This is a genomic window from Serratia sp. CY81684 (assembly GCF_052166595.1).
In the GTDB taxonomy this organism is placed as follows: Bacteria; Pseudomonadota; Gammaproteobacteria; order Enterobacterales; family Enterobacteriaceae; genus Serratia; species Serratia nematodiphila.
This window is the reverse complement of sequence record NZ_JBJNOO010000008.1, coordinates 1-56,442: the sequence shown is the minus strand read 5'-3', so window position 1 is coordinate 56,442 and position 56,442 is coordinate 1. Positions and strand designations below refer to the sequence as shown.

Genomic DNA, 56,442 nt, shown 5'->3' with positions numbered 1-56,442 from the left:
GAAGTCGAAGTCCAGCTTGTAGTCGGTATCCACGCCGTGGGTGCGGATGCGCAGCGCCGGCTCGAACATCTGGCGTTCGCGGTTCTCGAAGATCACGAAGTCATAGCTGCTGCCGTGCTGCTCTTTGTCGTTCAGCGCCTGCACCAGCGACGCGATCCAGGTCTTCACCTTGGCTTCATCGCTGAGATCGCCTTCGTTCAGCGTCGGCTGATAGATCAGGCTGTTCAGCAGCGCGCGCGGGTAGCGGCGCTCCATGCGGCCGATCAGCTTCTGCACGCCGTAGTGCTCGGCCACCAGTTTTTCCAACTGCTCGCCGCCGAGCGCCGGTGCGCTGGCGTTGGTGTGCAGCGTAGCGCCGTCCATCGCGATGGCGATCTGGTACTGATCCATCGCCTCGTCATCTTTGATGTACTGTTCCTGCTTGCCTTTCTTCACCTTGTACAGCGGCGGCTGTGCGATGAACACGTGGCCACGCTCGATGATTTCCGGCATTTGGCGGTAGAAGAAGGTCAACAGCAGCGTACGGATGTGCGAACCGTCGACGTCGGCATCGGTCATGATGATGATGCTGTGATAACGCAGCTTGTCCGGGCTGTACTCGTCGCGGCCGATGCCGCAACCCAGCGCGGTGATCAGCGTCGCCACTTCCTGCGAAGAGAGCATTTTGTCGAAACGCGCTTTCTCGACGTTGAGGATTTTACCCTTCAGCGGCAAGATAGCCTGATTCTTGCGGTTGCGCCCCTGCTTGGCAGAGCCGCCCGCGGAGTCCCCTTCCACCAGGTACAGTTCGGACAGCGCCGGATCGCGTTCCTGGCAGTCCGCCAGCTTGCCCGGCAGGCCGGCCAGATCCAGCGCGCCTTTGCGGCGGGTCATCTCACGCGCTTTACGCGCCGCTTCGCGCGCGCGCGCCGCGTCGATGATTTTGCCGACCACGATTTTCGCGTCGCCCGGATTCTCCATCAGGTAATCCACCAGCTTCTCGTTCATCAGCGTTTCAACCGCGGTTTTCACCTCGGAAGAGACCAGCTTGTCCTTGGTCTGAGAGGAGAACTTCGGATCCGGCACCTTCACCGACACCACGGCGATCAGGCCTTCACGCGCATCATCGCCGGTGGCGCTGACCTTGGCCTTCTTGCTGTAGCCTTCCTTCTCCATGTAGCTGTTCAGCGTACGGGTCATCGCGGTACGGAAACCGACCAGGTGCGTGCCGCCGTCGCGCTGCGGAATGTTGTTGGTGAAGCAGTAGATGTTTTCCTGGAAACCGTCGTTCCACTGCAGCGCCACTTCCACGCCGATATCGTCTTTCACGGTCGAGAAGTAGAACACGTTCGGGTGGATCGGGGTTTTGTTCTTGTTCAGGTACTCGACAAACGCCTTGATGCCGCCTTCGTAATGGAAGTGGTCTTCACGGTCGGTGCGCTTGTCCTTCAGGCGGATGGACACGCCGGAGTTGAGGAAGGACAGCTCGCGCAGACGCTTGGCCAGAATGTCGTACTCGAATTCGGTCACATTGGTGAAGGTCTGGTGGCTCGGCCAGAAACGCACCATGGTGCCGGTCTGCTCGGTTTCGCCCACCACGTTCAGCGGCGCCTGCGGCTCGCCGTGGCTGTAAGTCTGTTCGTGCACTTTGCCTTCGCGGCGGATCACCAGCTCCAGTTTCTCCGACAGGGCGTTAACCACCGAGACGCCCACGCCGTGCAGGCCGCCGGAAACTTTATAGGAGTTGTCGTCGAATTTACCGCCGGCGTGCAGCACGGTCATGATGACCTCTGCGGCTGAAACCCCTTCTTCCGGGTGAATGCCGGTCGGAATGCCGCGGCCGTCATCCTGTACCGATACCGAGTTGTCGGCATGGATGGTGACCTGAATGTCACTACAGTGGCCCGCGAGCGCTTCGTCGATAGCGTTGTCCACAACCTCGAATACCATGTGGTGCAGACCGGTGCCGTCATCGGTATCGCCGATATACATGCCCGGGCGCTTGCGCACCGCATCCAGCCCTTTTAATACCTTGATACTTGAGGAGTCATAAGAATTCGACATCAACGTTTCTCGCTCATTTTAGTCCTGTGGTTGAACCTCTATTTTACCCTGTTCCACGCGGAACATCTTGCCCTTTTCACCGGCCATGTCGGTCACTTGTTCAGCGCTGACCGCGCTGACAAAAACCTGGGCCTGGGTGGCTTTCAGGCGATCGGCCAGCAACCGGCGACGGCCGGTGTCCAGCTCGGAGGCAAAATCATCAATCAGATACAGGCAACGCCGCCCGCTCTGCCGGGTGAGAAACTCACCCTGCGCCAAGCGCAACGCGCACATCAGCAGCTTGAGCTGACCGCGCGATAACAAATCCTCTACCGGCGTGCCGTCGGCACGAATGCGAAAGTCCGCTTTATGCGGCCCCACCGCGGTATAGGTCAACGCCCTGTCGCGCTCAAACTGGCGCTCCAGCAGCTCGCCGTAGTCGCTCTCTTTGTCCCAGCCGCGCTGGAAGGAGAAGCTCAGGGCAAACTCAGGCAGAAACTGCGCGCAGGTCGCGGTGATATCCGCGGCGATCGCGTCGCTGTATTCCGCCCGCCATTCGCTGATGCGCTCCGCGAGCGGGATCAGTTCCTGATCCCAGGCGCGGATCTGCGCATAGCGACTCACCTGGCGCAGCGCGGCATTGCGCTGCTTCAGTAACCGTTTCAGGTTGCTCCAGGCGGTGAAAAAACCGGGTTCGTTATGAAAACAGCCCCAGTCCAGGAAGGCGCGCCGGAATTTCGGCCCGCCGTTCAGCAGGGTAAAACCTTCGGGGGTGATCAGCTGCATGGGCAGCAGCTGCGCCAGCTCGGCCACCTTGTGGCCGTCGCTGCCATCGATGCGTACTTTGCTGTCACCCTGACGGCTCTTGCTCAATCCTACCGACAGCTCGCGCTCCGCGCCTTCGATGCGGCCGTGCAGCACGAACTCCGGTTGGTCGTGGCGAATGACCCGACCGGCCTGCAGGCTGCGAAAGGCGCGGCCATGGCCGAGCGTATACACCGCCTCCAGCACGCTGGTCTTGCCGCTGCCGTTGGCGCCGACCAGGAAGTTGAATCCCGGCGCCAGCGCCAAATCCGCCGCCTCGATATTGCGGAAGTCTTTAATCAATAAACGCGTCAGAGCCATGCAATCTCTTTACCGATGACGGTGCTGTAATTCAAGGTAACGAGACTACAACCGCATTGGCATGACAACGTAGGCCGCCGCCTGGCTGGCGCCGTCTTCGATCTGCACGCTGGAGACCGAGTCGGTCAACAGCAGGCGCACGTCTTCACACTTGAGCGCGTTCAACACGTCCAGCACGTAGCTGACGTTGAAGCCGATCTCCATCTCCGCACCGTCGTAGCTGACGTCGAGGATCTCTTCCGCCTCTTCCTGCTCCGGGTTGTTGGCGGTGATCTTCAGCTGGTTTTGGCTGACGTACAGCCGCACGCCGCGGAATTTCTCGTTCGAGAGAATGGCCGCGCGGGCAAACGCCTGCTTGAGCAGATCGCAGCCGGCTTCCAGCGTTTTGTCCGGATTCTTCGGCAAGACGCGGCGATAGTCCGGGAAACGGCCGTCAACCAGCTTGGACGTGAAGATGAAATCGCCAACGTGGGCGCGGATGTTGTTGCTGCCGATCTGCAGCTGCAGCAGCGAATCGCCGCCGTCCAGCAGACGCACCAGTTCCATCACCCCTTTACGCGGCACGATCACCGAATGCGACGGCAGCTGCTGGCCGATCGGCATCGAGCACACCGCCAGGCGGTGGCCGTCGGTCGCGACGGTGCGCAGCTCTTCGCCTTCGGTTTCAAACAGCATGCCGTTCAAGTAGTAACGCACGTCCTGATGGGCCATCGAGAACTGGGTGGCTTCGATCAGGCGCTTCAGCGTCGCCTGCGGCAAGGTGAACTCCACCTCGCTCTGCCAGTCGTCCAGGTTCGGGAAGTCCGCCGCGGGCAGCGTGGACAGCGAGAAGCGGCTGCGGCCGGACCGCACCAGCATGCGCTCGCTCTCCAGCGTGACGGCAATCTCCGCCCCTTCCGGCAGGCCACGGCAGATATCAAAGAATTTGCGCGCGGGCACAGTCGTCGCGCCCGGCTCGTGCGGCTGGGACAGGGCGACGCGCGCCACCATCTCCATCTCCAGATCGGTGCCGGTCAGCAGCAGGGAGCCTTCCGTCACCTGCAGCAGCAGGTTGCCCAGGATCGGCAAGGTCGGGCGGCCGCCCAGCGGGCTGCTCACCTGTTGCAGCGGTTTTAGCAGATGCTCACGTTCAACGATAAATTTCATAGCGCTATGAAGATAATGTTCTGATTAAATTGGAGAAATCTTCTTTGATGTCGTGACTTTCCTCACGCAGCTGCTCGATCTTCCGGCAGGCGTGCAACACCGTGGTATGGTCGCGGCCACCAAACGCATCGCCGATTTCCGGCAGGCTGTGGTTGGTGAGTTCCTTCGCCAGCGCCATCGCCATCTGGCGCGGGCGGGCAACGGATCGCGAACGCCGCTTGGACAGCAAATCCGCGACTTTAATCTTGTAATACTCCGCCACCGTCTTTTGGATATTGTCGATGGTGACCAGCTTTTCCTGCAGCGCCAGCAGATCGCGCAGCGCTTCGCGCACGAAATCGATGGTGATGGCCCGGCCGGTAAAGTTGGCGTTGGCGATCACGCGGTTCAGCGCCCCTTCGAGCTCACGCACGTTGGAACGCAGGCGCTTGGCGATGAAGAACGCCACTTCACCCGGCAGGCGAATGTCGTTTTCGTCGGCCTTTTTCATCAGGATCGCCACGCGGGTTTCCAGCTCCGGCGGCTCGATCGCCACCGTCAGCCCCCAGCCGAAGCGGGACTTCAGACGATCTTCCACCCCGTTGATCTCTTTAGGGTAGCGATCCGAAGTCAGGATGATCTGCTGATTGCCTTCCAACAGGGCGTTAAAGGTATGGAAGAACTCTTCCTGCGAACGCTCCTTGTTGGCAAAGAATTGGATGTCATCGATCAGCAACGCGTCGACCGAACGGTAGTAGCGCTTAAACTCTTCGATGGCATTGTTCTGCAACGCTTTGACCATGTCCTGCACAAAGCGTTCCGAGTGCATGTAGACCACTTTAGCGTTGGCCTTGCGCGCCATGATGCCGTTGCCGACCGCGTGCAGCAGGTGAGTTTTACCCAGGCCGGTGCCGCCATACAGGAACAAAGGGTTGTAGGCGCCGCCCGGATTGTCCGCCACCTGGCGAGCCGCCGCGCGCGCCAGCTGGTTGGACTTACCCTCGACGAAGTTGTCGAAGGTGTGTTTAGGGTTGACGTTGGAGCGGTAAGAGAGCTCGGGCTGCGCCGCAGCGTTGTCCCAGCTCGGGCGCGAAGGCGCGGCCGTGCGCGCCGCCGGAGCCGCAGGGGCGCTGCTGACGCTGGCGGTCACGGTCTGGCTGATCACCTGCGTGATCGGCTTGCTGCCGACTTCAAAACGCAGCAAAGGCGCATCCGTGCCGCAGAAATCATTCAGCAGACCATTGATGTTGTTTAAGTACTTATCGCGAACCCAATCCAGCACAAAACGGTTAGGCGCGTACAGCGCCAGGGTGTTGTCACTCAGTTCCGCCTGCAATGGGCGAATCCACATACTAAATTCTGTGGCAGGTAACTCATCCTGCAATCGGGCAAGACACTGCTGCCAAAGCGAAAGTGACACGGCGGACTCCACTCGAACAAGATCAATAAAGAAAAGAAACGGGCAACTTTTTTATAACTCATGATTTTTGACACATACCCGGCATCGGCTGTTTGCCTGTGGGGGATGCGAACCGCCTTTCACGGTTTGTGTCCCTCACGATCCCGGCATGAGGGATCGCGATCGGAATGACGGATCATAGCGCAATCCGCGCAAGAGATCCTCCCCTTCCTCACAGATTAGATCCATTTTATCCACAGGCCGCGGCCGGCGGCGATCTTTTCACCGCCGGCGCCGAATGACCGCGCAGATCCCGGCCGCTGCGCCGCGTTTTTTACATTGTCAACCGGTTATACCTTGTTATCCACGCCGGATCCTGCGATCGCGCGCAAAGGATCTCACGGGGATCCTTGCGATTTCACCCCGAGTCCGTATAATCTTCGCCCTACGTGTGATACCTGGTTCCTTATGGTGCGTCATTAGCCAGACAGGATTCTGCGGTGACCACGGGCCAAGAGCGGATTTTGTTCCGTTATTGGCAGACAACCAGGTAGGCTGGCGCGATGCGAATTGACTCAGGACTGTACAATTATTACAATCCCGCTTCTTTATGTATTGCGATTGAGGCGTCGGTCATCTTCACGCCGAGTAGCCAAACGCGTTTACTGATCAGTAATTATTTTAAGTTTAGGTAGAAATCGCTATGAAACGCACTTTCCAACCGTCCGTATTGAAGCGCAACCGTAGCCACGGTTTCCGTGCTCGTATGGCCACCAAAAATGGTCGTCAAGTTCTGGCCCGCCGTCGTGCGAAAGGCCGTGCTCGTCTGACTGTTTCTAAGTAATAAAGCTAACCCGCTGAGTGGTTAAGCTCGCTTTTCCCAGGGAGTTACGTTTGTTAACTCCCACTCATTTCACTTTCGTCTTCCAGCAGCCACAACGGGCTGGCACGCCGCAAATCACCATCCTCGGCCGCCTGAACCAGCTGGGGCATCCCCGCATCGGTCTTACCGTCGCCAAAAAACACGTCAAACGCGCGCACGAGCGTAATCGGATCAAACGCCTAACCCGCGAAAGCTTCCGCCTGCGCCAGCACGAATTACCGGCGATGGATTTTGTCGTGGTGGCCAAAAAGGGGATAGCGGATTTGGATAACCGCGCGCTGACGGAAGCTTTGGATAAATTATGGCGTCGCCACTGTCGCCAGGCTCCCGCATCCTGATCGGGCTGGTGCGGGCCTATCAGCTCGTCATCAGCCCGCTGCTAGGGCCTCGTTGTCGCTTCCAGCCGACATGCTCTCATTACGCAATTGAGGCATTAAGCAGGTTTGGCATGATAAAAGGCAGTTGGTTAGCATTGAAACGCGTATTAAAATGCCACCCTTTGAACCCAGGTGGCGATGATCCGGTGCCGCCAAAAACCGACGATAACAGAGAACACTAACGATGGATTCGCAACGCAATCTTCTTCTCATCGCTCTGCTGTTCGTGTCTTTCATGATCTGGCAGGCATGGCAAACGGACAACGCTCCGCAGCCGGCCGCACAGACCACGCAACAGACTTCGAACGCAGTAGCCGGTGATGCCGCCAGCCAGGCCGTGCCAGCCAGTGGTCAGGGTAAGCTGATTACCGTGAACACCGACGTGCTGTCACTGACCATCAACACCCGTGGTGGCGATATCGAGCAGGCTAAACTGTTGGCCTACCCGGATACTCTGGGTTCATCGACTCCGTTCCAACTGCTGGAAACCACCCCGTCGTTCGTCTATCAGGCGCAAAGCGGCCTGACCGGTAAAAACGGCCCGGACAACCCGGCCAACGGCGAACGCCCGCTGTATCAGGCGGCGCAAGACAGCTACACCCTGCCGGAAGGCCAGGACGAGCTGCGCATCCCGCTGACCTACACCGGTAAAGACGGCGCGATCTACACCAAGACCTTCGTGCTCAAACGCAACCACTATGCGGTCGGCGTGGATTACAGCATCGACAACAAAGGCGCGACGCCGCTGGAGCTGACCCTGTTCGGCCAGCTGAAGCAGACCACCGAATTGCCTAAGCACCGTGACACCGGCAGCAGCAACTTCGCACTGCACACCTTCCGCGGCGCGGCGTACTCGTCCAGCGAGGACAAGTACCAGAAATACGCGTTCGACAAAGACGAAAACCTGAGCGTCACCACCAAAGACGGTTGGGTTGCGATGCTGCAGCAGTACTTCGCCACCGCGTGGGTGCCGGCGACCAAGGGTGACAACACCTTCTACACCGCCAAACCGGGTGACAACCTGTCCACCATCGGCTTCAAATCTACACCGGTCGTGGTGCAGCCGGGCGCTCAGCAACAGCTGAACGCGACCCTGTGGGTCGGCCCGGAGCTGCAGGACCAGATGGCTCAGCTAGCGCCACACCTGGATCTGACCGTGGATTACGGTTGGCTGTGGTTCATCTCCCAGCCGCTGTTCAAACTGCTGAAGTTCATCCACGGCTTTATCGGTAACTGGGGCTTCTCCATCATCATCATCACCTTCATCGTGCGCGGCATCATGTACCCGCTGACCAAGGCGCAGTACACCTCGATGGCGAAAATGCGCATGCTGCAGCCGAAGCTGCAGGCGATGCGCGAGCGTATCGGCGATGACAAACAGCGCATGAGCCAAGAGATGATGGCGCTGTACAAGGCGGAGAAAGTGAACCCGCTCGGCGGCTGTCTGCCGCTGATCATTCAGATGCCGATCTTCCTGGCGCTGTACTACATGCTGATGGGTTCGGTCGAACTGCGCCACGCGCCGTTCGCCCTGTGGATCCATGACCTGTCGGCGCAGGACCCGTACTACATCCTGCCAATCCTGATGGGCGTGACGATGTTCTTCATTCAGAAGATGTCGCCGACCACCGTGACTGACCCGATGCAGCAGAAAATCATGACCTTCATGCCGGTGATCTTCACAGTGTTCTTCCTGTGGTTCCCGTCCGGTCTGGTGCTGTACTACATCGTCAGCAACCTGGTGACCATCCTGCAGCAGCAGCTGATTTACCGTGGTCTGGAAAAACGCGGTCTGCACAGCCGCGACAAGAAAAAAAGCTAAGCGTAGTGTAGGGGTTCGGCGCGCCGACCCTTGCAGTCACACCAAAGGCGGTCATTAGACCGCCTTTTTGCATCTTAATCGTCAGAGAGAACCGTTATGAGCACCACCGATACCATCGTAGCCCAAGCCACCCCGCCGGGACGCGGCGGCGTCGGCATTCTGCGCATTTCCGGAAGCAAGGCCAAAGACGTCGCCCAGGCGTTGCTCGGCAAGCTGCCGAAGCCGCGCTACGCTGACTATCTGCCGTTCCGCGACGCCGCCGGTGCCACCCTCGATCAGGGCATCGCGCTGTGGTTCCCGGGGCCGAACTCCTTTACCGGCGAAGACGTGCTGGAACTGCAGGGCCACGGCGGGCCGGTGATCCTCGATCTGCTGCTCAAGCGCGTGCTGGCGCTGCCCGACGTGCGCATCGCGCGGCCGGGCGAGTTCTCCGAGCGCGCGTTTCTCAACGACAAACTCGATCTGGCGCAGGCCGAAGCGATCGCCGATCTGATCGACGCCAGCTCCGAGCAGGCGGCACGTTCGGCGATGAACTCGCTGCAGGGCGCATTTTCCACCCGCATCCACCAGCTCGTGGAAGCGCTCACTCACCTGCGAATCTACGTGGAAGCGGCGATCGACTTCCCGGACGAGGAAATCGACTTCCTGTCCGACGGTAAAATCGAGGCGCAGCTCAACGACGTCATGGCGGATCTGGACAACGTGCGCGGTGAAGCGCGCCAGGGCAGCCTGCTGCGCGAAGGGATGAAGGTGGTCATCGCCGGGCGCCCCAACGCCGGTAAATCCAGCCTGCTCAATGCGTTGGCCGGGCGCGAGGCGGCGATCGTCACCGATATCGCCGGCACCACCCGCGACGTCTTGCGCGAACATATCCATATCGACGGCATGCCGCTGCACATCATCGACACCGCCGGCCTGCGCGACGCCAGCGACGAAGTGGAGCGTATTGGCATCGAACGTGCCTGGAACGAGATCGAACAAGCTGACAGGGTGCTGTTTATGGTGGACGGCACCACCACCGCCGCCACCGAGCCGGCGGAGATCTGGCCGGAGTTTATGGCGCGCCTGCCGGGCACGCTGCCGATCACCGTGGTGCGCAACAAGGCCGACATCACCGGTGAAACGCTGGGCCTGACGGAAGTGAATAACCACTCACTTATTCGCCTGTCGGCCCGCACCGGCGAAGGCGTCGATGTGCTGCGCGATCATCTGAAACAGAGCATGGGCTTCACCAGCAACATGGAAGGCGGCTTCCTGGCGCGCCGTCGCCACCTGCAGGCGCTGGAACTGGCGGCGCAGCATCTGGTGCAGGGCAAAGAACAGTTAGTGAGCGCTTACGCGGGCGAGCTGCTGGCCGAGGAACTGCGCCAGGCGCAGCTGGCCTTGAGCGAAATCACCGGCGAATTCACCTCCGACGACCTGCTGGGCCGCATTTTCTCCAGCTTCTGTATCGGTAAATAACGCGCTGCCAGAGGCCTTCACGGCCGGGATAAGCCCTTGTTCCGGCCGTTTTTCTTTCCCGCTCTCGCTCTGCGCGCTGGCTCACAGCGCCGCCGCAACTGCCCGCGATATACTGGACGGTCAGGTGTCTTTCTCAGGAACGAGTCAACATGGCGTTAACCCTCAAGGTATTGCTGGAAAACCGCCGCGCCGCCGGCGCCAACCCGCTATTGCAGGCCAAGGCCGGGTTAAGCCTGCTGATTGAAGACGAGACGACCTCCATACTGTTCGACACCGGCCCCGACGACAGCTTCCTGCGCAATGCGGCGCTGATGGGCGTCGATCTCTCCCGCATCACCGCGGCGGTGCTCTCCCACGGCCACTATGACCACTGCGGCGGCGTCGCCTGGCTGCCGGACAACAGCCGCATCATCTGCCACCCGCAGGTCGGCGATGAGCGCTATGCGGCGCTGAAGGTGCTGGGCCACACCCACAAAATCAAAAAGCTCTCTTTGGACATCGACTACTCGCGCCATAACATGCACTACAGCCGCACGCCGCTGGCGATCGGCGATCGCTTTATGTGGTCAGGTGAAATTGCCGTGCCCGCACCGCGCGCCTACGGGGTGATTACCGGGGGAAACGCGGCGGTGGATTACGTTATCGACGAAGGGGTGCTGATTTACAAATCGGATCGCGGTCTGGTGATCGTGACCGGCTGCGGGCATCGCGGGATCGTGAATATCGTGCGCCACTGCCAGAAAATCACCGGTATCGATCGGATCCACGCCTTGATTGGCGGTTTTCATCTGCGTTGCGCTTCTCCGCGTACCCTCTGGCGCGTCCGCCGTTTTTTGCGCCAGCATCAGCCGGAAAAGATTATGGGCTGCCACTGTACCGGCGCCTGGGGCCGGCTATGGCTGCCGGAAGGGATCGCGCCGGCCACCGGCGATACGCTGATTCTGGCTTAGACGTAACGCTTTACACGAATAGCGTCGCTATCACCGCGATGCCGCAGCACAGCACCGCTATTCCCACCATCTTTTGCCGGCCGTCGCCCCGCTGTAAAAAATACAGTGATGGGATGAAAAAGACGGTCATCACGATAACGGGTATCGACCAGCTTGAGATGATCTTGATGATGCTCGGATTAATCGTGCCGATGAGCGTACAGACAACAATGTTCCCCGCGATGATGCCCTTTTTTCCCGCCATGCCGAAGGACGTAATACCGTCGATGACCCCGGTCAAGGTGCCGATATAAGCGCCGCCGGTGAGCAAGCACAGCAGCAGGGCTGCGCCTAACCACGCCATCGAGTTACCGGTCAAACCTGCGGTATAAAACAGCGAATCCACATTGCGGCCGTTAATGATCGAGATATCATCCAACGTCAGCAAGCGACTGATAGCGATAACGATCATGGCGATAAACGCCAGGATCAGTATCTTGCCGAACAGAATACTGCGCGCCTGCGGCCGCACGGCACTTTGCGCAAACCGCTGGATACACGGGGTAAAGTTAAACGTAAAAAGAAAAATAGGCAGCAGCACCAACGTTTGCAATGAAATGCTCGGCGGCGCAGGCGCCCGCTGAGCCCCTGCAGGTTGTAACAGGAAAAACAGCGTAAGGATCGCCACCAGCGCGATAGAAACCAGTGCCATTCTGGAAATCAGGTGCTCGATTCGCTGGCTAAATGCCAGCCATGCGGCCGACAGCGCCGCACTCAGCAACAGCGAAACACCGCCCCGAACCCAAAATCCATCGTGGAGAAAAGACGCGACCACGTTAACCAGGGTGATGAAATTTATCAGCACGATAATGATCATCGACAGAATAAACAGCACACAGACGATTGCCGCCGCCCGCTCACCGATAAACGTCGACGATGCCGCCAGGAAATCTTTCTGCGGGTGCGAGATGATGAATTTGAAAAAAAGATAGTGCGCCATCATCGATACCGACATGGCGATAACGATAAACAGCATGAACGCCTTCATCCCCAGCACGCCCGGCCCCACCGCCTGAGGCAAAAAGAAAATCCCGGCGCCGAATGCCGTGGAGAAGAAAGTGACTGGCCAATACAGGTATGAAATTTTCATGATAATGCTCGACCATCATGGCTATGCAGCGACACATAGCCAGCTGGCACAAAAAATGTCATTCAAAACAGGATCTGCCGAAGAAAACCAGTAAGGAAGGCAAGGAAAAGTTATCGTAAAAAGTCGCGGCCGCGCGATAGCCGTTAAGTACGTTAACGCGTGAACACAGCGGAAAAACGCCAATATGCGACGTGTAATTATCGAAGACTTTATTAGAGGAAATACGATACCGAATAGCCCTGAACGTCGCGGCATTGCCCGCCGCACAGGTCGGTTTATTTTCCTTGATGATATCGAACTCGTGCTCTCCCACCGTCATCTTCACATTACCGTCTTGGCGCTGAAAATACGCCTCTTTATCCATACGGTTTTTAATGTGGCGTTTAAAGCGATCCGCCATGTTTTTCTCACTGACATAAAATGCATTGATATCAATGTCATGACGTTGATTCGATGCCAGAATGTAGTCGTTTATTTTTTCTGGAATAATATACGGCGATGTCGCCATCCTTCTGAATTCGTTAGCGCCGTCTATCTCGCTGCCATCGTTTTTTTCCATATAGAAATCATTTATTTCCATCAAGAAGTCAGGCTGAACGTTGAGCTGTCGGATGGATTCGGCTATGTAGTCAATGCAGAATCGCGCGGATTTTTCCACTTCACTGCTGACAGAAAAACGATCGTCCAAATTAACCACGGTATGCCCGCCGGAAATCACCACCTTATCCGTCAAAAAAGACGATGCCAGCGCGATGAGCTCTTCGAGGTTATTATTTGAAACCTCATTGTTGACGACCTCAATGATTCCATTCTGATCGGCCTTGTAGACGATAAAGCGATCTTCGCCCTTCCAACCTTTTTTGCAGTTGCATTTATATTCTTTAAAAACAACACGTTCAGCTGTCTTATAAAATTCGGCGCTTTGCAGCGGCATTAACTCGAGATCTGGCATGCCCTTCTTCCCTATTCGTAGCCAATGACGCCAACTTTTTATAACAATAGCTAATGTAAATTTAGTGATCTGACTCCGATAATTAACAAACACACAGATAAAATAGGGCTTTTGTGGCTTTAGTCACATTTCCAAGTTTAGGTTATTTTAACCATTTTTATTTTGTGGTTTTATGTTTCCAACAAACGAATGCGGAGAGGTGGGCGAGTGGTTTAAGCCAGATTTAAGAAACTAACCGTTTCTTAAATCCACACGAGTTATCGTGTCGTAGGTTCGAATCCTGCTCTCTCCGCCAACTCTTTCTTGTCTGATAGCAACTTTTATAGGCTCATTGGACGCCGTCGATTCGGATGTGGTTGGTTTCGGAACTGATTAATTTTGTGCACGCACCTATTCAGGTCCGTACGATCTTCTCCCCCCGCCTATACAGCGCAAAGCCAACAAATCGGATAAAACGCATAGTGTTTTTTGATGATAAATCCTCAACTTAGTCTTAATCTAACACCCCTGCGTTCTTAGCGACCCTCTGTCATGGAGCGAACAATGGCGTGTCATTTTGCCCGATGGACCCCGGCCTCCGCCGTCCTGGATACCCAGAGACTCGCCGACGAAGTGATAGCCGCCACCCGCACCTTTTCCGTTAAGCGCCGCACGCGCTACCTGCAAGGGCGCATTCTGCTCGCCGAAATGATGTTCTACCTGTACGGCCTGCCGACGCTTCCCCCCATAGCTACCACGCCGACCGGCCGCCCCTGCTTCGCCGATCATCAGCTGCCCGATTTTAGCCTCGCCTACGCCAGCAACACCGTGGGCGTGCTGCTCAGCGACGAAGGCAAAGTCGGACTGGATATCGAAGTGATGCGGGCGCGCGGCAGCCGGCAAAGCGCGCTGCAGAACGCGCACCAGACGCCGGCGGAAAGCGCCTGGATCGGCGCGCAGGACGATCGGCTGGAGGCGGAGACTCAGCTGTGGAGCATTCGGCAAAGCGTGCTGAAAATTTCCGGCCTCGGCAACAGCGGCCAGTCTACGCTGCGTCTGCATCCCTTCTCCGGTCACCTGCGCTCCAGCGCCACGCCGGACGTTCAGGTGATGAGCGACGCCGACGAATATCTGAGCTGGGCCTGCGCCGGCAGCCCCGGGCTGGATCGCCTGCTGTGCTGGCGCTACGAAGAGCGCGGCGGCCTGCACAAAGACGGGGAAATCTCGCCGCGCAGCCCGGCGGCATCCTCACGCTTCGTTAAACTGACGGGCCTGAAGACGCCAGGTTGACGCGGCGCAAAGCGGATAACGCGGTCTTTACCGCACGAGTTACTGGATTAAATTGTAAAGACAGCTAAATGTTGAGCAATCGCCTATTCTCGACCCGCGCTTTAGCCTACTATTCGCCCATGTTGTACGCTGAATCTGCTCATTCGAAAGGGAGAATCACCATGTCAGACCAAGCCTTAAAAATCGTCACTCTGCTCGGCAGCCTGCGCAAAGGCTCCTACAACGCCATGGTGGCCCGCGCCCTGCCTGGCCTGGCCCCGCAAGGCGTCACCATTGAAGCGCTGCCCTCCATCCGCGATATCCCGCTGTACGACGCCGACATGCAACAGGGTGAAGGCTTCCCTGCCGCGGTCGAGGCGATCGCCGAGCAGATCCGCCAGGCCGACGGCGTGATCATCGTCACCCCTGAATATAACTATTCCGTGCCCGGCGGGTTGAAGAACGCCATCGACTGGCTGTCTCGCGTACCGAATCAGCCGCTGGCCGGCAAGCCGGTCGCCATTCAAACCAGCTCAATGGGGCCGATCGGCGGCGCGCGCTGCCAATACCATCTGCGCCAGATCCTGGTGTTCCTCGATGCGATGGTAATGAACAAGCCTGAGTTTATGGGCGGCGTGATCCAGAGCAAGGTCGATGAACAGGCCGGTGAACTGAGCGATCAGGGAACGCTGGATTTCCTGACCGGCCAGCTGTCCGCGTTCAGCGATTTTATTCGCCGCGTGGAGTGAAGGTCTCGCGGCGCCCGCTGGGCGCCGCAACAGGACATGACGTCCGTCAATTTATTGAAATTAAAGCCATAGCATCATGTATTTTTTCATTTTAGCGTTATTTTTCGTTTCCATCACCAGTCCCACTTTCGCCGCAGACATGCGTTATCCCGCCGGTGAAGAGCCGCTGGAGCTGCCGGCGCACAGCGCGCTCAACGCCCAACTGTCGCGTTCCGCGCAAACCCAGGAAGACAAAAAGCTCGGCGCCATGTCGCTGTACCTGACGCTGATGCGCGAAGACGGCCGCAACGTCTGGGCGCCCTACCAGCTGGCGGTGTCGTCGGCGGAGAAAGGGCAAACCGAACTGGCGGAGCGTTACCTGCAGCTGAGCGCCGACCGCGGCCTGTGGTACTACTACAACCTGCTGGAGGACGACGCCTTCAACAGCATCCAACACTCCGCCACTTACCAATCCATTTTGGCCGTCACCAAAGCGCGCTATCTGCAGCACGCCCGTCAGTATGAAGGCAAAGCCAGCTACGCGGTGCCGGACGGCGAAGCGCCGCCCGCAGGCTGGCCAACGGTGATCTTCCTGCATACCTACGGCAAAGCCGCCGCCATCAGCCCCGAGGAGCGGCTGCTGTTCGGCGAAATGGGCGTGGCCTACATCGAGATCAACGGCACGCAGATGCTGTCGGAAAACAGCTTCCGCTGGTCAAATTACAGCGACGAGAGCACCCAAACCGCCCTGCAGCGCACGGTGCAACAGCTGGCTCCGCAGCTAAAGCTGAATCCCCAACGGATTTATCTCAGCGCCCGCGGCCAGGGCGCGCTGCATGCCGCTAACCTGCTCGCGAAGTACCCACAGTTTTACGCCGGCGCGCTCCTGATCGCCCCCCACGGCGAGATCAAGCCGGCCCAGCAGTCGCTGGCGGCGAAAAAGAAAATCGTGATGGCGTATTACGATCGGCAGACCTTCAGCGAGCAGGCGCTGGCGTTGCACTTCGCCAATCTGTTCGGGGAGGATAATCAGGTGCAGACGCTGCACTTCGCCCAGGGAGAGGATGCCGCCGGCAGCTGGCAGGCGCGCTTCAGACGGCCGTTGCAGTGGGTGTTGGATCAGGCGCCGGATGCGACGCCGGGCGTCTAGGGATTCAGGGCCGACCGCCGTCGGCCCTTTGGCTGTCAATGGCCGTCGACGAAGACGATCTTCAGCACGAACAGCAGCGCCACCACCACCACGCACGGGCTGATTTCACGCCAGCGGCCGGTGCCCAGCTTCATCACGCAGTAGGAGATAAAGCCGAGCGCGATGCCTTCGGTGATCGAGAAGCTGAACGGCATCATCACCGCGGTGACAAACGCCGGCACCGCTTCGGTCAGATCGTCCCATTTCACCCGCGCCAGGCTGGAGGTCATCAGCACGCCGACGTAGATCAGCGCGCCGGCGGCGGCATACGCCGGCACCATGCCCGCCAGCGGCGACAGGAAGATCACCAGCAGGAACAGCAGGCCGGTGATCACCGCCGTCAAACCGGTGCGGCCGCCGACGGCGACGCCGGATGAGCTTTCGATATAAGCGGTCACGGAAGAGGTGCCCGCCAGCGAACCGGCCACCGAGCTGATGCTGTCAACGTACAGCGCCTGCTTCATGCGTGGGAACTTACCCTGGTTGTCGGTCAGGCCAGCTTTATCGGTGACGCCGATCAGGGTGCCGGAGGAGTCGAACAGGTTCACCAGCATAAACGAGAAGATGACCCCGGCCAGCCCGATGTTCAGCGCGCCGGCCACGTCGACCTGGCCCACCACCGAGGTAATGCTCGGCGGCAGCGAGAACAGACCGCCATATTTCACGTCGCCCAGCATCCAGCCGATCAGGGTAGTGACCACGATCGACACCAGCACCGCCGCGTGGAAGTTACGCGAAGAGAGCACGGCGATGATGAAGAAGCCGAGCGCCCCCAGCAGCACGTTGTGCGAGGTCAGGCTGCCGATGGTCACCAGGGTGTCCGGGTTGGCCACCACGATGCCGGCGTTTTTCAGCCCCATCATGCCGATGAACAGGCCGATGCCGCTGGTGATGCCGACGCGCAGGCTGACCGGAATGTTGGCGATCATCCAGTAGCGAATGCGGAAAATGGTCAGCAGCAGCAGGCCGACCGCGCCCCAGAAGATGGCGCCCATGCCCACCTGCCAGGAGATGCCCATCGCCCCGACCACCACGAAGGCGAAGAAGGCGTTCAGCCCCATCGCCGGCGCCAACGCCACCGGCAGGTTCGCCAGCAGGCCCATAAAGATGCTGCCGAAGGCGGCGATCAAACAGGTGGTGACAAATACCGCTTGGGTATCCATGCCCGCCGCGCCCAAAATTTGCGGGTTAACGAACACGATATACACCATGGTGAGGAAGGTGGTGATACCGGCAATCGTTTCCGTACGCGCCGTCGTGCCATGTTGCTTGAGTTTAAACACGCGCCCAAGCAAGCCTTGCTCAGCGTCAAGGCCAGATACTGGTTTGGTCATTATCAGAATTCCGAAAATGGGAATGGACAGTCGCCGGCTATCCTATAACAAAAAGTGGGGCTTTTGACGCCGGTCACAGGTTTTTTTCGCCGTCTTTACGGCTAAATACGTCAACGGCTTGTATTTACAGACATTCATCCCCCGACCGCCCATTGCGTTGCCGTTTGCCGGCACGGCCGATAAAATGGCCTATCGCCCTCTCTTTCCCTATCCGTTAACAAACAGGAACCCGCATGTCTTCGACCTTTATCGATAAGCTGGCGTTGATCGCGCTGAAAGATGACAAAGTGGCGCTGGTGCGCTCACACAACAAGACGCTGTTTTATATGCCTGGCGGAAAGCGCGAAGCGGGTGAAACCGACGAACAGGCGCTGTGCCGCGAAATCGACGAAGAGCTGACCGTCGCGCTGCAGCCGAACTCCATCGCATTTTACGGCGAGTTCTCCGGCCCGGCAGACGGCAAGCAGGACGGCACCCAGGTACGCATTCGCTGCTACCAGGCCGGCTTTACCGGGCAGTTGCAGCCGGCCGCCGAAATCGCCGAGCTGAAGTGGTGCGACAGCCGCGATCTGCCGCAGTGCTCACACGTCGCCGCGCTGATTTTGCACGATCTCAAGGCGCGTAACCTGATCAAGTGATCGCTGAATCGCCTCAGCGGCGTTAACCCGAAGGAACCTGTCCCGCATGAATCAGATTGACTGCATTTTGTTCGACTGCGACGGCACGCTGGTGGACAGCGAAGTGCTGTGCAGCAAAGCCTATGTGCACATGTTCGCCCGCTACGGCATTCATCTGTCGCTGGAAGAGGTGTTCAAGAAATACAAAGGGGTGAAGCTGTACGAGATCATCGATCGGGTCAACGCCGAGCAGGGCACTGACCTGGCAAAAGAGACGCTGGAGCCGCTGTATCGGCAGGAAGTGGCGCGGTTGTTCGACAGCGAGCTGCAGCAGATTGCCGGCGCCCGCGAGCTGCTGGCGCAGGTGACGGTGCCAGTCTGCACCGTCTCCAACGGGCCGGTCAGCAAGATGCAGCACTCACTCGGCCTGACCGGCATGCTGCCTTATTTTGATGACCGGTTGTTCAGCGGCTATGACATTCAGCGCTGGAAGCCGGATCCGGCGATCGTGTTTCACGCCGCCGAACAGATGCGGGTGCCGGTGACGCGCTGCATCCTGGTGGACGACTCGCCCGCCGGCGCGCAGGCCGGCATCAATGCCGGCATCCCGGTCTTTTACTTCTGCGCCGATCCGCATAACCCGCCGATCGATCACCCGCTGGTGACAACGTTTGACGACCTGGCTCAATTGCCCGCGCTGTGGCGCGAACGCGGCTGGCGGCTGACGGCCGATTAACTGGCCGGCAACGGCGGCTTGTTGCGCCACCAGCGCCAGGACCGTTTCAGCGCGCGGGTTTGCGCGCCGAAGCGGCGGTTGACCGCATTGGCCAGCAGATCGAGCGCCAGGCAAAACACGAAATAGACCAGCGCCACGAACAGGAACACTTCCATCGGGTAGACCATGCTGCGATTGTTGACCTGGGTCGCCAGGAAGGTCAGTTCGCCAACGCCGACGATATAAGCCAACGAGGTGTCTTTGATCAGGGAGATCCACTGGTTGATGAACGACGGCACCATCATGCGCAGCGCCTGCGGCAGCACGATCATGCGCAGCGTCTGCCAGCGGGTCAGCCCCAGAGAGAGCCCGGCCTGCCACTGGCCGGGGCCGATCGCGGCGATGCCGGCTTTCACCGCATGGGCCAGATAGGCCGAGGCGATCAGCGCCAGCGCGCACACGACGGTGGTGATTTCCGGGATCTCTACGCCAAACACCATCGGCAGCAGGAAATAGGTCCAGAAGATCAGCATGATGACCGGAATGGCGCGGAAAAAGCCCAACACCGCCGCCAGCAGCCCGGCGGCGATGCCGCGCGACATCGCCAGCGCCACGCCGAGCAGGGTGCCGAGCACCGCCGAGGCGACCCCGGCCATCAGACTGATCGCCAACGTCAGCGCCGCGCCGCCCAGCGGCCCATCCGGCCAGGTGCCCCACAGCAGGTAGCCCAGGTTGTCGTGAATCACGCTGAAATCCATCTCAATGCCCTCCCAGCGGTTTACGCTGTTGTCGCCACATGCCCCAGCCTTCCAGCAGCGCGATGATGGCGATGTACAGTACCGTCGCCACGCCGAACGCCTGGAAGGTGCGCAGGGTTTCGGTTTCGACCTGACGCGAGGCGTAAGAGAGTTCGGCTACGCCGATCGCCATGGTCAGCGACGAGTTCTTGATCACGTTCATGTATTGCCCCAGCAGCGGCGGCAGCGCGATTTTCAGCGCCTGCGGCAACACCACGTAGCGCATCGCCTGCCAGCCGGTCAGCCCCAGTGCCTGAGCGGCATATTTCTGCCCGCCGGCGACGCCGCGAATGCCGGAACGGATCTCTTCGGCGATAAAGGCGGTGGAGTAGAGCGTCAGGCCGAAGAAACCGGCGAGAAACTCGAACGACGGCCACTCAAGCGGGCCGATCTGATGGGCGCTGTTCAGCCACTGCATGGCGGCGGACGGCAAGATCTGCCCGGCGGCGAAGTACCAGAAGAACAGCTGCACCAGCAGCGGCGTATTGCGAAACAGCGAGCTGTAGCCCATCGCCAGCCAGCGCAATGGCCGCAGGCTGCTGTCGCGCATCGCCGCCAGCACGAAGCCCAGCAGCGTGGCCGCCAGGCCCGCGCAGGCGGAAAGCCACAGCGTCAACAAAAAACCGTGCCACAGCCAGCTCAGGTATTGCGGCGCCAGCAGCCAGTCCAGGTTCATGTTCAATCCTTGTCTTGCAGAATGCATCAGGGGCGCAGCAAGCTGCGCCCCTCCGTACCGATCTCACCGCGCGCGGTTAAGTCAGGCTTTTGGTTGCTGATCCAAAGGCGCGATTTTGAAATCGCCGCGCGGCTGGGCAGATTGGGTTTCCGGCCCGAACCAGCGATCGTAAATCTTAACCGCTTCACCGTCTTTTTCCAGCTTGATCAGCGTCTCGTTCACCGCGGCGGTCAGGCGATCTTCGCCCTTGGGAATACCGACGCCCTGATACTCTTTGGTCAGGCTGAACGGCGAAATTTCAAACTCCGCCTTTTGCGCCGCCGGCAGGTTGCCGAGCAGGCCGACCAGCTTGGCGTCGTCCTGAGTGATCGCCTGCACGTTGCCGTTACGCAGCGCCACGAATGCCAGCGGGGTATCATCGTAGGAGATCACTTTCGCCGTCGGGAAACGCTCGCGCAGGGTGATTTCCTGCACCGTGCCCTTATCCGCGCCGATGCGCAGCTTCTTGATGTCTTCCGGCGTTTTCAATATGCCTTTGCGGGCGATGAATTTCTGGCCGGTGGCGAAATACGGCACGCTGAAGTTCACTTCCTTGGCGCGCTCGTCGGTAATGGTGAAGTTGGCGGCAATCAGGTCAACCTTCTTCGACACCAGCAGCGGAATGCGGTTGGCCGGGTTGGTGGCGCGCAGCTCCACTTTCACCCCCAGCGCTTTGCCGATCGCGTCGGCGACATCCACATCGTAGCCCACCAGCTTCTTGCTCTGCGGATCGATGTAACCGAACGGCGGATTGCTGTCGAACACCGCGATGCGCACCACCCCGGCTTGCTTGATATCGTCAAGTTTGTCCGCGTGCGCGGCGCCGGCGGCGAGGCCGGTCAGACTGGCTAACAACGTTAAGGCCAAAGCGCGATGTTTCATAGAGAGCTCCTAAGTGGTTGATGTCCTGCTGGCGGATAAGCTAGCAAGCGCCACATAGGTCAGGAAATAATATAAAAAGCTATATTTATAACCTTTTTATCTTTACGCGCTTAAGATGGAATAAAGGCGCGAGAAACCGCGCCTTGGAAGGATATTACCCGGAAAGGGTTAGTCGTCTTTTTCGTCTTTACCGCCCGGAGAGAGCAGCTTTTCCAGGGCGTCGCCGCCCAAATGACGGAAATCCTGTCCTTTGACGAAATAGAAGATAAATTCGCAGATATTCTGGCAGCGATCGCCGATACGCTCGATAGAGCGGGCGCAGAACAGCGCGGTCAGCACGCTCGGAATGGTGCGCGAATCTTCCATCATGTAGGTCATCAGCTGACGCACGATGCCTTCATATTCCTGATCGACCTTTTTATCTTCCCGGTAAATACGGATCGCTTCATCCAGATCCATGCGCGCGAACGCGTCCAGCACGTCGTGCAGCATCTGCACGGTGTGGCGCCCCAGCGACTCCAGGCTGACCAGCAGCGGCTGGTGCTGGTGCGAGAACTTCTCCAGCGCGGTGCGGCAGATCTTGTCCGCCACGTCGCCGATGCGTTCCAGTTCGGAAATGGTTTTGATGATCGCCATCACCAGACGCAGATCGCTGGCGGTCGGCTGGCGCTTGGCGATAATGCGCACGCAGGCTTCGTCGATCGCCACTTCCATCATGTTGACCTTGGCGTCGCCTTCGATCACGCGCTTGGCCAGCTCGCCATCCTGATTGTGCATCGCGGTAATGGCGTCGGTCAGCTGCTGCTCCACCAGCCCGCCCATGGTCAGCACCTGGGTGCGGATATGCTCGAGCTCTGCGTTGAACTGGCCGGAAATGTGTTTGTTTAAATTCAGGTTATCCATGATGCTTCCTATCAACCATAACGGCCAGTGATGTAGTCTTCAGTCTGCTTTTTCTGCGGCGCAGTGAACAGGTTATCAGTATCACTGAACTCGATCAGCTCGCCCAGATACATAAATGCGGTAGAGTCGGAGCAGCGCGCCGCCTGCTGCATGTTGTGCGTCACAATCACCACGGTGTAATCGGCCTTCAGCTCGCTGATCAGCTCTTCAATCTTGCCGGTGGAGATCGGATCCAGCGCCGAGCAAGGCTCATCCAGCAACAGCACTTCCGGACGAATGGCGATGCCGCGGGCGATGCACAGACGCTGCTGCTGGCCGCCGGAGAGGCTGTAGCCGCTCTGGTGCAGCTTGTCCTTGGTTTCGTTCCACAGCGCCGCCTTGGTCAGCGCCCACTGCACGCGCTCGTCCATATCGGCGCGCGACAGCTTTTCAAACAGGCGAACGCCGAAGGCGATGTTGTCGTAAATCGACATCGGGAAGGGCGTCGGCTTTTGGAACACCATGCCGACCTTGGCGCGCAGCAGCGCGATATCCGAGTTGTCGGTCAGGATGTTCTGGCCGTCCAGCAGAATGCCGCCTTCCGCACGCTGTTCCGGGTACAGCTGGTACATCTTGTTGAAGGTGCGCAGCAGGGTGGATTTGCCGCAGCCGGACGGGCCGATAAACGCGGTGACCTTGTTCTTGGCGATATCCAGCGTGATGTTCTTCAGCGCATGGAATTTGCCGTAGTAGAAGTTCAGATCGCGTACCTGAATTTTGCTGCTGGAAGCGTCAGTAACCATACTCATCAAGACTTCTCTCTTTTCATCAGCGCCGCCAAAGCGGCGCTCAAAATTTTATGAATGCTTTTTCTTGGCGAAAATTACGCGCGCCAGGATATTCAGTAACAGTACGCACAGGGTGATCAACAGCACCCCGGCCCAGGCCAGCTGCTGCCATTCGGCGAACGGGCTCATGGCGAATTTGAAGATGGTCACCGGCAGGTTGGCGATCGGCTGCATCAGGTCGGTGCTCCAGAACTGGTTCGACAGCGAGGTGAACAGCAGCGGCGCCGTTTCCCCCGCGATGCGCGCAATCGCCAGCAGCACGCCGGTGATGATGCCGGACACCGACGCCTTCAGTGTGATAGCGGAAATCATGCGCCATTTCGGCGTGCCCAGGGCATAGGCGGCCTCGCGCAGCGTATCCGGCACCAGCTTCAGCATGTTCTCGGTGGTGCGAATGACGATCGGCACCTGCAGCAGCGCCAGCGCCACGATGCCGGCCCAACCGGAGAAGTGTTCCATCTTCGCCACCACGATGGTGTAAACGAACAGGCCCACCACGATCGACGGTGCGGAGAGCAGAATGTCGTTGATAAAGCGGATCACTTCCGCCAGCCAGGATTTACGGCCGTATTCCGCCAGGTAAATACCGGCCATGATGCCCAGCGGCGTGCCGAAGAGGGTCGCCCACAGGATCAACAGCCCGCTGCCGGCGATGGCGTTGGCCAGGCCGCCGCCCGCGGTGTTCGGCGGCGGGGTCATCTCGGTGAACAGCGCCAGCGACATGCCGTCGAAGCCTTTGGTCACGGTGGCGATCAGGATCCAGATCAGCCAGAACAACCCGAACGCCATGGTCGCCATCGACAGGAACAGCGCGAGACGGTTTTTCTGCCGGCGCCAGGCCTGCATTTTGCGGCGGCTTTCCGCCAGAACGACTGCGTTTTGCATATCCATCGTCGCCATGTTAACGCCCCTCATTCTTGGCCAGACGCATGATCATCAGTTTCGACAGCGCCAGCACGATAAAGGTGATAACAAACAGAATCAGGCCCAGCTCCATCAACGCGGCGGTGTGCACGCCGGACTCGGCTTCGGCGAATTCGTTGGCCAGCGCCGAGGTGATGCTGTTGCCCGGCATGTACAGCGAAGCGCTGTCGAGCTGGTAGGTGTTGCCGATGATAAAGGTCACCGCCATGGTTTCCCCCAGCGCGCGGCCCAGGCCCAACATCACGCCGCCGATGACGCCGTTTTTGGTGAACGGCAGCACGATGCGCCAGATGACTTCCCAGGTGGTGCAGCCGATACCGTAGGCCGACTCTTTCATCATTACCGGGGTCTGTTCGAACACGTCGCGCATCACCGCGGCGATGTAAGGAATGATCATGATAGCCAGGATCACCCCGGCGGCCAGGATGCCGATGCCGAAGGCCGGGCCGGAGAACAGCTCGCCGACGATTGGAATGCCCGACAGTACTTCGCCCACCGGCGTCTGGAAGTATTCGGCGAACAGCGGGGCGAACACGAACAGGCCCCACATGCCGTAGACGATGCTCGGAATGGCCGCCAGCAGCTCAATGGCGATGCCCAGCGGCCGCTTCAACCAGTTCGGCGCCAGTTCGGTCAGGAACAGCGCGATGCCGAAACTCACCGGCACGGCGATGATCAACGCGATAAGCGAGGTGACCACGGTGCCGTAGATCGGCACCAGCGCGCCGAACTGCTCCGCCGGCGCGTCCCACTCTTTGGTCCACAGGAACGCAAAGCCGAATTTCTGCATGCTTGGCCAGGAGGCGAAGATCAGCGAAACGATGATGCCACCCAGCAACAATAGGGTAATCAGCGCAGCCAGTCTCACCAGCGCGCTGAAAATGATGTCACCGTTTTTGCCCGGTGCTTTGATGGTCGGCTTGTACTCAGCCATAGATTACTCTCTGTTTGAACCCTGGCAGCCCCAACCGGGATCGGAGCCTGAAGAACTGTGTGGGGCGCGGCGAACCCGCGCCCCTGCGTTGTTAGTACAGCGCTTTACCTGAACTGTCTTTTACGTTGGTTTTCCAGGCCGCACGCACCTGCTCAACCACTTCTGCCGGCAGGGTGGCGTAATCCAGCTCGTTAGCTTGTTTTGCACCGGTTTTGTAGGCCCAGTCGAAGAACTTCAGCACTTCGGCGCCCTGAGCAGGGTTTTTCTGCTCTTTGTGCACCAGGATGAAGGTGGTGGAAGTGATCGGCCACACGTTGTCGCCTTTCTGGTCAGTCAGATCCTGAGCGAAGGTTTTGCTCCAATCCGCACCCTTGGCGGCGTTGCTGAAGCTCTCTTCGGTCGGGCTGACCGGTTTGCCGTCGGCGGAAACCAGCTTGGTGTAAGCCAGGTTGTTCTGCTTGGCGTAAGCGTATTCTACGTAGCCGATAGAGCCAGGCAGGCGCTGAACGAAGGCGGCGATGCCGTCGTTGCCTTTACCGCCCAGACCGGTCGGCCAGTTAACGGTAGAACCGGCGCCAATCTTCTCTTTCCACTGCGCGTTGGCCTTGGACAGGTAGCTGGTGAACACGAACGAGGTGCCGGAACCGTCGGCGCGGCGCACCACGGCGATGTTCTGGTCAGGCAGTTTCACGCCTGGGTTCAGCTTGGTGATAGCCGGATCGTTCCACTTTTTGACGTTGCCCAGGTAGATATCGCCCAGGGTTTTGCCGTCCAGCGTCAGTTCGCCGGATTTGATGCCCGGGATATTCACCGCCAGCACCACGCCGCCAATCACGGTCGGGAACTGGAACAGGCCATCGGCCGCCAGCTTGTCGTCAGACAGCGGGGCGTCGGAGGCGCCAAAGTCAACGGTGTTGGCCACGATTTGCTTTACGCCGCCAGAGGAGCCGATGCCCTGATAGTTAACTTTATTGCCGGTTTCTTTCTGATAAGAATCTGCCCACTTGGCGTAAACCGGAGCGGGGAATGTCGCACCTGCACCGGTCAGGCTGGCAGCAGCGAACGCGGACACGGCGGTCAGGGAGAAGGTCGCTGCCACAATACTGGCGACGGTGGTACGCATCAGTTTCATAATCCCTCCTAATGGGATACTTAAAATCGACTTCGAGTCGTTTTAATCAGAGTAAGTATTGCTGCAGGAGGGAAAATAGGACAGTTTGGTGACAGAAAAATGTACGCAATATGACAGTTATATTACAGCGTATTTGATAAGTGTTTGTTTGTATGTAAATCAGAAGGTTAGCCGTGAAACAGCACATTTCCCAAGCAATAAAAAACCGGCTTGGCGCGGCCTATCCGCTTGAATATGACAACGTTTATCACCGAAACGGCAGCGCTGTCATCTTTAAGGTCACTCATGAAAAAAGCCGGCGCTAAGGCCGGCTTTTGCAGTTTACCTGCGACAAATTACTCTACGGTGACAGACTTCGCCAGGTTGCGCGGCTGGTCAACGTCGGTGCCCTTGATCAGCGCCACGTGGTAAGACAGCAGCTGCAACGGCACGGTGTAGAAGATCGGCGCAACGATTTCCTCGACGTGCGGCAGAGGAATGAGGGTCATGCCTTCGCTGCTGACGAAGCCGGCGTCCTGATCGGCGAACACGTACAGCTGGCCGCCGCGCGCGCGTACTTCTTCAATGTTGGACTTCAGCTTTTCCAGCAATTCGTTGTTTGGCGCCACCACAATCACCGGCATGTCGGCGTCGATCAGCGCCAGCGGGCCGTGTTTCAACTCGCCCGCCGCATAAGCTTCAGCGTGAATATAGGAGATCTCTTTCAGCTTCAGCGCCCCTTCCATGGCGATCGGATACTGATCGCCGCGGCCGAGGAACAGCGCATGGTGCTTGTCGGAGAAGCCTTCCGCCAGCGCTTCGATCTCTTTATCCATCGACAGCATCTGCTCGATACGCGCCGGCAGCGCCTGCAGACCATGCACGATCTCGTGCTCCACGCTTTCCGCCATGCCTTTCAGACGGCCCAGGCGCGCCACCAGCATCAACAGCACGGTGAGCTGCGTGGTGAAGGCTTTGGTCGAGGCTACGCCGATTTCCGTACCGGCTTTGGTCATCAGCGCCAGATCGGATTCGCGCACCAGCGAAGAGCCGGCAACGTTACAAACGGCCAGCGAACCGAGATAACCCAGCTCTTTGGACAGGCGCAGCGCCGCCAGGGTGTCGGCGGTTTCGCCGGACTGCGACAGAGTGATGATCAGGCTGCCTGGACGCACCGCCGATTTGCGGTAACGGAATTCGGACGCGATCTCGACATCGCATGGCACGCCGGCCAGCGCTTCGAACCAGTAACGCGCCACCATACCGGAGTGGTAAGACGTCCCACAGGCGATAATCTGCACGTGCTGCACCTTGGCGAGCAGCTCGTCGGCGTGCGGCCCCAGCTCACTCAGGTTGATTTGGCCATGACTGAAACGCCCTTCCAGGGTGTTTTTCAGCGCCAGCGGCTGTTCGTAAATCTCTTTTTGCATGTAGTGGCGATAAGCGCCCTTGTCGCCGGCGTCATACTGCACCTGGGATTCGATCTCAGGACGCTCGATGGCGTTGCCCTGTTTGTCGAAGATGTTGACGGTGCGGCGAGTCACTTCCACCACGTCGCCCTCTTCCAGGAAGATGAAGCGACGGGTGACCGGCAGCAGCGCCAGCTGATCGGAAGCGATGAAGTTTTCCCCGACGCCGCGGCCGATAACCAGCGGGCTGCCGGAACGCGCCGCGACCAGCACGCTCGGATCGCGGCTGTCCATCACCACGGTGCCATAAGCGCCGCGCAGCTGCGGGATCACGCGCTGAACCACTTCCAGCAGCGTACCGCCTTGCAGTTGTTCCCAGTGCACCAGGTGCGCAATCACTTCGGTGTCGGTTTCAGAGCTGAAACGGTAACCGCGTTCAATCAGCAGTTCGCGCAGCGGCTCGTGGTTTTCGATGATGCCGTTATGCACCACGGTAATGTAGTCGGAAACATGCGGGTGCGCGTTCGCTTCGGTCGGTTCACCGTGCGTAGCCCAACGGGTGTGAGCGATGCCGGTACCGCCGTGCAGATCGGTTTGTTCCGCCGCTTCGGCCAGCTTTTGTACCTTGCCAACGCGACGCAGGCGACTGACGTTGCCTTTTTCATCGACCACCGCCAGACCAGCGGAGTCATAACCGCGGTACTCGAGACGACGTAAACCTTCCAACAGGATTTCTGCGATATCACGTTGCGCTACTGCGCCTACAATTCCACACATCAGTTATATTCCTAATGAACGCCCTTCATGGGCGCTTTCGATGCCTTGACCTGATTTTTGCCGGTTTTTACCGTGCGTCCCCCGAGCCTGTAGATGGTGGGGGTTATTATGTTTTGTATTGGGCTCTGAACGGAGCCCAACGCAAAACACACTATGACTTCTTCTTCACCGGACGTTGCCAACCCTGAATGTGCACCTGCTTGACGCGGCTCAGCACCAGTTCGTTCTCGGCGATATCGCGCGTTACCGTGGTGCCGGCGGCGATGGTGGATCCTTTGCCGACCGACACCGGCGCCACCAGCTGAGTATCGGAACCGACGAATACGCCGTCGCCGATCAGCGTTTTGTGCTTGTTGGCGCCATCGTAGTTACAGGTGATGGTGCCGGCGCCGATATTCACGTCATCACCGATTTCGGCATCGCCCAGGTAGCTGAGGTGGCCGGCCTTGGAGCCTTTGCCCAGACGCGCCTTTTTCATTTCCACGAAGTTGCCGACGTGAGCCCCTTCCGCCAGCTCCGCGCCTGGGCGCAAGCGGGCGAAAGGCCCCACGGTGCAGTCGGCTTCCAGCACGCTGTCTTCCAGCACGCTGTAAGGGCTGATCTCGCAGTCATCACCGATCACGCAGTTTTTCAGCACGCAGCCGGCGCCGATTTTCACCCGGTCGCCCAGCTTGACGTGACCTTCGATAATCACATTCGCATCAATAGTGATGTCACGGCCGTGAACAAGTTCCCCGCGCAGATCGAAACGCGCCGGATCCAACAACATCACGCCGGCCAACAGCAGCTTTTCAGACTGTTCCGACTGGAATACGCGCTCCAGAGTCGCCAGCTGCAGACGGTTGTTTACACCTTCCACTTCACTTAAACGCGACGGGTGCACGGCTTCGATTTTCTTGCCGTCGGCATGGGCCAACGCAATGATATCGGTGATGTAAAACTCGCCCTGTGCGTTGTCGTTATTCAACATTCCCAGCCAGCGCTTCAGATCGCGCCCGTTCGCCACCAGGATGCCGGTATTGATCTCGTTGATCTGGCGCTGTGCCTCGCTGGCGTCCTTGTGTTCGACGATGCCCACCACGTTGCCCTGCTCACGCACGATGCGGCCGTAACCGCTCGGATCGTCCAGCTTGACCGTCAGCAGGCCGATGCCGCCCTGCGGCTTGGCCGCCAGCAGGCGTTGTAGCGTATCCACGGAGATTAACGGCACATCGCCGTACAGCATCAGCACGTCTTCATCGTCGGCAAAGTGCGGCGCGGCCTGCTGCATCGCATGGCCGGTACCCAGTTGCTCGGCCTGCAGCACCCAGTTCAGCGCGCCTTCGGTCAACGTGCTTTTCAACAGATCGCCGCCGTGGCCGTATACCAGATGAACCTGTTGCGCGCCCAGTTTCATCGCGGCATCAATGACGTGTTGCACCATCGGCTTGCCGGCCAACGGATGTAAGACCTTGGGAAGATCGGAATACATGCGTGTTCCCTTGCCCGCGGCGAGGATGACCACGCTCATTGCGCTGTTCGACATAAGCAACCTGATAACTCCATTTTGATAGACGAAAGTAAAACCGTTTAGCGACGATATTACTACATATTTCTCTGCACGAACCCGGCGCAAGCCGCGTGGGCCTTGGTCTGCCGCTATCACGGCTAATTCGGCGTCGGGACGAAAAAACTGTCGGCGATCGGCGACGTTTATTTCCCGATATCAGCGGTTATACACCACACCGCCCGCCGGGCTGAAATGCTTATTTTAAAGTAAAAAAAAAGCGACCCTATAGGCCGCTTTCTTAAAGTTGGGTGCCGGGCACCCAAACATTACATCGCTTTTCTGGTGAGCTCGATAACGCGCAGTTTTGCGATCGCTTTCGCCAGTTCAGCGGATGCCTGAGCATAGTCGACATCGCCATGAGAGCTGCGAATGTGTTCTTCAGCTTTACGCTTAGCTTCCAACGCTCTCGCTTCGTCGAGGTCAGTACCACGGATAGCAGTGTCCGCCAGCACGGTAACCACGCTCGGCTGCACCTCGAGGATGCCGCCGGACAGGTAGATGAACTCTTCTTCACCGTGCTGCTTAACAATACGCACCATGCCAGGCTTGATGGCAGTCAGCAGCGGCGCATGGCCAGGGAAGATCCCCAGTTCACCTTCGCTGCCTGTCACCTGGATCTTCTGCACCAGGCCGGAAAACATCTGTTTTTCCGCGCTGACTACATCCAGATGGTAAGTCATAGCCATATCACCCTCCTCTCAAGGCGTTACAGTTTCTTGGCTTTTTCCACTGCTTCTTCAATGGTGCCAACCATGTAGAACGCCTGCTCCGGCAGGTGGTCATAGTCGCCGTCCATAATGCCTTTGAAACCACGGATGGTGTCTTTCAGCGATACGAACTTGCCCGGAGAACCGGTGAAGACTTCTGCCACGAAGAACGGCTGAGACAGGAAACGTTGGATCTTACGCGCACGGGATACGACCAGTTTGTCTTCTTCAGACAGCTCGTCCATACCCAGGATCGCGATGATATCTTTCAGTTCCTGGTAGCGTTGCAGAATGGACTGCACGCCACGCGCTACGTCGTAGTGCTCCTGGCCAACAACCAGCGGATCCAGCTGACGGCTGGTGGAATCCAGCGGGTCAACGGCCGGGTAGATACCCAGAGAAGCGATGTTACGGCTCAGTACCACGGTTGCGTCCAAGTGCGCAAAGGTGGTGGCTGGTGACGGGTCAGTCAAGTCATCCGCAGGAACGTAAACGGCCTGTACGGAAGTGATGGAACCGGTCTTGGTCGAGGTGATACGTTCTTGCAGAACGCCCATCTCTTCCGCCAGCGTTGGCTGATAACCTACCGCGGATGGCATACGGCCCAGAAGTGCGGACACTTCGGTACCGGCCAGGGTGTAACGGTAGATGTTATCAACGAACAGCAGTACGTCACGGCCTTCGTCACGGAATTTCTCCGCCATGGTCAGACCGGTCAGCGCAACGCGCAGACGGTTACCTGGTGGCTCGTTCATCTGGCCGTAAACCAGGGATACTTTGTCCAGAACGTTGGAGTCGGTCATTTCGTGGTAGAAGTCGTTACCCTCACGAGTACGCTCGCCCACGCCCGCAAACACGGAATAACCGGAGTGCTCGATCGCGATATTACGGATCAGCTCCATCATGTTTACGGTTTTACCTACGCCCGCACCGCCGAACAGACCGACTTTACCGCCCTTGGCGAATGGACAAATCAGGTCCATTACCTTGATACCGGTTTCCAGCAGTTCCTGGGAGCTGGACAGCTCTTCGTAGCTTGGCGCCGCGCGGTGAATCGCCCAACGCTCTTCTTCGCCGATGTCGCCTTTCATGTCGATCGGTTGACCCAATACGTTCATGATACGGCCCAGGGTAGCTTTACCCACCGGCACTTCAATCGGGTGGTCCAGGTTGTTCACTTTCAGACCGCGACGCAGACCGTCGGAGGTCCCCATTGCGATACAGCGAACCACGCCACCGCCCAGCTGTTGCTGAACTTCCAACACCAGTTTTTCGGTGCCGTTTTCTACCTCAAGGGCGTCGTACACTTTCGGTACGGCATCCTGAGGGAACTCGACGTCCACCACGGCGCCGATTACCTGGATAATCTTTCCAGTAGCCATCTTGAATCCTCTACGTAATTCGTAAACCTAGCTTAAACCGCGGAGGCTCCCGAAACGATCTCGGTGAGTTCCTGAGTGATGCTGGCCTGACGCGCCTTGTTGTATACCAACTGCAGCTCTTTGATCAGGCTACCGCCGTTATCGGTTGCGGCTTTCATCGCGACCATTCGTGCGGCCTGCTCGCTGGCCAGGTTTTCCACGACGCCCTGATAAACCTGCGACTCCACATAGCGGCGCAGCAAGGTATCAAGCAGCACTTTTGGATCCGGTTCATACAGGTAATCCCAAGGCGTTTTCTTCAGCTCTTCGTCATCGGCAGGCGGTAACGGCAGCAGCTGAAGCACCTGCGGCTCTTGGGACATCGTATTAACAAATTTGTTGCTGACAATGTACAGCTTGTCCAAACGACCTTCGTCGTAGGCCTGCAGCATCACTTTCACCGGCCCGATCAGATCCGACAGGGAAGGTTTGTCCCCCATGCCGGTCACCTGGGCAACCACGTTGCCGCCCACGGAACCAAAGAAAGAGGCCGCTTTAGAGCCAATCAGCGCCAAATCGGTTTCGACGCCTTTTTCGGACCAGGCTTTCATCTCCGCCAGCAGCTTTTTGAACAGGTTGATGTTCAAGCCGCCGCAGAGACCACGGTCAGTAGACACCACCAGATACCCGACGCGCTTAACGTCACGCTCATCCAGGTACGGGTGCTTGTACTCCAGATTCCCTAACGCAAGGTGACCAATCACTTTGCGCATGGTCTCTGCATAAGGACGGCTGGCCGCCATGCGATCCTGCGATTTACGCATTTTGGAGGCGGCGACCATTTCCATCGCTTTAGTGATCTTTTGCGTGTTTTGCACGCTAGCGATCTTACTACGTATCTCTTTTGCGCCGGCCATCTCTGCTTCTCCTCAGTGCCAGACGGCCTGCTGTCTTTCAACAGCAGGACCGTTCGGCGTTACCAGGACTGGGTTTTCTTGAAGGTTTCGAGGATGTCTTTCAACTTGCCCTCGATCTCATCATTGAAGTTGCCAGTTTGGTTGATGTGGTTCAGCAGTTCGGCGTGCTCGCGGTCCGCATAGGCCACCAGCGCGGCTTCGAAGCTCACCACTTTGGCGACTTCGACGTCGTTCAGGTAACCGCGTTCTGCGGCAAACAGCACCAGAGACTGTTGTGCAACCGACATCGGCGCATACTGTTTCTGTTTCAGCAGCTCGGTCACTTTCTGACCGTGGCTCAGCTGTTTGCGGGTCGCGTCGTCCAGATCGGAGGCGAACTGGGAGAACGCAGCCAGTTCACGATACTGCGCCAGCGCGGTACGGATACCACCGGACAGTTTCTTCATGATCTTGGTCTGCGCGGCGCCACCAACACGGGATACGGAGATACCCGGGTTAACTGCCGGACGAATACCGGAGTTGAACAGGTTGGATTCCAGGAAGATCTGACCATCGGTAATCGAGATTACGTTGGTCGGAACGAACGCGGAAACGTCACCCGCCTGGGTTTCAATGATCGGCAGAGCGGTCAGTGAACCGGTTTGGCCTTTAACTTCACCTTTGGTGAAGGCTTCAACGTATTCGGCGTTGACGCGCGCTGCGCGCTCCAGCAAGCGGGAGTGCAGGTAGAATACGTCGCCTGGGTAAGCTTCACGACCTGGCGGACGACGAAGCAGCAGGGAAATCTGGCGGTAAGCAACGGCCTGTTTGGACAGGTCATCGTACACGATCAGCGCGTCTTCACCGCGGTCACGGAAGTATTCGCCCATTGCGCAACCGGCGTATGGCGCCAGGTATTGCAGTGCAGCGGATTCGGAAGCGGTCGCCACCACTACGATGGTGTTGGCCAGTGCGCCGTGCTCTTCCAGTTTGCGCACCACGTTAGCGATGGTAGACGCTTTCTGGCCGATAGCCACGTAAACACATTTGATGCCGGAGTCGCGTTGGTTGATGATCGCATCGATCGCCAGCGCGGTTTTACCGGTCTGACGGTCACCGATCACCAGCTCACGCTGGCCACGGCCGATTGGAATCATGGCGTCAACGGATTTGTAGCCAGTCTGAACCGGCTGATCAACGGACTGACGCTCGATAACGCCTGGCGCGATAGCTTCTACCGGAGAGAAGCCGTCGTTCTCAATCGGGCCTTTGCCGTCGATTGGTGCGCCCAGGGTGTTAACGACGCGGCCCAGCAGACCACGACCGACTGGAACTTCCAGGATACGGCCGGTGCATTTCACCTTCATGCCTTCGGCCAGATCCGCGTACGGACCCATGACCACGGCACCAACGGAGTCGCGCTCCAGGTTCAATGCGATTGCGTAACGGTTGCCAGGCAGCGCGATCATTTCGCCCTGCATAACTTCGGCCAGGCCGTGTACGCGGATGATCCCGTCGCTGACGGAAACGATAGTACCTTCATTGTGAGCTTCGCTCACTACATTGAACTGAGCAATGCGCTGCTTGATCAGTTCGCTGATTTCGGTGGAATTCAGTTGCATGCTCCAGTCCCCTTAAGACTGCAAGACGTCTGTCAGGCGTTCAAGACGACCGCGAACGCTGCCATCAATCACCATATCGCCGGCGCGAACAACGATGCCGGCCAGTACAGACTTGTCAATTTTGCAATTCAGCTTAACTTTGCGTGACAGACGTTTTTCCATCGCAGCGGCGATTTTCGCCTGCTGTTCGTCGTTCAGCGCGCTCGCAGAGAGCACTTCGACTTCGACGGTGGATTCCAGCGAGGCGCGCAGTTCGATGAACTGCTGCAGCACGGCAGGAAGAACCAGTAAACGTCCATTTTCGGCCATTACACGGATAAAGTTCTGGCCATGTTCGTCGAGCCGATCGCCACAAACCGCGATGAACGTCTTGGACAGCGTTTCTGGCGCAACCGCGCCAGACAGCAGTTCAGAAATCTGTTCATTGCGAGTGACTTCAGCCGCAAACGCCAGCATGTCCTGCCAGCGCTCTACGCTTTGGTGCTCAACGGCAAAGTCAAAAGCTGCTTTGGCGTAGGGGCGAGCTACAGTTACAAATTCAGACATCAGCCCCTCCCTCCTTACAGTTCAGCGACCAGTTTATCAACGATGTCGCTGTTAGCAGCTTCATCCACGGAACGTTCGATGATCTTCTCGGCGCCGGCAATTGCCAGCATCGCGACTTGCTTACGCAACTCTTCACGAGCGCGCTTACGTTCGGCTTCGATCTCAGCCTGAGCCTGCGCCACGATTTTGTTACGTTCCTGCTCGGCTTCGGCTTTCGCTTCATCCATGATCTGAGCTTTGCGTTTGTTCGCTTGCTCGATGATCACCTGAGCTTCTGCTTTGGCAGTTTTCAGCTGGTCGGTCGCATTGGCTTGCGCTAAGTCCAGATCTTTTTTGGCACGCTCTGCAGAAGCGAGGCCGTCAGCGATTTCTTTCTGACGCTTCTCGATGGCAGCCATGATCGGCGGCCATACGTACTTCATGCAGAACCAGACAAACAGAACGAACGCGATGGCCTGGCCGAGGATTGTTGCGTTAAGATTCACAGCACAATGCCTCTTTAAAAGTTAATAGTTTGGTTACGTCGTAGAGGGTTGCTCTACTTACGCGACGGCGAACATCACGTACAGACCCAGACCTACAGCGATCATCGGGATGGCGTCGACCAGACCCATAACGATAAAGAACTGTGTACGCAGCAGAGGAATCAGGTCAGGCTGACGAGCAGCGCCTTCCAAGAATTTACCACCCAGGATGCCGATACCGATCGCAGCACCGATTGCCGCTAAACCCATCATCACAGCGGCAGCCATGTACAGCAGATCCATACTCAGGTTTTCCATGACAGTCTCCAGTTTGTTTAAGTTTAAAAGTGCAAGTGTTTTAAGAAAATCAGTGCTCTTCAGACGCCATCGACAGATAGACGATCGTCAGAACCATGAAAATAAAGGCTTGAAGCGTAATGATCAGGATGTGGAAGATAGCCCAAGGCAAGCTCAGGACCCACTGTGACCACCACGGCAACAGGCCGGCAATCAGGATGAAGATCAACTCACCCGCATACATGTTGCCGAACAGTCGCAGACCCAGTGAAACAGGTTTGGACAGCAGGCTGACACCTTCAAGAATCAGGTTGATAGGAATGAATACAGGGTGGTTGAACGGCTGCATGGTCAACTCTTTAACAAACCCGCCAACGCCTTTCATTTTGATGCTATAGAACAGAATCAGGATAAACACGCCCAGCGCCATCGACAGCGTGACGTTCACATCGGCGGTAGGCACCACGCGCAGCGCAGGCAGGCCGAGGATGTGTTCGCCAACATAAGGCAGGAAGTCGATGGGCAGCAGGTCCATCAAGTTCATCAGGAACACCCAGACGAACACGGTCAGCGCCAGCGGCGCAATCACCTTGCTCTTGCCGTGGTACATGTCGCGCACGCTGCTGTCGACGAAACCGACCACCAGCTCCACGGCGGTTTGCAGTTTACCCGGCACGCCGCTGGTGGCGTTTTTGGCCACTTTGCGGAAGATCACCAGGAAAAGCGCCCCGAGGACGACGGAGAAAAACATCGAGTCGATGTTGATCGACCAGAACCCAGTCCCGACCTGAAGCTGCGTCAGGTGGTGACCGATATACTCCTGTGGAGTCAAGACTTCTCCTGCAGACATGATGCCTCTTACCCTTATTTAGTTAAGTTCGGTAACTGTTAATCACGGCCGGTGCCACTATCTGCACCACTAACACCGCTAAATAGGTCAGGCCAAGCGGTATAAACTCCGCCTTGAACACCCCCAGCGCCACGATCAGCAAAACGATGGTGATCACGACCTTTAGCCCCTCGCCGATGGCGAACGACCAGGCAACCCTACCGGGCGCCGGCGTTTGCGCCTGATGGCGCAAGGCAAACAGCATAAACATTGCACTCGGCAACCAGGCGGCGAGACCGCCTGCCAACGCCGAAGCGCTCCATTCCGGGCTTTTCAGCCAGAAAGCAACGCTGATCAGAACAAAAGTCATTAACTGCAAAAACAGCAGTTTGCGTGCGACTTTCCCGCTGTAAAGGGACACAGACATGACGTTTGTTCTCTCCGTACCCCAGAGGGGGTATGCTGAGTGACGTATACAACTGTTTTTGCTGTCCTGAGTCAAGCAGCAAAAAACGAGCAAATTATACGGGGCATACCAACGAATTCAATCGATAAGTAGCGAAAAGGTGAACAATTATTTAAATTTCCCTATTCCAGCCTATTTTCACAAGAAAACGGTCGGAATAATAGGGCGCATTTAATTGTCTGATTATTCCAGCGTTGCGTTTAGAAACGCGAAGCCGATCACAGTAATGTCCCTTCCTGATTTATAGCCGATGGTCAACCAAACCGTCTTTAGCAATTTGAGCGATCAAAAAATTATATAAATCAAAACATTACTAGTTAACTGTTCAAAAACAATCCGTATACCCGATGAAAACCTTTTATTGACAAGCAGCGGGGCAATATTCCAACAGCCAATTAACATTAGCAGCAAACGCCAATCTTTCGCACATGATTGCTAACGTGACTATTTCTAAATGCAATTACTCTATTGTCGCTAATTAGCCGCGTTTTTTGTGTTAATAGAAAGTAAATTAACTAAAAAAAGCGACCAACTAATTAGCCTGCTTACCTTTCTACTGGGTACGACCTTTAATTCACGCTTGTTTGATCAAAAGCAAACTCAGTTTGCCTTAAGAATCACCAGATGACGTTCGCCTTCCAGTTCAGGCACCTGCAGCCGCACGATAGACTCCAGGCTAACGCCAGCCGGCAGCTGCGTCAGTTCTTCATCCGGGCGCACGCCTTTCAACGCGTAAAAACGCCCCTGCCCTTTCGCCGGCAGATGATGGCACCAGGACAGCATATCCTGCAGCGAAGCGAATGCCCGGCTGATCACGCCATCGAACGGTGGCTCGGCCGGAAACGCTTCGACGCGGCTCTGCACCGGCTCGATATTGTTCAGGCCCAGCTCATGCTGCACCTGGCGCAGGAAACGCACGCGCTTGCCCAGGCTGTCGAGCAGCGTGAAATACGCGTCCGGGCGCACAATCGCCAGCGGAATGCCCGGCAAGCCGGGGCCGGTGCCGACATCGATAAAACGCGAGCCCTGCAGATGCGGATTGACCACAATACTGTCGAGGATGTGGCGCACCAGCATTTGCTGCGGATCGCGCACCGACGTGAGGTTATAAGCCTTGTTCCACTTATCCAGCATGCCGACATAGCCCAGCAGCTGCTGTTTCTGCTGATCGGGCAGCTCAATGCCTGCTGCCGCGAGCAGCGAGTCTAATTTTTTTTGCACAACGGATCCTCTGGCAGGCGCTGAACGACCAGCGGATGGTTAGCTGGCGCAATGAGGCGACTATGATAATTCAGGGCGCAAGTGATGTCAGCGGCCGTTTGGCTACGGGTTGAGCAAACGGCCGCCTGGAAGCGGGATTTATGCGCTGCGGCGCAGCAGTCCCTGCTTTTTCAGCCAGATCAGCAAAATCGAGATCGCCGCCGGTGTAATGCCGGAGATGCGCGAAGCCTGGCCGATGGAGTTCGGTTTGTGATCGTTCAGCTTGGCGATCACTTCGTTCGACAGTCCCGAAACCTGACGGTAGTCAAGATCCAGCGGCAGCACGGTGTTCTCGTTGCGCTGTTGTTTTTCGATCTCTTCCTGCTGGCGAGCGATATAGCCTTCGTATTTGACCTGGATCTCGACCTGCTCGGCGGCTTGTACGTCGTCCAACGGCGGCGCGAAGGCGTCGATGCCGGTCAATTGCGCGTAATCCATCTCAGGACGGCGCAGCAATTCTTCGCCGTTCGCTTCACGCGACAGCGGCGCTTTCAGCAACGCATTGACCTGTTCGACGTTCTCGGCATGCGGGTGCATCCAGATGTCGCGCAGGCGCTGACGTTCACGTTCGATCCGCTCCAGCTTCTCGCTGTAACGCGCCCAGCGCACGTCGTCCACCAGACCGAGTTCACGGCCTTTTTCCGTCAGGCGGAGATCGGCGTTGTCTTCGCGCAGCATCAGACGATACTCGGCGCGTGAGGTAAACATGCGGTACGGTTCTTTGGTGCCGAGGGTGCTGAGATCGTCCACCAGCACGCCGAGGTAGGCCTGATCGCGACGTGGCGCCCAGCCCTCTTGTTCATCGGCGAAGCGCCCGGCGTTCAGACCGGCCAGTAACCCCTGTGCGGCGGCTTCTTCATAGCCGGTGGTGCCGTTGATCTGGCCGGCGAAGAACAGGCCCTGAATAAATTTGCTTTCCAGCGTCGGTTTCAGATCGCGTGGATCGAAGAAATCGTACTCGATGGCATAACCAGGGCGAATAATACGCGCGTTCTGCATCCCTTCCATTGAACGGACGATCTGCATCTGCACGTCGAACGGCAGGCTGGTGGAGATCCCGTTAGGGTAAATCTCGTTGCTGGTCAGGCCTTCCGGCTCAAGGAAGATCTGGTGCGCGTTGCGATCGGCAAAACGCATGACCTTGTCTTCGATCGACGGACAGTAACGTGGGCCGATCCCTTCGATGATCCCGGCATACATCGGGCTGCGATCGAGGTTATTGCGGATCACGTCATGGGTTTTTTCATTGGTGTGGGTGATGTAGCACGCCATTTGTTCCGGGTGCTGGCTGGCATCGCCCAGGAACGAGAATACCGGCACCGGCGTATCGCCGTGTTGCGGCGCCAGTACGCTGAAATCGATAGTGCGGGCGTCGATGCGCGGCGGCGTACCGGTTTTCAAGCGGTTAACGCGCAGCGGCAGTTCACGCAAACGCTGCGACAGCGAGATCGAAGGCGGATCCCCGGCGCGGCCGCCGCTGTAATTCTCCAGACCGATATGGATCTTGCCGTCCAGGAAGGTGCCTACGGTCAATACCACCGCTTTGGCGCGGAATTTCAGGCCCATTTGGGTGACGGCGCCCACGACGCGATCGTTTTCGACGATCAGATCCTCAACCGGCTGTTGGAAGATCATCAGATTGGGCTGATTCTCCAGCGCGGTACGGATCGCCTGGCGATACAACACGCGATCCGCCTGAGCGCGTGTGGCGCGAACCGCAGGACCTTTGCTGGCGTTTAGTATCCTAAACTGGATGCCGGCGTGGTCGATCGCTGTCGCCATCAGGCCGCCGAGCGCATCAATTTCCTTAACCAGATGCCCTTTACCAATACCGCCAATCGCCGGGTTACAGGACATCTGTCCCAGCGTATCGATATTGTGTGTCAATAATAAAGTCTGACGTCCCATGCGCGCCGCGGCCATGGCGGCCTCGGTACCTGCATGGCCACCACCGATGATGATGACGTCAAATTGATCTGGATAAAACATGGAACTGCACCTCGCCGTATTGCGAACGATCGTATTTGCCCTGGGGTCGGGGATTCTACTCAAGTTTAGACGATCGACCAAGTGGTCAGGATCGTCGGTAATTAAAAGAAGATCTTTTTTATTTAAAGATCTCTTTATTAGATCTCTTATTAGGATCGCGATCCTCTGTGGATAAGTGACTATTCACGATGAAGATCAGCAGATTAAGGAGGATCGTTTGCTGTGAATGATCGGTGATCCCGACGCAGATAAGCTGGGATCTAAAAGGCTTGTTATACACAGGACAAAAAGCGCGCTACGGTTGTTATTGGGATAACTACGGCTTTTACCCTGCTTTTAAGTATAGTTATCCACAATCTTTCGCACGATCTTTAGACGAATTAGAGTAAATTAATCCAGTTTTTTACCCATTCCTCGGCCGGATCCTCGGGAATTTCATGCTCGGTCACGTCGATCTCGAGACGATCGCCGATCCTTTTAGCGCCTCTGGCGATCAACAGATCGTCGATCTGTTTGATTGCGCCGCAGAAGGTGTCGTATTCCGAACTGCCCAAACCGACTGCGCCGAACTGTACCTCGGAAAGATCCGGCAGCTGCTCAGCGATCTGTTCCAACAGCGGTTGAAGGTTATCTGGTAGTTCGCCGGCGCCGTGCGTGGAAGAGACCACCAGCCAGCGGCCGGTCAACGGCAGTTCATCCAGTTCAGGGCCGTGCAGCATCTCGGTAGAGAAACCCGCGTCTTCCAGCTTTTCAGCCAAATGTTCAGCCACGTATTCGGCGCTGCCAAGCGTACTGCCACTGATCAGAGTAATGTCTGCCATGAACCAACGATCCCAACCTTCTCACACAAAGTGGCTGCATTGTACGCTGTGAATCGGCTGGGATCTACCTGTGGATAATGTGGGTATGCAATTTGGCGGGTTACGGCACGATGGTGCGCATAATGGGGTTCTGCAGTGAGATCAGCGTTTCGGTGGACTGGATCTCGTCGATGGTCTGGATCTTGTTGATAAGTACCTGTTGCAACGCGTCGATCGATCGGCACATTACCTTAATAAAGACGCTGTAGTGGCCGGTGGTGTAATAGGCTTCCACCACTTCTTCCAGGCTTTCCAGCTTCTTCAGCGCCGAAGGGTAATCCTTGGCGCTCTTTAATATGATGCCGATAAAGCAGCACACGTCGTAGCCCAGCTGTTTGGGGCTGACGTCGATGCGCGCGCCGGTGATGATCCCGGCCTGCTTCATCTTCTCCACCCGCACATGAATGGTGCCGGGGCTGACGGCGAAGTTTTTCGCCAGTTCGGCGTACGGTGTGCGCGCATTGTCCATCAGGGCGTTGAGAATGCCGCGATCGAGATTATCGATCTGATAAATTTCCGCCATTTAATCCCCCATTAATTAACGATTGTTGAATTCTGTCCGGGTAAAAATGAACGATTAAAAGTGAAAAGGCAATATTGATTAATGGATATTGAATTAGAGTATCGTTTTGTTGCTTAATCGATGGCAACAGAGACAGGTTTACAAGAGATACGGCAATGAAAAAACAGTTTATCCAAAAACAACAACAAATCAGCCAGGTCAAAGCCTTCTTCTCCCGCCAGCTGGAGCAACAGCTCGGTCTGATCGAAGTGCAAGCCCCGATCCTTAGCCGCCTGGGCGACGGCACGCAGGATAACCTTTCCGGCAGCGAGAAAGCGGTGCAGGTCAAAGTCAAAACCTTGCCGGACGCCACCTTCGAAGTGGTGCATTCGCTGGCGAAATGGAAACGCAAAACCCTGGGCAGCTACGATTTCGGTGCCGGCGAAGGCCTGTATACCCATATGAAGGCGCTGCGCCCGGATGAAGACCGCCTGACGCCTATCCACTCGGTGTACGTCGATCAGTGGGACTGGGAACGGGTGATGGGCGACGGTGAGCGCAGCCTGGACTACCTGAAAAACACCGTGCGCAGCATTTACGCTGCGATCAAGGCGACGGAGGCGGAAGTCAGCCGCGAGCATGGCCTGACTCCGTTCCTGCCGGAACAGATCCACTTCGTGCACAGCGAAACCCTGCTGCAGCGCTATCCGGATCTGGACGCCAAGGGGCGCGAGCGGGCGATCGCCAAAGAATTGGGCGCAGTGTTCCTGATTGGCATCGGCGGCAAGCTGTCACACGGTAAATCGCACGATGTGCGGGCGCCGGATTATGATGACTGGACCACGCCGACGGCGGATGGCCTGGCGGGCCTGAACGGCGATATCGTGGTGTGGAACCCGGTGCTGCAGGACGCTTTCGAGCTGTCCTCCATGGGGATCCGCGTTGACGCCGCCGCGCTGAAACACCAGCTGGCGCTGACCGGCGATGAAGAGCGCATGAAGCTGGAATGGCACCAGTCCTTGCTGCGCGGCGATATGCCGCAGACCATCGGCGGCGGCATCGGTCAGTCGCGTCTGGTGATGTTGTTGCTGCAACTGTCGCATATCGGCCAGGTGCAGTGCGGCGTGTGGTCGCCGGAAGTGCGCGGCGCGGTCGAAGGCCTGCTCTAATCCCGCCTAGCGCCGCCAGCGGCGCATCAAACGGCTTTTCAGCCCGGTATCAAAGCGCCAGATGTGATCGAAGATGCGCATGATGCCGGGTTTGCCGTAGGCGGACATCGCCACCGCGTGGAAACGTTGCTGGTGGCTTTGCTGCTGCTGTTTCACCTTCTTTATTACCTCCTCCGGCAACCGCTGGGCAATAAAATCGGAAATGATCACCGCATCGGCGTCGAACCAGCCGCTCTCCGCCATTTTGGTGACGGTGGCGTTCAGGCAGGCCGCCAGATCGGTGCCGCCACGAAACTGCTGGCCGAGAAAGCGCACTGCCTGCTCGATGCCGCTGGCGGCGGTGAGTTCGTAATGCACGATCTGGTTGGCGAACAGCATGATATAGCAGCGGCGGTTGTCCGCCAGCGCAATGCGCAGCAGCGCCAGACAGAACGCCTTGGCGCACTGTTCGTTGAAACCGCCCATCGATCCGGAGGTGTCCACGCAGACGATAAACGGCCCGCGCGGCTGTTGATCCTGCTGCTGGTGAGTGACCTGGCGGATCAGGATCTGTTCCTGCCAGACGTCGCCCTGCAGACGGTAGCTCAGCAGCCGCTTTTCCAACAGGCGGCGATAAAACTCGAATTCCAGCTCTTCAATCCCCAGCGTCGCCAGCTCCGGCGGCAGCAGGCGCAGGATGTCGTCGCTTTGATGAATGCCGCTCACTTCTTCCGGCAGCGTGGCCGGCACCTGCACCATGACCCTGAACGGCTCCGGCTGCGCGTCCTGTTGCTGCACCGCCTTGGCCTGATAGCTGCGGCCCAGCTGTTGCGCCAGTTTTTTCAGCTCCGGCTGCTGCTGCAAAAAGTTGCCGTACTCCACCAGCCGCTGATAATCGCCACGCTGCAGCTGGCCTTTGCTCATGTCCCACAGCCTGCCGGCGGCGGTGTCGTTTTCCGACAGCAGCGGTTCCAGCGCGCCGCTCAGCGCCAACCGCTCCTGCAGTTCCGCCATCAGCTGCTCGCGCTCTTGTTCCAGCAGTTGGTGGTGCAGCATGGTGGCCTGCAGCGTCAGGCTGATGCGCCAGCGCTGCAGAAACAGCGTTTGAAAGCTGTCGTCCAGCGGATGATTGGGCAGATCGGCGGCGTCCACCAGCGCGCGCGCCTGTTCATAAAACGGTGAGACCAGCTGGCGCAGCAGCTCCATGGTATCGTTGAGGTTGTGATAAAACTGGGTATTGTTCTCCAGCTGGCACTGCTGGTAGCGATAGAATTCCTGCGCCAGCGCCGGCGGCACCATCGCCTCCTGCAGACGCTCCTTGAGCTGCAGCTTCCAACGCGGCAGATCGCGATCCAGCGCCCGGCGAAGGGCCGGAAACTTTTTAAAGAATACCGACAGCTGCGGCGCCGCCAGCATGCCGACGATCATCTCCTCGATCATCTCGCCTTCGGTGATCGCCAGCAGCAGATCGAGCGTCTCCAGACTGAGCATGGTTACTGGCCGCGCATTTGCTGCAGTTGCTGTTTAACCTGTTCCGCGACCTGCAGCAGACTGGCTTCGATCTTGGCCAGGCCGGCGGCGGGGGTGAACAGACAGGGCTGATGTTGGCTGAAGGCGCGGCGTTGCTCCGCCAGGCGCTGGGCCAATGCGTCCATTTCATCCAGCAGCGCCTGCGGCGTGGCGGTGGCCTGTTTGCCCGGCAGCGCCAGTAATGACGGCTGGCGGCTGACGTCCAACACCGTGAGGTGCAGTTGGTCATCCACTTCCAGGTCGATCGGCTGCGCAAAGCCGATGCCGTTCAGCTTGGCGCGCACGTCGCCGCCTTTTTGCAGCCAGTTGTCCAGCGCGCTGCTTTCGATGCTCAGATGGTTGACCTGAATGTCATGCAACTGCAGCGGCTTTTGCAACAGCAGAGTGAGGGTGCCGCCGGCGAACGGCGTGGCCGGCGCGTATTGCGGTTTGCGGCTGAACATGCCGCCTTTTTTCACCAGGCTGATGGCCTGCCGGTCGCTTTGTTGCTGCTGGTCCTGCAGCCAGCGGGTGTGGATCTGTTGCAACTGGATCAGCATCGACTGCTGCTGATAGGCCGACTCGGTCAGCAGCTGATCGATCTGCTGTTGCAGCAGTTTCAGCGAGGTGAGATCGTGCCACAGGCAGTCTTTCAACAGCATCAGATCGAGCGGGGCGATGGCGTCGCGCCCGCTGAAGAAGGCGCAGGCTTGCAGCAGGCGCAGGGCTTTTTTCCAGCGCCGATCGGAGACGTATGGCGCCTGCTCCAGCGCGTCCAGCCGCTGGCGCAGCTGGAAAATCAGCTCAAAACAGGTTTCCGGCAGCGCGACTTTGTCGATCTGCGGTTGCCACTGCAGAAACTCTTCGTCGCTGATGCTTAGCGCCGCCGGCACCGGGTTTTGGCTTTCGCTCTGGCGGTTGACCAGCAGCGAGCGGAAATTCTGTTTATCCTGCACCTTGTCCAGCCACAGGCGGATCAGCATGCGGTCATATAAGGCTTCGAGGCTGTTGTCCGCTTCGGGCAGTTCGTTGGAGGCGGTGACCAGCAGGCGCAGCGGGATCGGTTCTTCGCTGTTGCCGTTGCGAAAGCGGCGTTCGTTGATCGCCGTCAGCAGGGTGTTGAGGATCGCCGGGCCGGCCTTCCAGATCTCGTCCAGAAACACGATCTCCGCTTCCGGCAGATAGCCGGCGGTCAGACGCTGATAGCGCCCCTCATCTTTCAGCGCCTGGATAGAGAGCGGGCCGAAGACCTCTTCCGGCGTGGAAAAACGCGTCATCAGGTATTCAAAGGAGCGGGCGTTGCGGAAGGCAAACTTCAGCCGGCGCGCGATCAGGCTCTTGGCGATGCCGGGCGGGCCGAGCAGGAATACGCTTTCGCCGCTCAGCGCCGCCAGCAGGCACAGACGGATTGCCTCTTGCCGCTCATAAAGACCGCTCTCCAGCGCGCTGCTGAGGCGGGAAATTCGTTCTGCCAGAAGGGATGATGGCGTCATATAATTGTCGCATTGTCCGAGAGTTAGCCAATCTTGGTCGATAATCCGATGATAAACCACCATTATTTTTAGTGGTATAGCCCGTTGATTAGTAATATTTTTCTACGTTAAGCCAGATATTCGGTTCACATTTTGTTTATTTTTCGGCTCTGATATAAGGGTAGGCAAGCGGTATAAATGGTGCATACTGTGCGGCTTTCTGGTGGGCGTGACGGATCTTTGAGCCCGTATTTTGCCTGATGCGGATGCATCGCTAACGGATGTTCTGATAAAGAAACGAATTATGAGCGCAGAGCATAAGCAGTCCTTATCGGCGGTAACCCTGGCTGCCATCGGCGTGGTCTACGGTGATATCGGCACCAGCCCTCTCTATACGCTGAGAGAGTGTTTCTCCGGCCATTACGGCTTCGACGTGCGTCCAGACGTGGTTTTCGGCTTCCTGTCGCTGATTTTCTGGATGCTGATCGTGATCGTTTCCCTCAAATATCTCACCTACGTGATGCGCGCGGACAACGCCGGCGAGGGCGGTATTCTGACGCTGATGTCGCTGGCCGGGCGCAATACCTCGGCGCGCACCACGGCGGTGCTGGTGATACTGGGCCTGATTGGCGGCAGCTTCTTCTATGGCGAGGTGGTGATCACCCCGGCGATATCGGTGATGTCGGCGATAGAAGGGTTGGAAATCGCCGCCCCTGCGCTCGATGCCTATATCGTGCCGCTCTCCATTCTGGTGTTGACGCTGCTGTTCGTCATTCAAAAGCACGGCACCGGCAGCGTCGGCAAGCTGTTCGCCCCGGTGATGCTGCTGTGGTTTATCGTGTTGGCGGTACTGGGCGCGCGCAGCATCATTTCAAACCCGGAAGTGCTGCAGGCGCTGAACCCCAAATGGGCGCTCAACTTCTTTATGGAATATAAGAAGGTATCGTTCTTTGCGTTAGGTGCGGTGGTGCTGTCGATCACCGGCGTCGAGGCGCTGTATGCCGATATGGGGCACTTCGGCAAGTTCCCGATCCGTCTGGCCTGGTTCACCGTGGTGCTGCCTTCGCTGGTGCTCAACTACTTCGGCCAGGGGGCGCTGCTGCTGAAAAATCCGGAGGCGATCAAAAACCCGTTCTTCCTGCTGGCGCCTGACTGGGCGCTGATCCCGCTGCTGATTCTGGCAACCCTGGCGACGGTGATCGCTTCGCAGGCGGTGATTTCCGGCGTCTTCTCGCTGACTCGCCAGGCGGTGCGCCTGGGCTATCTGTCGCCGATGCGCATCATTCACACCTCGGAAATGGAATCCGGCCAGATCTACATTCCGGTGATCAACTGGACGCTGTACATCTCGGTGGTGCTGGTGATCATCGGCTTCGAGCACTCCAGCAACCTGGCGGCGGCGTACGGCATCGCCGTCACCGGCACCATGGTGCTGACCAGCATTCTGGTCACCTCGGTGGCGATCAATAACTGGCACTGGAATCGCTTCCTGGCGATCGGCATCGTGACCATCTTGCTGATCATCGACGTGCCGATGTTCTCCGCCAACGCCCTGAAGCTGTTCTCCGGCGGCTGGTTGCCGCTGACGTTGGCGCTGGTGATGTTCATCATTATGACCACCTGGAAGAGCGAGCGCTTCCGCCTGCTGCGCCGCCTGCATGAACACGGCAACTCGCTGGAGGCGATGATCGCCTCGCTGGAGAAATCGCCGCCGGTGCGGGTGCCGGGTACGGCGGTGTTCTTGTCGCGCGCCACCAACGTCATTCCTTTTGCGCTGCTGCATAACCTGAAGCACAACAAGGTGCTGCACGAGCGTGTGGTGCTGCTGACGCTGCGCACCGAGGATGCGCCTTACGTGCACAACGTGCGCCGGGTGACCATCGAGCAGCTGTCGCCGACCTTCTGGCGGGTGGTGGCCAGCTACGGCTGGCGCGAAACGCCGAACGTCGAGGAGGTGTTCCACCGCTGCGGGCTGGAAGGGTTGCCGTGCCGCATGTCGGAGACGTCGTTCTTCATGTCCCACGAGTCGCTGATCCTCACCAAGCGGCCGTGGTACCTCTACCTGCGCGGCAAACTGTTCGTCGCCCTGAGCCGCAATGCCCTGCGCGCGCCGGATCAGTTCGAAATCCCGCCGAACCGGGTCATCGAACTCGGCACGCAGGTCGAGATCTAATCCGCCTGACAGGGGCTCAGCATGGCTGAGCCCTTTTTGTTTGCGCTTTCTCCGTGCGCGAACGAAACGTTTCGATAACGATCACACTTCTGCATTGTCCCGGTTGCCTTCCCCTGCCGTTTTTTTAAACTCCCCCGGAGAGCGAAACGTTTCGCTGGTGGAGTGAGAAGATGAAAAAAGGCGTATTACTGAATTCCGAAGTGTCTGCCGTGATTGCCCGGCTGGGGCATACCGACCAGCTCACCCTGTGCGATGCGGGCCTGCCGATACCGGCGGCGACGCAGCGCATCGATCTGGCGCTGACGAAGGGCGTGCCGACTTTCATGCAGGTGTTCGAGGCGGTCACGCAAGAGATGCAGGTAGAAAGCGCTATCCTGGCGGAAGAGATCGTGAAACAGAATCCGTCGCTCCACGAGGCTCTGTTGGCTGAACTGACTGCACTGGGCCAACGCCAGGGCAATACCATCAGCGTGCGCTATATCAGCCATCAGGCGTTTAAAGCGCAAACCGAGCACAGCCGGGCGGTGATCCGCAGCGGGGAGTGTTCGCCTTACGCGAACGTGATCCTGTGCGCCGGCGTAACTTTCTGAGGCGTTTATGCAACCTTTACTGCAACTGAAAGGGATTGATAAAGCCTTTCCCGGCGTGAAGGCGCTTTCCGGCGCCGCCCTCAGCGTCTATCCCGGCAAGGTGATGGCGCTGGTGGGGGAAAACGGCGCCGGGAAATCCACCATGATGAAAGTGCTGACCGGCATCTACCAGAAAGACGCCGGCAGCCAGTATTTTCTCGGTAAAGAGGTGGCGTTCAACGGGCCCAAGGATTCGCAGGAAGCGGGCATCGGCATTATTCATCAGGAGCTGAACCTGATCCCACAGCTGACGATTGCGGAAAACATCTTCCTCGGCCGCGAGTTCGTCAACCGTTTCGGCCGCATTGACTGGAAGCGCATGTACGCCGAGGCCGATCGCTTGTTGGCGCGGCTCAATCTCCGCTACAGCAGCCACCGGCTGGTGGGCGAGCTGTCGATCGGCGATCAGCAGATGGTGGAGATCGCCAAGGTGCTGAGCTTCGAATCGAAAGTGATCATCATGGACGAACCGACCGATGCGCTGACCGACACCGAAACCGCCTCGCTGTTCAAGGTGATCAATGAGCTGAAGGCCGAAGGGCGCGGCATCGTCTATATCTCGCACCGCCTGAAAGAGATCTTTGAAATCTGCGACGACGTGACCGTGTTCCGCGACGGGCAGTTTATCGCCGAGCGGCCGGTGAGCGAGCTGCAGGAAGATTCGCTGATTGAGATGATGGTCGGCCGCAAGCTGGAAGAACAATATCCGCGCCTGGATTTGCCGCGTGGTGAAAAGCGGCTGGAAGTCAGTCATCTTTCCGGCCCCGGCGTTGAAGACGTCAGCTTTACGCTGTACCGCGGCGAGATCCTCGGCGTGGCCGGGCTGATGGGCGCCGGGCGCACCGAATTGATGAAGATCCTGTACGGCGCCGCGCCGCGCAAGGCCGGCACTGTCAGCCTGGACGGCCGCGAGGTGGTCGCCCATTCGCCGCAGGATGGGTTGGCGAACGGCATCGTCTATATCTCGGAAGACCGCAAGCGCGACGGCCTGGTGTTGGGCATGTCGGTGAAGGAAAACATGTCGCTGACCGCGCTGCGCTACTTTAGCCGCGCCGACGGCAGCCTGAAACAGGCCGACGAGCGGCAGGCGGTGGGGGATTTCATCCGGCTGTTCAATATCAAAACGCCGTCGATGGAGCAGCCTATCGGTCTGCTTTCCGGCGGCAATCAGCAAAAAGTGGCGATTGCCCGCGGCCTGATGACCCGGCCGAAGGTGCTGATCCTCGATGAGCCGACGCGCGGCGTCGATGTCGGCGCCAAAAAAGAGATCTATCAGTTAATCAACCAGTTCAAACAGGAAGGGCTGAGCATCATTCTGGTGTCTTCGGAAATGCCGGAGGTGATGGGCATGAGCGATCGCATTCTGGTGATGCACGAAGGGCATCTCAGCGGCGAGTTCCCGATTGAACAGGCCACCCAGGAAGCGTTGATGGCGGCAGCCGTCGGCAAGCAATACGGCGTAAAGCAGGAGTAATCAGATATGAGTTCCCAGACTATCGCAGCTAAGCGCTGGTTCAGTAAAGAGTGGCTGTTAGAGCAGAAGTCGTTGATTGCGCTGCTGGTGCTGATCGCCGTGGTCTCTTCCATGAGCCCGAACTTCTTCACCCTGAACAACCTGTTCAATATTCTGCAGCAGACTTCGGTGAACGCCATCATGGCGGTGGGGATGACGCTGGTGATCCTCACGTCCGGCATCGATCTGTCGGTGGGATCGCTGCTGGCGCTGACCGGCGCGGTGGCGGCGTCGATCGTCGGCTTTGAGGTCAACGCGCTGGTGGCGGTGGCGGCGGCCTTGGCGCTGGGCGCCGCGGTTGGCGCCTGCACCGGGGTGATCGTCGCCAAAGGCAAAGTGCAGGCCTTTATCGCCACGCTGGTGATGATGCTGCTGTTGCGCGGCGTCACCATGGTGTACACCAACGGCAGCCCGATCAACACCGGTTTTACCGACGTGGCCGACACCTTCGGCTGGTTCGGCATCGGCCGTCCGCTGGGCGTGCCTACGCCGATCTGGATCATGGCGATCGTGTTCATCGCCGCCTGGTATATGCTGCACCATACGCGCCTGGGCCGCTATATTTATGCCCTGGGCGGCAATGAAGCTGCGACCCGTCTGTCCGGCATCAGCGTCGATAAAGTGAAGATTATCGTTTACTCGCTGTGCGGCCTGCTGGCGGCGCTGGCGGGGGTAATCGAAGTGGCGCGCCTGTCGTCGGCACAGCCGACCGCCGGCACCGGCTATGAGCTGGACGCCATCGCCGCCGTGGTGCTGGGCGGCACCAGCCTGGCCGGCGGCAAGGGGCGCATCGTCGGCACGCTGATCGGGGCGCTGATCCTCGGCTTCCTGAACAACGGCCTGAATTTATTGGGTGTTTCTTCCTACTACCAAATGATCGTGAAGGCAGTGGTGATACTGCTGGCGGTTCTGGTAGATAACAAAAGCAACAAGTAACCTCCCCCTACAGGAATCACGATGATGAAAATGAAAAAACTGGCAACCTTAGCTTCCGCCATCGCGCTGAGCGCCACCCTGAGCGCCAATGCCATGGCCAAAGAGACCATCGCGCTGGTGGTGTCCACTCTCAACAACCCGTTCTTCGTCTCGATGAAGGATGGGGCGCAGCAAGAGGCCAATAAGCTGGGCTACAATCTGGTGGTGCTGGACTCCCAGAACAACCCGGCGAAAGAGCTGGCCAACGTGCAGGATCTGATGGTGCGGGCGCCTAAGCTGCTGCTGATCAACCCGACCGACTCCGATGCGGTGGGCAACGCCATCAAGATGGCCAACCAGGCTAAGATCCCGGTCATCACGCTGGACCGCGTGGCGAGCAAGGGCGACGTGGTGAGCCACATTGCCTCGGACAACCGCGTGGGTGGTAAAATGGCCGGTGACTTCATCGCCAAAAAAGCAGGTGCCGATGCCAAAGTGATTCAGCTGGAAGGCATCGCCGGCACTTCCGCCGCGCGTGAACGCGGCGAAGGCTTCAAACAGTCGCTGGATCAGAATAAATTCAAACTGCTGGCCAGCCAGCCGGCCGATTTCGATCGCACCAAGGGCCTGAACGTGATGCAGAACCTGCTGACTGCGCATCCGGATGTGCAGGCGGTGTTCGCCCAAAACGATGAAATGGCGTTGGGCGCGCTGCGCGCGTTGCAAACCGCCGGTAAAACCGACGTGATCGTGGTAGGCTTCGACGGCACCGCCGACGGCGTGAAAGCGGTCGAAGGCGGCAAGCTGGCGGCGACCGTGGCGCAGCGTCCCGATCAGATCGGCGTGATCGGCGTGGAAACCGCCGATAAGGTGCTAAAAGGCGAAAAAGTGCCGGCGACCATCCCGGTGGATTTGAAACTGGTCACTCAGTAAGTCATACCAGCGCCATCGGGACAGGGCGTTTTCGATGGCGCGCAATTCTTCAGGAATCAATGCGATGGAAACAGGTAAGCTGGTGGTTCTGGGCAGCATCAATGCCGATCATATCCTCAATATTGAACAGTTCCCCCACCCGGGCGAAACGGTGATCGGGAAGCAGTATAAGGTGGCGTTTGGCGGCAAGGGCGCGAATCAGGCGGTGGCGGCCGGGCGCAGCGGGGCGGAGATCGCCTTTATCGCCTGCGTAGGTGCCGACGATATCGGCGAGCGTATCCGCCGGCAGCTGGCGAGCGATCGCATTGATACTCAACCGATTGAAGCCATCGCCGACAGCACCACCGGCGTGGCGCTGATCTTCGTCAACGCCGAAGGCGAGAACGTGATCGGCATCGATGCCGGCGCCAACGCCGCGGTGACGCCGGATTACCTGGCGCGCTACCGGCAAAAAGTGATCGACGCCGACGCTCTGCTGATGCAGCTGGAGTCGCCGCTGGAGACGGTGATCGCCGCCGCCCGCCTGGCGAAGCAACATCAAACGCAGGTGATCCTCAACCCGGCCCCGGCGCGCGAGCTGCCGGACGAGCTGCTGGGCATGATCGATATGATCACCCCGAATGAAACCGAAGCGCAGCGCCTGACCGGCATCGCTGTGGACAACGACGCCGATGCGGCGCGCGCGGCGCAGGCGCTGCACGACAAGGGCATCGCGACGGTGATCATCACCCTCGGCAGCCGCGGCGTGTGGCTGAGCGAAAACGGCAACGGCAAACGGGTGCCCGGCTTCAAAGTGCAAGCGGTGGATACCATCGCCGCCGGCGATACCTTTAACGGTGCGCTGGTGACCGCCCTGTTGGAAGGCAACAGCATGGCCGACGCGGTGCGTTTCGCCCATGCGGCGGCGGCGATCGCCGTAACCCGCCCCGGCGCGCAGCCTTCGGTGCCGTGGCGCGAAGAGATCGACGCCTTCTTGCAGCAGCAGGGGTGATCCTTTGGCCACCATGAAAGATGTCGCCCGCCTGGCGGGCGTTTCAACCTCTACCGTTTCGCATGTGGTCAACAACAATCGCTTTGTCAGCGACAGCGTGCGCGACAAGGTCATGGCGGCCGTGGAACAGTTGAACTATGCGCCTTCTGCGCTGGCGCGCAGCCTGAAGCTTAATCAAACCCGCACCATCGGCATGCTGGTGACCGCCAGCAACAACCCGTTTTATGCCGAAGTGGTGCGCGGCGTGGAGCGCAGCTGCTATGAACGTGGCTACAGCCTGATCCTGTGCAATACCGAAGAAGATGCCGCGCGCATGAACCGCAGCATGGAGACGCTGCTGCAAAAGCGCGTCGACGGTTTGCTGTTGATGTGCACCGAAAATCACCGGCCATCTCAGGATGCCCTGAGTCGCTACCCGTCATTGCCGATCGTGATGATGGACTGGGCGCCGTTCGAGGGCGCGAACGATATTATTCAGGATAACTCGCTGCTGGGCGGCGAGATGGCGACCGATCATCTGATCGCCCGCGGCTACCGCAAGATCGCCTGCATCGCCGGCCCGCAGGATAAAACCACCGCCCGTCACCGGCTGGAAGGCTATCGCAACGCGATGCGGCGCGCCGGATTACTGGTTCCGACAGGGTATGAAGTGCATTGCGACTTTGAGTTTGAGGGCGGCGTGAACGCCATGCGCCAACTGCTGGCGCTGGAAGAGCCGCCGCATGCGGTGTTCGCCGGCAACGACGCGGTGGCGGTAGGCGTTTATCAGGCGCTGTATCAGGCCGGGCTTTCCGTGCCGCAGGATATGGCGGTGATGGGGTACGATGATATTGAGCTGGCGCGTTATCTGGCGCCGCCGTTGAGCACCATTCATCAACCGAAGGATTCGCTGGGCGAATTGGCGATCGATGCGCTGATCAACCGCCTGCAGAACCCGGAGCGCGCGCCCCAGGTGCTGGTGCTGACGCCCGAGCTGGTGGAGCGCGCCTCGGTGGGCCGCCGTTAACTCGTCGCCTTCGCTTCTTTCTTGCTTTCCTGGCCGCTGATCAAATTGCGGCCATCTTTCCTTCTCAGCAACATAAACACCAGCGCCGACGCCACGGTGACTATCCCCATGGTGATAAAGGTGTAATGGAAGTGGTCGATCATGGTGCCTAACGACAGGGATTCGTAAAAACGCAGCACCGCCGCGCTGATCGCCACGCCGAAGCTGATGGACAGTTGTTGGGTGACCGCCAGGACGCTGTTGCCGGCGCTGGCGTTGGCGTCGTTCAAATCCGCCAGGCTGATGGTGTTCATGGCGGTGAACTGGGTGGACATCGCCATGCCCAGCACGAACAGCGGCAGGATCATCAGCCACAGCGGCATGCCCGGGCTTTGCAGGGCAAACTGGGCGATCAGCACCCCGATGATAACGGTGATGCCGACCAGCGTTTTGCGGTAGCCAAACCAGCGCAGCACCTGAGTGACGGTGGATTTCGCCATCAGCGAGCCGATGGCGGTCGGCGCCATCATGCAACCGGCGACGATCGCCGTGTAGCCGAAGCCCACCTGCAGCATGAGCGGCATTAAAAACGGCACGCAGCCGGTGCCCAACCTGGAGGCGACGTTACCGGCGATGCCAACCGAGAAGGTGCGGGTTTTGAACAGGTCGAGACCGATCAGCGGCTGAGGATGACGGCGGGCGTGCGCGATGTAGCCGAACAGCATGACGAAGCCGCTGAGCAGAATGCCCAGTGAAACGTAGCTGGCCAGCACCCGCTCGCCAAACAGCTCCAGCCCGGTAGAGATCAGCACCAGACTCAGGCCGAACAGCATAAAGCCAAGGAAATCGAAGCGGCGTTTGGGCGTGGTGAAGTCCGGCATGTATTTGCGTGCATAGAAGATGCCGAGCAGACCGATAGGGATATTGATCAGGAAAATCCAGTGCCAGGTGGCGTAGGTTACCAGCCAGCCGCCCAGCAGCGGCCCGAGAATCGGCCCGACCAGGCCGGGCATGGTGACGAAGTTCAGCACCGGCAACAGTTCGCTGCGCGGGTAGGCGCGCAGCAGCGCCAGCCGCGCGACCGGCATCATCATCGCGCCGCCGATGCCCTGCAGCACGCGAGAGGCGACCAGCACGCTCAACGTAGGAGACAAGGCGCACAGCAGCGAACCGAGGGTGAATAACGTGACGGCGAAGATAAATATCCGTCGAGTGCCGAAGCGATCCGCCAGCCAGCCGCTGACCGGGATCAGCATCGCCACCGTCAGCGTGTAGCTGATGACGGCCGATTGCATCGCCAGCGGCGAACGCCCCAGGCTTTGGGCGATCGCCGGCAGCGCGGTGTTGAGGATAGTGGCGTCCAGCGCCTGCATAAAGAACGCCATTGCGGCGATCCACGGTAGTCCTGCCATACTGCGCGCGGATTGGGTCATGGTCGGTCCTGGTTAAATGGTCGTCTGTCCCTCGTCTCTTTCTTCTATATATAAGCGGGGAGCGTGTCTAGTCTTTCTCTTTCAGCAGTACCTGGCAGGCGACGAGCGCGCCTGCGCTGTCTCCGGCGAGTATCGCATCGACGATAGCCTGATGATGGCGCAGCTTGATCACTTCATTGCCGGTGATGGCGCGGAAGTAGCTTTGGTACACCGAACTGAACAGGTTGGCGAACGAGGTCAGGAACGGGTTGCCGCTGGCCTCGTAGATAAGCTGGTGGAATTGGGTATCGACCTGGATCCAACGCTCGCGATCAAACTGGGTATGCAGCGCGCGCATTTCCGCCATCAGCCCCGCCAGCAACTTGGTTTGTTGCGGGCTGGCGTGGTTTGCCGCCAACGCGCAGGCCTGCGGCTCCAGCGAGGTGCGCAAGATAAGGAAGTGTTGCATCACCTGATCGAAGTTTTCCCGCGTCATCCACCAGGTCAGTAAATCTTGATCGAGGAAATTCCATTGGCTTTGCGGCATCACGCGGGTGCCAATGCGCGGGCGCGGCAACAACATGCCTTTGGCGGCTAACATCTTTACCGCTTCGCGCACCGCGGTGCGGCTGACGCCGAATTGCTCGCCCAGTTCCATTTCACCAGGCAGGATGCTGCCGGCCTGATAATCGCCTGCCAGAATTTGTTGGCCGAGTTTTTCTGCAAGCAGATAAGAAAGATTGCGTTGGGCGGCCTGTTGTTGTGCATTTAACGGCATGGCTGCGGGTCCTTACTGACATCGTTATTTCTATTTTACTCCAGTGATCGCCAGCTTTTATGGCTGTTTGCCTGAAAAAGTGACATTAATTCGCCGCTTTTTCGCCCTTTTGTTGAAAAAATCCGCGCTTGAAAAGTTTTTTGCAATTAGGGGTTGCGGCTCGCCGAGAACTCCCTATAATGCGCCTCCACTGACCGGGAACAACGACTGACAAGCCGCCGGGTCAGCGAGAAGAAAGCGAAATAAACGCTTGACTCTCCGGGCGAAAAGCGTAGTATACG

At 58.3% G+C, this 56,442-nt stretch carries 53 protein-coding genes and 1 pseudogene (1 of these 54 only partly in view); 20 read left to right on the top strand and 34 right to left on the bottom strand.

Annotated features, from left to right (window positions below):
* The 4 genes in view from gyrB to dnaA are tightly spaced (at most 45 nt apart) and all read right to left on the bottom strand, a layout consistent with a single transcriptional unit that may run on beyond the window.
* Positions 1-2,043 carry the 5' portion of a DNA topoisomerase (ATP-hydrolyzing) subunit B gene (gyrB, locus tag ACJ8QF_RS22785; protein ID WP_004933898.1) on the bottom strand. 372 nt of this gene lie to the left of the window's left edge, so 2,043 of the gene's 2,415 nt are visible here — the first part of the coding sequence; its start codon is at positions 2,041-2,043; its stop codon lies off the left edge, out of view.
* Between the two features lie 18 nt (positions 2,044-2,061).
* Positions 2,062-3,147, bottom strand: a complete 1,086-nt coding sequence (gene recF / locus ACJ8QF_RS22780) for a DNA replication/repair protein RecF (RefSeq protein ID WP_004933895.1) — start codon at positions 3,145-3,147, stop codon at positions 2,062-2,064.
* Positions 3,148-3,192: 45 nt separating this feature from the next.
* Positions 3,193-4,293: a DNA polymerase III subunit beta gene (dnaN, locus tag ACJ8QF_RS22775; protein WP_004933892.1), complete on the bottom strand. Its 1,101-nt coding sequence runs from the start codon at positions 4,291-4,293 to the stop codon at positions 3,193-3,195.
* A gap of 4 nt (positions 4,294-4,297) precedes the next feature.
* A complete protein-coding gene (gene dnaA / locus ACJ8QF_RS22770) occupies positions 4,298-5,692 on the bottom strand; it encodes a chromosomal replication initiator protein DnaA (protein WP_004933889.1) in 1,395 nt (464 codons plus the stop codon).
* Between the two features lie 682 nt (positions 5,693-6,374).
* Here dnaA and rpmH point away from each other — a divergent pair.
* The 6 genes from rpmH to ACJ8QF_RS22740 all read left to right on the top strand — a co-directional run bounded on the left by rpmH (position 6,375) and on the right by ACJ8QF_RS22740 (position 11,164).
* Positions 6,375-6,515 carry a 50S ribosomal protein L34 gene (gene rpmH / locus ACJ8QF_RS22765; protein WP_000831330.1) on the top strand — a complete coding sequence of 47 codons (141 nt, stop codon included), beginning with the start codon at positions 6,375-6,377 and terminating at the stop codon, positions 6,513-6,515.
* 17 nt (positions 6,516-6,532) lie between these two features.
* On the top strand, positions 6,533-6,892 hold the full coding sequence (rnpA, locus tag ACJ8QF_RS22760) for a ribonuclease P protein component (RefSeq protein WP_004933883.1): 360 nt from the start codon (positions 6,533-6,535) through the stop codon (positions 6,890-6,892).
* A complete protein-coding gene (gene yidD / locus ACJ8QF_RS22755; protein ID WP_004933881.1) occupies positions 6,856-7,113 on the top strand; it encodes a membrane protein insertion efficiency factor YidD in 258 nt (85 codons plus the stop codon). The genes rnpA and yidD overlap by 37 nt, the downstream gene beginning before the upstream one ends.
* A gap of 2 nt (positions 7,114-7,115) precedes the next feature.
* Positions 7,116-8,753, top strand: a complete 1,638-nt coding sequence (yidC, locus tag ACJ8QF_RS22750) for a membrane protein insertase YidC (protein ID WP_004933876.1) — start codon at positions 7,116-7,118, stop codon at positions 8,751-8,753.
* A gap of 96 nt (positions 8,754-8,849) precedes the next feature.
* Entirely contained in the window at positions 8,850-10,214 is a 1,365-nt protein-coding gene (mnmE, locus tag ACJ8QF_RS22745) for a tRNA uridine-5-carboxymethylaminomethyl(34) synthesis GTPase MnmE (protein WP_015376145.1), read from the top strand.
* Positions 10,215-10,363: 149 nt separating this feature from the next.
* Positions 10,364-11,164: an MBL fold metallo-hydrolase gene (locus ACJ8QF_RS22740; protein WP_004933871.1), complete on the top strand. Its 801-nt coding sequence runs from the start codon at positions 10,364-10,366 to the stop codon at positions 11,162-11,164.
* Between the two features lie 10 nt (positions 11,165-11,174).
* Here ACJ8QF_RS22740 and ACJ8QF_RS22735 read toward each other — a convergent pair whose 3' ends face one another.
* Positions 11,175-12,191 (bottom strand): threonine/serine transporter, encoded by a 1,017-nt coding sequence (locus ACJ8QF_RS22735; RefSeq protein ID WP_265261721.1) that lies wholly within the window; start codon positions 12,189-12,191, stop codon positions 11,175-11,177.
* Positions 12,192-12,351: 160 nt separating this feature from the next.
* Positions 12,352-13,245, bottom strand: a complete 894-nt coding sequence (locus tag ACJ8QF_RS22730; RefSeq protein ID WP_261127326.1) for a hypothetical protein — start codon at positions 13,243-13,245, stop codon at positions 12,352-12,354.
* Positions 13,246-13,438: 193 nt separating this feature from the next.
* On the opposite strand from ACJ8QF_RS22730, the pseudogene ACJ8QF_RS22725 reads away from it, so the two are divergent.
* The 4 genes and pseudogenes from ACJ8QF_RS22725 to ACJ8QF_RS22710 all read left to right on the top strand — a co-directional run bounded on the left by ACJ8QF_RS22725 (position 13,439) and on the right by ACJ8QF_RS22710 (position 16,371).
* Positions 13,439-13,540: pseudogene (locus ACJ8QF_RS22725) on the top strand.
* 248 nt (positions 13,541-13,788) lie between these two features.
* The gene (locus ACJ8QF_RS22720; RefSeq protein WP_004933861.1) at positions 13,789-14,514 is read left to right on the top strand and encodes a 4'-phosphopantetheinyl transferase family protein; all 726 of its coding nucleotides are present in this window, start codon (positions 13,789-13,791) and stop codon (positions 14,512-14,514) included.
* 161 nt (positions 14,515-14,675) lie between these two features.
* Positions 14,676-15,242, top strand: a complete 567-nt coding sequence (locus tag ACJ8QF_RS22715; protein ID WP_004933859.1) for an NADPH-dependent FMN reductase — start codon at positions 14,676-14,678, stop codon at positions 15,240-15,242.
* A gap of 76 nt (positions 15,243-15,318) precedes the next feature.
* Entirely contained in the window at positions 15,319-16,371 is a 1,053-nt protein-coding gene (locus tag ACJ8QF_RS22710; RefSeq protein ID WP_442537877.1) for a hypothetical protein, read from the top strand.
* A 35-nt stretch (positions 16,372-16,406) separates the two neighbouring features.
* Here the strand turns inward: ACJ8QF_RS22710 and ACJ8QF_RS22705 are convergent, their stop codons facing one another.
* Positions 16,407-17,744 (bottom strand): NCS2 family permease, encoded by a 1,338-nt coding sequence (locus ACJ8QF_RS22705; RefSeq protein WP_275095290.1) that lies wholly within the window; start codon positions 17,742-17,744, stop codon positions 16,407-16,409.
* Positions 17,745-17,977: 233 nt separating this feature from the next.
* Here ACJ8QF_RS22705 and ACJ8QF_RS22700 point away from each other — a divergent pair, with 233 nt between their 5' ends.
* Together ACJ8QF_RS22700 and yieH are read left to right on the top strand one after the other, a co-directional pair.
* Positions 17,978-18,382 carry an NUDIX hydrolase gene (locus ACJ8QF_RS22700; protein WP_015376140.1) on the top strand — a complete coding sequence of 135 codons (405 nt, stop codon included), beginning with the start codon at positions 17,978-17,980 and terminating at the stop codon, positions 18,380-18,382.
* A 46-nt stretch (positions 18,383-18,428) separates the two neighbouring features.
* The gene (gene yieH, locus ACJ8QF_RS22695) at positions 18,429-19,097 is read left to right on the top strand and encodes a 6-phosphogluconate phosphatase (RefSeq protein WP_044030161.1); all 669 of its coding nucleotides are present in this window, start codon (positions 18,429-18,431) and stop codon (positions 19,095-19,097) included.
* Here yieH and ACJ8QF_RS22690 read toward each other — a convergent pair.
* The 23 genes from ACJ8QF_RS22690 to asnC form a co-directional block, all read right to left on the bottom strand.
* Entirely contained in the window at positions 19,094-19,834 is a 741-nt protein-coding gene (locus ACJ8QF_RS22690) for an amino acid ABC transporter permease (protein ID WP_015376138.1), read from the bottom strand. The genes yieH and ACJ8QF_RS22690 overlap by 4 nt on opposite strands.
* 1 nt (position 19,835) lies before the next feature.
* Positions 19,836-20,549 carry an amino acid ABC transporter permease gene (locus ACJ8QF_RS22685; protein WP_015376137.1) on the bottom strand — a complete coding sequence of 238 codons (714 nt, stop codon included), beginning with the start codon at positions 20,547-20,549 and terminating at the stop codon, positions 19,836-19,838.
* Between the two features lie 81 nt (positions 20,550-20,630).
* A complete protein-coding gene (locus ACJ8QF_RS22680; protein WP_004933836.1) occupies positions 20,631-21,470 on the bottom strand; it encodes an ABC transporter substrate-binding protein in 840 nt (279 codons plus the stop codon).
* Between the two features lie 168 nt (positions 21,471-21,638).
* The gene (phoU, locus tag ACJ8QF_RS22675) at positions 21,639-22,373 is read right to left on the bottom strand and encodes a phosphate signaling complex protein PhoU (protein ID WP_004933833.1); all 735 of its coding nucleotides are present in this window, start codon (positions 22,371-22,373) and stop codon (positions 21,639-21,641) included.
* 11 nt (positions 22,374-22,384) lie between these two features.
* Entirely contained in the window at positions 22,385-23,155 is a 771-nt protein-coding gene (pstB, locus tag ACJ8QF_RS22670; RefSeq protein ID WP_016929614.1) for a phosphate ABC transporter ATP-binding protein PstB, read from the bottom strand.
* A 54-nt stretch (positions 23,156-23,209) separates the two neighbouring features.
* Positions 23,210-24,100, bottom strand: coding sequence for a phosphate ABC transporter permease PstA (gene pstA, locus ACJ8QF_RS22665; protein WP_004933824.1), 891 nt, complete (start codon positions 24,098-24,100; stop codon positions 23,210-23,212).
* 1 nt (position 24,101) lies between these two features.
* Positions 24,102-25,058 (bottom strand): phosphate ABC transporter permease PstC, encoded by a 957-nt coding sequence (gene pstC, locus ACJ8QF_RS22660; protein ID WP_004933822.1) that lies wholly within the window; start codon positions 25,056-25,058, stop codon positions 24,102-24,104.
* Between the two features lie 91 nt (positions 25,059-25,149).
* The gene (pstS, locus tag ACJ8QF_RS22655) at positions 25,150-26,190 is read right to left on the bottom strand and encodes a phosphate ABC transporter substrate-binding protein PstS (RefSeq protein WP_004933819.1); all 1,041 of its coding nucleotides are present in this window, start codon (positions 26,188-26,190) and stop codon (positions 25,150-25,152) included.
* A gap of 335 nt (positions 26,191-26,525) precedes the next feature.
* Positions 26,526-28,355: a glutamine--fructose-6-phosphate transaminase (isomerizing) gene (glmS, locus tag ACJ8QF_RS22650; RefSeq protein ID WP_004933817.1), complete on the bottom strand. Its 1,830-nt coding sequence runs from the start codon at positions 28,353-28,355 to the stop codon at positions 26,526-26,528.
* A gap of 151 nt (positions 28,356-28,506) precedes the next feature.
* On the bottom strand, positions 28,507-29,880 hold the full coding sequence (gene glmU, locus ACJ8QF_RS22645; protein WP_131165257.1) for a bifunctional UDP-N-acetylglucosamine diphosphorylase/glucosamine-1-phosphate N-acetyltransferase GlmU: 1,374 nt from the start codon (positions 29,878-29,880) through the stop codon (positions 28,507-28,509).
* Positions 29,881-30,170: 290 nt separating this feature from the next.
* A complete protein-coding gene (locus ACJ8QF_RS22640) occupies positions 30,171-30,590 on the bottom strand; it encodes a F0F1 ATP synthase subunit epsilon (protein WP_004933814.1) in 420 nt (139 codons plus the stop codon).
* Between the two features lie 20 nt (positions 30,591-30,610).
* Positions 30,611-31,993 carry a F0F1 ATP synthase subunit beta gene (atpD, locus tag ACJ8QF_RS22635; RefSeq protein WP_004933813.1) on the bottom strand — a complete coding sequence of 461 codons (1,383 nt, stop codon included), beginning with the start codon at positions 31,991-31,993 and terminating at the stop codon, positions 30,611-30,613.
* Positions 31,994-32,025: 32 nt separating this feature from the next.
* The gene (atpG, locus tag ACJ8QF_RS22630) at positions 32,026-32,889 is read right to left on the bottom strand and encodes a F0F1 ATP synthase subunit gamma (protein ID WP_004933811.1); all 864 of its coding nucleotides are present in this window, start codon (positions 32,887-32,889) and stop codon (positions 32,026-32,028) included.
* Between the two features lie 59 nt (positions 32,890-32,948).
* Complete coding sequence (gene atpA, locus ACJ8QF_RS22625) at positions 32,949-34,490, bottom strand: F0F1 ATP synthase subunit alpha (protein WP_004933808.1); 1,542 nt, start codon at positions 34,488-34,490, stop codon at positions 32,949-32,951.
* 12 nt (positions 34,491-34,502) lie between these two features.
* Complete coding sequence (atpH, locus tag ACJ8QF_RS22620; RefSeq protein WP_015376133.1) at positions 34,503-35,036, bottom strand: F0F1 ATP synthase subunit delta; 534 nt, start codon at positions 35,034-35,036, stop codon at positions 34,503-34,505.
* A 14-nt stretch (positions 35,037-35,050) separates the two neighbouring features.
* Positions 35,051-35,521 (bottom strand): F0F1 ATP synthase subunit B, encoded by a 471-nt coding sequence (gene atpF, locus ACJ8QF_RS22615; protein ID WP_004933804.1) that lies wholly within the window; start codon positions 35,519-35,521, stop codon positions 35,051-35,053.
* A gap of 57 nt (positions 35,522-35,578) precedes the next feature.
* Positions 35,579-35,818 (bottom strand): F0F1 ATP synthase subunit C, encoded by a 240-nt coding sequence (atpE, locus tag ACJ8QF_RS22610; protein ID WP_004093904.1) that lies wholly within the window; start codon positions 35,816-35,818, stop codon positions 35,579-35,581.
* A gap of 49 nt (positions 35,819-35,867) precedes the next feature.
* On the bottom strand, positions 35,868-36,647 hold the full coding sequence (gene atpB / locus ACJ8QF_RS22605; protein WP_015376132.1) for a F0F1 ATP synthase subunit A: 780 nt from the start codon (positions 36,645-36,647) through the stop codon (positions 35,868-35,870).
* 22 nt (positions 36,648-36,669) lie between these two features.
* Positions 36,670-37,053: a F0F1 ATP synthase subunit I gene (gene atpI, locus ACJ8QF_RS22600; RefSeq protein WP_004933796.1), complete on the bottom strand. Its 384-nt coding sequence runs from the start codon at positions 37,051-37,053 to the stop codon at positions 36,670-36,672.
* A gap of 639 nt (positions 37,054-37,692) precedes the next feature.
* Positions 37,693-38,313: a 16S rRNA (guanine(527)-N(7))-methyltransferase RsmG gene (gene rsmG, locus ACJ8QF_RS22595; RefSeq protein WP_442518861.1), complete on the bottom strand. Its 621-nt coding sequence runs from the start codon at positions 38,311-38,313 to the stop codon at positions 37,693-37,695.
* A 138-nt stretch (positions 38,314-38,451) separates the two neighbouring features.
* On the bottom strand, positions 38,452-40,341 hold the full coding sequence (gene mnmG, locus ACJ8QF_RS22590) for a tRNA uridine-5-carboxymethylaminomethyl(34) synthesis enzyme MnmG (protein WP_044030154.1): 1,890 nt from the start codon (positions 40,339-40,341) through the stop codon (positions 38,452-38,454).
* Positions 40,342-40,721: 380 nt separating this feature from the next.
* Positions 40,722-41,162: an FMN-binding protein MioC gene (gene mioC, locus ACJ8QF_RS22585; protein ID WP_004933789.1), complete on the bottom strand. Its 441-nt coding sequence runs from the start codon at positions 41,160-41,162 to the stop codon at positions 40,722-40,724.
* A gap of 100 nt (positions 41,163-41,262) precedes the next feature.
* On the bottom strand, positions 41,263-41,724 hold the full coding sequence (asnC, locus tag ACJ8QF_RS22580) for a transcriptional regulator AsnC (RefSeq protein WP_004933786.1): 462 nt from the start codon (positions 41,722-41,724) through the stop codon (positions 41,263-41,265).
* A 155-nt stretch (positions 41,725-41,879) separates the two neighbouring features.
* Here asnC and asnA point away from each other — a divergent pair, with 155 nt between their 5' ends.
* Entirely contained in the window at positions 41,880-42,872 is a 993-nt protein-coding gene (gene asnA, locus ACJ8QF_RS22575) for an aspartate--ammonia ligase (protein WP_044030153.1), read from the top strand.
* A gap of 6 nt (positions 42,873-42,878) precedes the next feature.
* Here asnA and viaA read toward each other — a convergent pair whose 3' ends face one another.
* Positions 42,879-44,342, bottom strand: a complete 1,464-nt coding sequence (gene viaA, locus ACJ8QF_RS22570) for an ATPase RavA stimulator ViaA (protein WP_004933781.1) — start codon at positions 44,340-44,342, stop codon at positions 42,879-42,881.
* Between the two features lie 2 nt (positions 44,343-44,344).
* Positions 44,345-45,853 carry an ATPase RavA gene (gene ravA, locus ACJ8QF_RS22565; RefSeq protein ID WP_099032659.1) on the bottom strand — a complete coding sequence of 503 codons (1,509 nt, stop codon included), beginning with the start codon at positions 45,851-45,853 and terminating at the stop codon, positions 44,345-44,347.
* Positions 45,854-46,136: 283 nt separating this feature from the next.
* On the opposite strand from ravA, the gene kup reads away from it, so the two are divergent.
* The 7 genes from kup (at position 46,137) to rbsR (ending at position 53,992) form a co-directional block, all read left to right on the top strand.
* Complete coding sequence (kup, locus tag ACJ8QF_RS22560) at positions 46,137-48,005, top strand: low affinity potassium transporter Kup (RefSeq protein WP_015379467.1); 1,869 nt, start codon at positions 46,137-46,139, stop codon at positions 48,003-48,005.
* 170 nt (positions 48,006-48,175) lie between these two features.
* Entirely contained in the window at positions 48,176-48,595 is a 420-nt protein-coding gene (gene rbsD, locus ACJ8QF_RS22555; RefSeq protein WP_442537876.1) for a D-ribose pyranase, read from the top strand.
* A gap of 7 nt (positions 48,596-48,602) precedes the next feature.
* Positions 48,603-50,108 carry a ribose ABC transporter ATP-binding protein RbsA gene (rbsA, locus tag ACJ8QF_RS22550; RefSeq protein WP_004933767.1) on the top strand — a complete coding sequence of 502 codons (1,506 nt, stop codon included), beginning with the start codon at positions 48,603-48,605 and terminating at the stop codon, positions 50,106-50,108.
* Between the two features lie 6 nt (positions 50,109-50,114).
* Positions 50,115-51,083 carry a ribose ABC transporter permease gene (rbsC, locus tag ACJ8QF_RS22545; protein ID WP_004933766.1) on the top strand — a complete coding sequence of 323 codons (969 nt, stop codon included), beginning with the start codon at positions 50,115-50,117 and terminating at the stop codon, positions 51,081-51,083.
* Between the two features lie 24 nt (positions 51,084-51,107).
* Complete coding sequence (gene rbsB / locus ACJ8QF_RS22540; protein WP_004933760.1) at positions 51,108-51,995, top strand: ribose ABC transporter substrate-binding protein RbsB; 888 nt, start codon at positions 51,108-51,110, stop codon at positions 51,993-51,995.
* A 64-nt stretch (positions 51,996-52,059) separates the two neighbouring features.
* On the top strand, positions 52,060-52,986 hold the full coding sequence (rbsK, locus tag ACJ8QF_RS22535; RefSeq protein ID WP_004933758.1) for a ribokinase: 927 nt from the start codon (positions 52,060-52,062) through the stop codon (positions 52,984-52,986).
* A 4-nt stretch (positions 52,987-52,990) separates the two neighbouring features.
* Positions 52,991-53,992, top strand: coding sequence for a ribose operon transcriptional repressor RbsR (gene rbsR, locus ACJ8QF_RS22530; protein ID WP_442518857.1), 1,002 nt, complete (start codon positions 52,991-52,993; stop codon positions 53,990-53,992).
* Here the strand turns inward: rbsR and mdtD are convergent.
* Both mdtD and ACJ8QF_RS22520 read right to left on the bottom strand, forming a co-directional pair.
* Positions 53,989-55,404, bottom strand: a complete 1,416-nt coding sequence (gene mdtD / locus ACJ8QF_RS22525) for a multidrug transporter subunit MdtD (RefSeq protein WP_004933752.1) — start codon at positions 55,402-55,404, stop codon at positions 53,989-53,991. The genes rbsR and mdtD overlap by 4 nt on opposite strands.
* A gap of 67 nt (positions 55,405-55,471) precedes the next feature.
* A complete protein-coding gene (locus ACJ8QF_RS22520; RefSeq protein WP_004933751.1) occupies positions 55,472-56,161 on the bottom strand; it encodes a FadR/GntR family transcriptional regulator in 690 nt (229 codons plus the stop codon).
* Positions 56,162-56,442: the final 281 nt, after the last annotated feature.

What these genes read in the sequence shown, in the direction of transcription:
- atpI (WP_004933796.1), bottom strand. Translation starts at nt 37,053, where the DNA reads ATGTCTGTGTCCCTTTACAGCGGGAAAGTCGCACGCAAACTGCTGTTT.
- asnA (WP_044030153.1), top strand. Translation starts at nt 41,880, where the DNA reads ATGAAAAAACAGTTTATCCAAAAACAACAACAAATCAGCCAGGTCAAA.
- ACJ8QF_RS22715 (WP_004933859.1), top strand. Translation starts at nt 14,676, where the DNA reads ATGTCAGACCAAGCCTTAAAAATCGTCACTCTGCTCGGCAGCCTGCGC.
- atpH (WP_015376133.1), bottom strand. Translation starts at nt 35,036, where the DNA reads ATGTCTGAATTTGTAACTGTAGCTCGCCCCTACGCCAAAGCAGCTTTT.
- mioC (WP_004933789.1), bottom strand. Translation starts at nt 41,162, where the DNA reads ATGGCAGACATTACTCTGATCAGTGGCAGTACGCTTGGCAGCGCCGAA.
- pstA (WP_004933824.1), bottom strand. Translation starts at nt 24,100, where the DNA reads ATGGCGACGATGGATATGCAAAACGCAGTCGTTCTGGCGGAAAGCCGC.
- atpD (WP_004933813.1), bottom strand. Translation starts at nt 31,993, where the DNA reads ATGGCTACTGGAAAGATTATCCAGGTAATCGGCGCCGTGGTGGACGTC.
- pstB (WP_016929614.1), bottom strand. Translation starts at nt 23,155, where the DNA reads ATGGTTACTGACGCTTCCAGCAGCAAAATTCAGGTACGCGATCTGAAC.
- phoU (WP_004933833.1), bottom strand. Translation starts at nt 22,373, where the DNA reads ATGGATAACCTGAATTTAAACAAACACATTTCCGGCCAGTTCAACGCA.
- ACJ8QF_RS22720 (WP_004933861.1), top strand. Translation starts at nt 13,789, where the DNA reads ATGGCGTGTCATTTTGCCCGATGGACCCCGGCCTCCGCCGTCCTGGAT.
- ravA (WP_099032659.1), bottom strand. Translation starts at nt 45,853, where the DNA reads ATGACGCCATCATCCCTTCTGGCAGAACGAATTTCCCGCCTCAGCAGC.
- ACJ8QF_RS22740 (WP_004933871.1), top strand. Translation starts at nt 10,364, where the DNA reads ATGGCGTTAACCCTCAAGGTATTGCTGGAAAACCGCCGCGCCGCCGGC.
- atpB (WP_015376132.1), bottom strand. Translation starts at nt 36,647, where the DNA reads ATGTCTGCAGGAGAAGTCTTGACTCCACAGGAGTATATCGGTCACCAC.
- ACJ8QF_RS22735 (WP_265261721.1), bottom strand. Translation starts at nt 12,191, where the DNA reads ATGAAGGCGTTCATGCTGTTTATCGTTATCGCCATGTCGGTATCGATG.
- rbsK (WP_004933758.1), top strand. Translation starts at nt 52,060, where the DNA reads ATGGAAACAGGTAAGCTGGTGGTTCTGGGCAGCATCAATGCCGATCAT.
- pstC (WP_004933822.1), bottom strand. Translation starts at nt 25,058, where the DNA reads ATGGCTGAGTACAAGCCGACCATCAAAGCACCGGGCAAAAACGGTGAC.
- rpmH (WP_000831330.1), top strand. Translation starts at nt 6,375, where the DNA reads ATGAAACGCACTTTCCAACCGTCCGTATTGAAGCGCAACCGTAGCCAC.
- ACJ8QF_RS22730 (WP_261127326.1), bottom strand. Translation starts at nt 13,245, where the DNA reads ATGCCAGATCTCGAGTTAATGCCGCTGCAAAGCGCCGAATTTTATAAG.
- atpE (WP_004093904.1), bottom strand. Translation starts at nt 35,818, where the DNA reads ATGGAAAACCTGAGTATGGATCTGCTGTACATGGCTGCCGCTGTGATG.
- atpG (WP_004933811.1), bottom strand. Translation starts at nt 32,889, where the DNA reads ATGGCCGGCGCAAAAGAGATACGTAGTAAGATCGCTAGCGTGCAAAAC.
- mdtD (WP_004933752.1), bottom strand. Translation starts at nt 55,404, where the DNA reads ATGACCCAATCCGCGCGCAGTATGGCAGGACTACCGTGGATCGCCGCA.
- glmS (WP_004933817.1), bottom strand. Translation starts at nt 28,355, where the DNA reads ATGTGTGGAATTGTAGGCGCAGTAGCGCAACGTGATATCGCAGAAATC.
- pstS (WP_004933819.1), bottom strand. Translation starts at nt 26,190, where the DNA reads ATGAAACTGATGCGTACCACCGTCGCCAGTATTGTGGCAGCGACCTTC.
- ACJ8QF_RS22685 (WP_015376137.1), bottom strand. Translation starts at nt 20,549, where the DNA reads ATGAACCTGGACTGGCTGCTGGCGCCGCAATACCTGAGCTGGCTGTGG.
- rbsA (WP_004933767.1), top strand. Translation starts at nt 48,603, where the DNA reads ATGCAACCTTTACTGCAACTGAAAGGGATTGATAAAGCCTTTCCCGGC.
- ACJ8QF_RS22690 (WP_015376138.1), bottom strand. Translation starts at nt 19,834, where the DNA reads ATGGATTTCAGCGTGATTCACGACAACCTGGGCTACCTGCTGTGGGGC.
- rbsC (WP_004933766.1), top strand. Translation starts at nt 50,115, where the DNA reads ATGAGTTCCCAGACTATCGCAGCTAAGCGCTGGTTCAGTAAAGAGTGG.
- asnC (WP_004933786.1), bottom strand. Translation starts at nt 41,724, where the DNA reads ATGGCGGAAATTTATCAGATCGATAATCTCGATCGCGGCATTCTCAAC.
- ACJ8QF_RS22705 (WP_275095290.1), bottom strand. Translation starts at nt 17,744, where the DNA reads ATGACCAAACCAGTATCTGGCCTTGACGCTGAGCAAGGCTTGCTTGGG.
- ACJ8QF_RS22680 (WP_004933836.1), bottom strand. Translation starts at nt 21,470, where the DNA reads ATGAAACATCGCGCTTTGGCCTTAACGTTGTTAGCCAGTCTGACCGGC.
- yidD (WP_004933881.1), top strand. Translation starts at nt 6,856, where the DNA reads ATGGCGTCGCCACTGTCGCCAGGCTCCCGCATCCTGATCGGGCTGGTG.
- atpA (WP_004933808.1), bottom strand. Translation starts at nt 34,490, where the DNA reads ATGCAACTGAATTCCACCGAAATCAGCGAACTGATCAAGCAGCGCATT.
- ACJ8QF_RS22700 (WP_015376140.1), top strand. Translation starts at nt 17,978, where the DNA reads ATGTCTTCGACCTTTATCGATAAGCTGGCGTTGATCGCGCTGAAAGAT.
- viaA (WP_004933781.1), bottom strand. Translation starts at nt 44,342, where the DNA reads ATGCTCAGTCTGGAGACGCTCGATCTGCTGCTGGCGATCACCGAAGGC.
- mnmG (WP_044030154.1), bottom strand. Translation starts at nt 40,341, where the DNA reads ATGTTTTATCCAGATCAATTTGACGTCATCATCATCGGTGGTGGCCAT.
- rbsB (WP_004933760.1), top strand. Translation starts at nt 51,108, where the DNA reads ATGAAAATGAAAAAACTGGCAACCTTAGCTTCCGCCATCGCGCTGAGC.
- glmU (WP_131165257.1), bottom strand. Translation starts at nt 29,880, where the DNA reads ATGTCGAACAGCGCAATGAGCGTGGTCATCCTCGCCGCGGGCAAGGGA.
- ACJ8QF_RS22710 (WP_442537877.1), top strand. Translation starts at nt 15,319, where the DNA reads ATGTATTTTTTCATTTTAGCGTTATTTTTCGTTTCCATCACCAGTCCC.
- ACJ8QF_RS22640 (WP_004933814.1), bottom strand. Translation starts at nt 30,590, where the DNA reads ATGGCTATGACTTACCATCTGGATGTAGTCAGCGCGGAAAAACAGATG.
- ACJ8QF_RS22520 (WP_004933751.1), bottom strand. Translation starts at nt 56,161, where the DNA reads ATGCCGTTAAATGCACAACAACAGGCCGCCCAACGCAATCTTTCTTAT.
- recF (WP_004933895.1), bottom strand. Translation starts at nt 3,147, where the DNA reads ATGGCTCTGACGCGTTTATTGATTAAAGACTTCCGCAATATCGAGGCG.
- yidC (WP_004933876.1), top strand. Translation starts at nt 7,116, where the DNA reads ATGGATTCGCAACGCAATCTTCTTCTCATCGCTCTGCTGTTCGTGTCT.
- dnaN (WP_004933892.1), bottom strand. Translation starts at nt 4,293, where the DNA reads ATGAAATTTATCGTTGAACGTGAGCATCTGCTAAAACCGCTGCAACAG.
- kup (WP_015379467.1), top strand. Translation starts at nt 46,137, where the DNA reads ATGAGCGCAGAGCATAAGCAGTCCTTATCGGCGGTAACCCTGGCTGCC.
- yieH (WP_044030161.1), top strand. Translation starts at nt 18,429, where the DNA reads ATGAATCAGATTGACTGCATTTTGTTCGACTGCGACGGCACGCTGGTG.
- mnmE (WP_015376145.1), top strand. Translation starts at nt 8,850, where the DNA reads ATGAGCACCACCGATACCATCGTAGCCCAAGCCACCCCGCCGGGACGC.
- rbsD (WP_442537876.1), top strand. Translation starts at nt 48,176, where the DNA reads ATGAAAAAAGGCGTATTACTGAATTCCGAAGTGTCTGCCGTGATTGCC.